The organism is Lysinibacillus sp. UGB7, assembly GCF_049058285.1.
Taxonomy (GTDB): Bacteria; Bacillota; Bacilli; order Bacillales_A; family Planococcaceae; genus Lysinibacillus; species Lysinibacillus sphaericus_B.
In genome coordinates, this window is record NZ_JBMGUV010000016.1 from 57672 (window position 1) to 115342 (window position 57671).

The 57671-nt window shown below is 37.7% G+C and carries 55 protein-coding genes and 1 pseudogene (1 of these 56 only partly in view); 38 read left to right on the top strand and 18 right to left on the bottom strand.

Going from position 1 to position 57671, the window contains the following annotated elements:
- Positions 1–267: 267 nt before the first annotated feature.
- The 3 genes from ACOMCU_RS15430 (at position 268) to zupT (ending at position 3027) form a co-directional block, all read left to right on the top strand.
- Entirely contained in the window at positions 268–1167 is a 900-nt protein-coding gene (locus ACOMCU_RS15430) for a hypothetical protein (protein ID WP_010860367.1), read from the top strand.
- 271 nt (positions 1168–1438) lie between these two features.
- Entirely contained in the window at positions 1439–2047 is a 609-nt protein-coding gene (locus ACOMCU_RS15435) for a phosphatase PAP2 family protein (protein WP_421050609.1), read from the top strand.
- 170 nt (positions 2048–2217) lie between these two features.
- The gene (zupT, locus tag ACOMCU_RS15440; protein ID WP_010860365.1) at positions 2218–3027 is read left to right on the top strand and encodes a zinc transporter ZupT; all 810 of its coding nucleotides are present in this window, start codon (positions 2218–2220) and stop codon (positions 3025–3027) included.
- Between the two features lie 60 nt (positions 3028–3087).
- Here the strand turns inward: zupT and ACOMCU_RS15445 are convergent, their stop codons facing one another.
- Genes ACOMCU_RS15445 through thrC form a run of 3 tightly spaced genes read right to left on the bottom strand, consistent with a single transcriptional unit; the run spans position 3088 to position 5750 of the window.
- On the bottom strand, positions 3088–3753 hold the full coding sequence (locus ACOMCU_RS15445) for a 2-hydroxy-3-keto-5-methylthiopentenyl-1-phosphate phosphatase (protein WP_421050610.1): 666 nt from the start codon (positions 3751–3753) through the stop codon (positions 3088–3090).
- Positions 3754–3807: 54 nt separating this feature from the next.
- Positions 3808–4701: a homoserine kinase gene (gene thrB / locus ACOMCU_RS15450; protein WP_010860363.1), complete on the bottom strand. Its 894-nt coding sequence runs from the start codon at positions 4699–4701 to the stop codon at positions 3808–3810.
- Entirely contained in the window at positions 4698–5750 is a 1053-nt protein-coding gene (thrC, locus tag ACOMCU_RS15455) for a threonine synthase (RefSeq protein WP_421050611.1), read from the bottom strand. Before thrC ends, thrB begins: the two co-directional genes overlap by 4 nt.
- A 204-nt stretch (positions 5751–5954) precedes the next feature.
- Here thrC and ACOMCU_RS15460 point away from each other — a divergent pair, with 204 nt between their 5' ends.
- Positions 5955–7184, top strand: a complete 1230-nt coding sequence (locus tag ACOMCU_RS15460; protein ID WP_010860361.1) for an MFS transporter — start codon at positions 5955–5957, stop codon at positions 7182–7184.
- A 384-nt stretch (positions 7185–7568) separates the two neighbouring features.
- Positions 7569–8438, top strand: a complete 870-nt coding sequence (locus ACOMCU_RS15465) for a MurR/RpiR family transcriptional regulator (protein WP_010860360.1) — start codon at positions 7569–7571, stop codon at positions 8436–8438.
- Positions 8439–8599: 161 nt separating this feature from the next.
- Here the strand turns inward: ACOMCU_RS15465 and ACOMCU_RS15470 are convergent, their stop codons facing one another.
- A complete protein-coding gene (locus ACOMCU_RS15470; protein WP_036131622.1) occupies positions 8600–9403 on the bottom strand; it encodes a GNAT family N-acetyltransferase in 804 nt (267 codons plus the stop codon).
- 343 nt (positions 9404–9746) lie between these two features.
- Between ACOMCU_RS15470 and ACOMCU_RS15475 the strand changes: the two genes are divergently transcribed.
- Complete coding sequence (locus ACOMCU_RS15475; RefSeq protein WP_010860358.1) at positions 9747–10673, top strand: manganese-dependent inorganic pyrophosphatase; 927 nt, start codon at positions 9747–9749, stop codon at positions 10671–10673.
- Positions 10674–10825: 152 nt separating this feature from the next.
- Here the strand turns inward: ACOMCU_RS15475 and ACOMCU_RS15480 are convergent, their stop codons facing one another.
- On the bottom strand, positions 10826–12205 hold the full coding sequence (locus ACOMCU_RS15480; protein ID WP_010860357.1) for an FAD-dependent oxidoreductase: 1380 nt from the start codon (positions 12203–12205) through the stop codon (positions 10826–10828).
- Positions 12206–12331: 126 nt separating this feature from the next.
- Here ACOMCU_RS15480 and ACOMCU_RS15485 point away from each other — a divergent pair, with 126 nt between their 5' ends.
- The 3 genes from ACOMCU_RS15485 to ACOMCU_RS15495 all read left to right on the top strand — a co-directional run bounded on the left by ACOMCU_RS15485 (position 12332) and on the right by ACOMCU_RS15495 (position 16594).
- Positions 12332–13039 carry a DsbA family oxidoreductase gene (locus ACOMCU_RS15485; protein WP_010860356.1) on the top strand — a complete coding sequence of 236 codons (708 nt, stop codon included), beginning with the start codon at positions 12332–12334 and terminating at the stop codon, positions 13037–13039.
- 259 nt (positions 13040–13298) lie between these two features.
- Positions 13299–13925, top strand: a complete 627-nt coding sequence (locus tag ACOMCU_RS15490) for an FMN-dependent NADH-azoreductase (RefSeq protein WP_010860355.1) — start codon at positions 13299–13301, stop codon at positions 13923–13925.
- Between the two features lie 305 nt (positions 13926–14230).
- Complete coding sequence (locus tag ACOMCU_RS15495; protein WP_421050612.1) at positions 14231–16594, top strand: bifunctional 2',3'-cyclic-nucleotide 2'-phosphodiesterase/3'-nucleotidase; 2364 nt, start codon at positions 14231–14233, stop codon at positions 16592–16594.
- Positions 16595–16617: 23 nt separating this feature from the next.
- Here ACOMCU_RS15495 and ACOMCU_RS15500 read toward each other — a convergent pair whose 3' ends face one another.
- From ACOMCU_RS15500 to ACOMCU_RS15515, 4 genes are all read right to left on the bottom strand, one after another.
- Positions 16618–16986 carry a DUF2500 domain-containing protein gene (locus tag ACOMCU_RS15500; protein ID WP_010860353.1) on the bottom strand — a complete coding sequence of 123 codons (369 nt, stop codon included), beginning with the start codon at positions 16984–16986 and terminating at the stop codon, positions 16618–16620.
- Between the two features lie 33 nt (positions 16987–17019).
- On the bottom strand, positions 17020–17547 hold the full coding sequence (locus ACOMCU_RS15505; protein WP_010860352.1) for a YceI family protein: 528 nt from the start codon (positions 17545–17547) through the stop codon (positions 17020–17022).
- A gap of 140 nt (positions 17548–17687) precedes the next feature.
- Positions 17688–17957, bottom strand: coding sequence for a hypothetical protein (locus ACOMCU_RS15510; protein WP_010860351.1), 270 nt, complete (start codon positions 17955–17957; stop codon positions 17688–17690).
- Positions 17958–17977: 20 nt separating this feature from the next.
- Positions 17978–18211, bottom strand: coding sequence for a hypothetical protein (locus ACOMCU_RS15515; RefSeq protein ID WP_010860350.1), 234 nt, complete (start codon positions 18209–18211; stop codon positions 17978–17980).
- Between the two features lie 200 nt (positions 18212–18411).
- Here ACOMCU_RS15515 and ACOMCU_RS15520 point away from each other — a divergent pair, with 200 nt between their 5' ends.
- The 13 genes from ACOMCU_RS15520 to ACOMCU_RS15580 all read left to right on the top strand — a co-directional run bounded on the left by ACOMCU_RS15520 (position 18412) and on the right by ACOMCU_RS15580 (position 30809).
- Positions 18412–18717 (top strand): winged helix-turn-helix transcriptional regulator, encoded by a 306-nt coding sequence (locus ACOMCU_RS15520; RefSeq protein ID WP_010860349.1) that lies wholly within the window; start codon positions 18412–18414, stop codon positions 18715–18717.
- 231 nt (positions 18718–18948) lie between these two features.
- A complete protein-coding gene (murB, locus tag ACOMCU_RS15525) occupies positions 18949–19863 on the top strand; it encodes a UDP-N-acetylmuramate dehydrogenase (RefSeq protein ID WP_010860348.1) in 915 nt (304 codons plus the stop codon).
- Positions 19864–19923: 60 nt separating this feature from the next.
- Positions 19924–20679 (top strand): exodeoxyribonuclease III, encoded by a 756-nt coding sequence (locus ACOMCU_RS15530; protein WP_010860347.1) that lies wholly within the window; start codon positions 19924–19926, stop codon positions 20677–20679.
- A 237-nt stretch (positions 20680–20916) separates the two neighbouring features.
- Positions 20917–23280, top strand: coding sequence for a penicillin acylase family protein (locus ACOMCU_RS15535; RefSeq protein WP_010860346.1), 2364 nt, complete (start codon positions 20917–20919; stop codon positions 23278–23280).
- Between the two features lie 171 nt (positions 23281–23451).
- A complete protein-coding gene (locus ACOMCU_RS15540) occupies positions 23452–23823 on the top strand; it encodes an ArsR/SmtB family transcription factor (RefSeq protein WP_421050613.1) in 372 nt (123 codons plus the stop codon).
- Complete coding sequence (locus ACOMCU_RS15545; protein ID WP_421050614.1) at positions 23804–25933, top strand: heavy metal translocating P-type ATPase; 2130 nt, start codon at positions 23804–23806, stop codon at positions 25931–25933. Before ACOMCU_RS15540 ends, ACOMCU_RS15545 begins: the two co-directional genes overlap by 20 nt.
- Before the next feature lie 162 nt (positions 25934–26095).
- Positions 26096–26377, top strand: coding sequence for a late competence development ComFB family protein (locus tag ACOMCU_RS15550; RefSeq protein ID WP_010860343.1), 282 nt, complete (start codon positions 26096–26098; stop codon positions 26375–26377).
- Between the two features lie 134 nt (positions 26378–26511).
- Positions 26512–26931, top strand: a complete 420-nt coding sequence (gene mntR / locus ACOMCU_RS15555) for a transcriptional regulator MntR (protein ID WP_010860342.1) — start codon at positions 26512–26514, stop codon at positions 26929–26931.
- Between the two features lie 138 nt (positions 26932–27069).
- The gene (locus tag ACOMCU_RS15560; RefSeq protein WP_421050615.1) at positions 27070–27927 is read left to right on the top strand and encodes a S1 RNA-binding domain-containing protein; all 858 of its coding nucleotides are present in this window, start codon (positions 27070–27072) and stop codon (positions 27925–27927) included.
- A gap of 194 nt (positions 27928–28121) precedes the next feature.
- Positions 28122–29036, top strand: coding sequence for a DUF1002 domain-containing protein (locus ACOMCU_RS15565; RefSeq protein WP_010860340.1), 915 nt, complete (start codon positions 28122–28124; stop codon positions 29034–29036).
- A gap of 255 nt (positions 29037–29291) precedes the next feature.
- On the top strand, positions 29292–29573 hold the full coding sequence (locus ACOMCU_RS15570; RefSeq protein WP_010860339.1) for a GNAT family N-acetyltransferase: 282 nt from the start codon (positions 29292–29294) through the stop codon (positions 29571–29573).
- 403 nt (positions 29574–29976) lie between these two features.
- Positions 29977–30432, top strand: a complete 456-nt coding sequence (locus tag ACOMCU_RS15575; protein ID WP_010860338.1) for a GNAT family N-acetyltransferase — start codon at positions 29977–29979, stop codon at positions 30430–30432.
- 65 nt (positions 30433–30497) lie between these two features.
- Entirely contained in the window at positions 30498–30809 is a 312-nt protein-coding gene (locus tag ACOMCU_RS15580; protein ID WP_010860337.1) for a hypothetical protein, read from the top strand.
- 230 nt (positions 30810–31039) lie between these two features.
- Here the strand turns inward: ACOMCU_RS15580 and ACOMCU_RS15585 are convergent.
- The 4 genes and pseudogenes from ACOMCU_RS15585 to ACOMCU_RS15600 all read right to left on the bottom strand — a co-directional run.
- Positions 31040–31153, bottom strand: a pseudogene (locus ACOMCU_RS15585) (transposase); the annotation flags it as partial.
- A 181-nt stretch (positions 31154–31334) separates the two neighbouring features.
- Positions 31335–32477: an MFS transporter gene (locus tag ACOMCU_RS15590; RefSeq protein WP_421050616.1), complete on the bottom strand. Its 1143-nt coding sequence runs from the start codon at positions 32475–32477 to the stop codon at positions 31335–31337.
- Between the two features lie 270 nt (positions 32478–32747).
- The gene (locus tag ACOMCU_RS15595) at positions 32748–34268 is read right to left on the bottom strand and encodes a succinate CoA transferase (RefSeq protein WP_219363163.1); all 1521 of its coding nucleotides are present in this window, start codon (positions 34266–34268) and stop codon (positions 32748–32750) included.
- A gap of 312 nt (positions 34269–34580) precedes the next feature.
- Positions 34581–35231, bottom strand: a complete 651-nt coding sequence (locus ACOMCU_RS15600; protein WP_010860334.1) for a LytTR family DNA-binding domain-containing protein — start codon at positions 35229–35231, stop codon at positions 34581–34583.
- 505 nt (positions 35232–35736) lie between these two features.
- Here ACOMCU_RS15600 and ACOMCU_RS15605 point away from each other — a divergent pair.
- From ACOMCU_RS15605 to ACOMCU_RS15620, 4 genes are all read left to right on the top strand, one after another.
- Positions 35737–36531 carry a helix-turn-helix transcriptional regulator gene (locus tag ACOMCU_RS15605; RefSeq protein ID WP_010860333.1) on the top strand — a complete coding sequence of 265 codons (795 nt, stop codon included), beginning with the start codon at positions 35737–35739 and terminating at the stop codon, positions 36529–36531.
- A 238-nt stretch (positions 36532–36769) separates the two neighbouring features.
- Positions 36770–37531 (top strand): membrane protein insertase YidC, encoded by a 762-nt coding sequence (gene yidC, locus ACOMCU_RS15610; RefSeq protein WP_010860332.1) that lies wholly within the window; start codon positions 36770–36772, stop codon positions 37529–37531.
- Positions 37532–37586: 55 nt separating this feature from the next.
- Positions 37587–37835 (top strand): hypothetical protein, encoded by a 249-nt coding sequence (locus tag ACOMCU_RS15615; RefSeq protein WP_010860331.1) that lies wholly within the window; start codon positions 37587–37589, stop codon positions 37833–37835.
- 320 nt (positions 37836–38155) lie between these two features.
- A complete protein-coding gene (locus ACOMCU_RS15620; protein WP_421050617.1) occupies positions 38156–38941 on the top strand; it encodes a M15 family metallopeptidase in 786 nt (261 codons plus the stop codon).
- Positions 38942–39023: 82 nt separating this feature from the next.
- Here the strand turns inward: ACOMCU_RS15620 and cls are convergent, their stop codons facing one another.
- From cls to ACOMCU_RS15635, 3 genes are all read right to left on the bottom strand, one after another.
- Entirely contained in the window at positions 39024–40481 is a 1458-nt protein-coding gene (cls, locus tag ACOMCU_RS15625; RefSeq protein ID WP_421050618.1) for a cardiolipin synthase, read from the bottom strand.
- A gap of 135 nt (positions 40482–40616) precedes the next feature.
- A complete protein-coding gene (locus tag ACOMCU_RS15630; protein ID WP_010860328.1) occupies positions 40617–41408 on the bottom strand; it encodes a YwqG family protein in 792 nt (263 codons plus the stop codon).
- Positions 41409–41538: 130 nt separating this feature from the next.
- Positions 41539–42699 carry an MFS transporter gene (locus tag ACOMCU_RS15635; protein ID WP_010860327.1) on the bottom strand — a complete coding sequence of 387 codons (1161 nt, stop codon included), beginning with the start codon at positions 42697–42699 and terminating at the stop codon, positions 41539–41541.
- A 543-nt stretch (positions 42700–43242) separates the two neighbouring features.
- On the opposite strand from ACOMCU_RS15635, the gene ACOMCU_RS15640 reads away from it, so the two are divergent.
- A complete protein-coding gene (locus ACOMCU_RS15640) occupies positions 43243–43380 on the top strand; it encodes an Lmo0850 family protein (RefSeq protein ID WP_010860326.1) in 138 nt (45 codons plus the stop codon).
- A 78-nt stretch (positions 43381–43458) separates the two neighbouring features.
- Here the strand turns inward: ACOMCU_RS15640 and ACOMCU_RS15645 are convergent, their stop codons facing one another.
- A complete protein-coding gene (locus tag ACOMCU_RS15645; protein ID WP_010860325.1) occupies positions 43459–44646 on the bottom strand; it encodes an FtsW/RodA/SpoVE family cell cycle protein in 1188 nt (395 codons plus the stop codon).
- Positions 44647–44819: 173 nt separating this feature from the next.
- Between ACOMCU_RS15645 and ACOMCU_RS15650 the strand changes: the two genes are divergently transcribed.
- The 8 genes from ACOMCU_RS15650 to ACOMCU_RS15685 all read left to right on the top strand — a co-directional run bounded on the left by ACOMCU_RS15650 (position 44820) and on the right by ACOMCU_RS15685 (position 53897).
- Positions 44820–45572, top strand: a complete 753-nt coding sequence (locus tag ACOMCU_RS15650; RefSeq protein WP_010860324.1) for a hypothetical protein — start codon at positions 44820–44822, stop codon at positions 45570–45572.
- Positions 45573–45716: 144 nt separating this feature from the next.
- The gene (locus tag ACOMCU_RS15655) at positions 45717–46796 is read left to right on the top strand and encodes a D-alanine--D-alanine ligase (RefSeq protein ID WP_010860323.1); all 1080 of its coding nucleotides are present in this window, start codon (positions 45717–45719) and stop codon (positions 46794–46796) included.
- An 11-nt stretch (positions 46797–46807) separates the two neighbouring features.
- Positions 46808–48175 (top strand): UDP-N-acetylmuramoyl-tripeptide--D-alanyl-D-alanine ligase, encoded by a 1368-nt coding sequence (locus tag ACOMCU_RS15660; protein ID WP_421050619.1) that lies wholly within the window; start codon positions 46808–46810, stop codon positions 48173–48175.
- 367 nt (positions 48176–48542) lie between these two features.
- Positions 48543–49235: an alpha/beta hydrolase gene (locus ACOMCU_RS15665; protein ID WP_010860321.1), complete on the top strand. Its 693-nt coding sequence runs from the start codon at positions 48543–48545 to the stop codon at positions 49233–49235.
- Positions 49236–49586: 351 nt separating this feature from the next.
- Positions 49587–51143 carry a DEAD/DEAH box helicase gene (locus ACOMCU_RS15670; RefSeq protein ID WP_010860320.1) on the top strand — a complete coding sequence of 519 codons (1557 nt, stop codon included), beginning with the start codon at positions 49587–49589 and terminating at the stop codon, positions 51141–51143.
- A gap of 114 nt (positions 51144–51257) precedes the next feature.
- Entirely contained in the window at positions 51258–51737 is a 480-nt protein-coding gene (locus tag ACOMCU_RS15675) for a PH domain-containing protein (RefSeq protein WP_421050620.1), read from the top strand.
- Positions 51730–53208, top strand: a complete 1479-nt coding sequence (locus ACOMCU_RS15680) for a PH domain-containing protein (protein WP_010860318.1) — start codon at positions 51730–51732, stop codon at positions 53206–53208. Before ACOMCU_RS15675 ends, ACOMCU_RS15680 begins: the two co-directional genes overlap by 8 nt.
- Before the next feature lie 113 nt (positions 53209–53321).
- Positions 53322–53897, top strand: a complete 576-nt coding sequence (locus ACOMCU_RS15685; protein WP_010860317.1) for a GNAT family N-acetyltransferase — start codon at positions 53322–53324, stop codon at positions 53895–53897.
- Positions 53898–54002: 105 nt separating this feature from the next.
- Here the strand turns inward: ACOMCU_RS15685 and ACOMCU_RS15690 are convergent, their stop codons facing one another.
- Entirely contained in the window at positions 54003–54623 is a 621-nt protein-coding gene (locus ACOMCU_RS15690; RefSeq protein WP_421050621.1) for a rhomboid family intramembrane serine protease, read from the bottom strand.
- Positions 54624–54687: 64 nt separating this feature from the next.
- On the opposite strand from ACOMCU_RS15690, the gene acpS reads away from it, so the two are divergent.
- From acpS to alr, 3 genes are all read left to right on the top strand, one after another.
- Positions 54688–55041, top strand: a complete 354-nt coding sequence (acpS, locus tag ACOMCU_RS15695; protein WP_010860315.1) for a holo-ACP synthase — start codon at positions 54688–54690, stop codon at positions 55039–55041.
- A 292-nt stretch (positions 55042–55333) separates the two neighbouring features.
- Positions 55334–56380, top strand: coding sequence for a LolA family protein (locus tag ACOMCU_RS15700; RefSeq protein WP_010860314.1), 1047 nt, complete (start codon positions 55334–55336; stop codon positions 56378–56380).
- Positions 56381–56594: 214 nt separating this feature from the next.
- A protein-coding gene (alr, locus tag ACOMCU_RS15705; protein WP_010860313.1) for an alanine racemase crosses the window boundary here: on the top strand, positions 56595–57671 show its 5' portion. Its footprint extends 45 nt past the window's final position; only the first 1077 of its 1122 coding nucleotides appear in the window; the start codon lies at positions 56595–56597; its stop codon lies beyond the right edge, outside the window.

A 57671-nucleotide genomic window follows, 5' to 3' on the forward strand; every position in this document is an offset into this window, starting at 1 on the left:
CAATTCACGCCAAAAATACCTCTAATGTCCGCCAAAAAATTGGCGTAAACCCGACATTGAAATATCGGTGTAAGTGCTGTTACGCTTAGTATAATCGTGGTTAAGTAAATATGCTGTAGTGGGTAATAAGACAAGATATGATTTTCGTTTAAAATAAGCTGCCTGGCTATCTATCAATAAAGTAGACGATGTTAGATTTTCTAATAAATGTCACTAGCTAGACAATATACTTCACGATAAAACTTTATATAAAGGTAGGCGTATATTTTGAAAGTAGAACTTGAAAATTTATTTTCTATAGATGAATCTAGTCAAGATCAGGTCATTAAAGTTTATAATCGCTATGGTATTTTTATAGGTGCGCCTGAAATAAGAAAAAGAAATTTAAAAGCTTCCTTTAATCCAATTTTCACATTAAATGAAGATGTGACGTATGAACAGGTAGCAGCTCTATATAAATCCTTAGAACATGAATTAGGCATTGTTTCAATTGGTGAACGATTTTACTTCGACTTTTCAGAAAGCGAATATGAGCAAGCGTCACTATTTACGTTAAATTCTACGGGAAACTCACCAGAAATGTTTTTGGATGATAGAGGCACCTTATGTTCTATCAGTACATATTGCCAGCATTGTGGTTTAATGGAGAAAGAGCAACTATCGCCTTTAGTTATTGATACATCAAAAATAAATGATCGTCATCTAGTACATGTAAGCGGTTTTTGGGTAGCTTCAGAGAAATTAGTGACATTAATGAAACAAGAGAATATTGAAGGATATGATCTTCTAGAGGTAATCCATCAAGGACCTGAAATAGGGAAGCAACCTGCATATCAAATAATACCAAGACAGATGCTTCCATCATGTAGCGCAGAAAGAGTTAAACTGTATTTTGCGACAGAGCAACCGCCTTGTCCATGTGGGTTAAGTGGAGTTATCAACGGCCCTGATATTTATAATCGACATGATATAACGAACGTAAAGGGAGATATATTCTTTTCAGCTGAGTTGAGTCATGATGGAAGTTATCTTTACAGAAAAACAATATTCAGTAGAAAGTTCAGAGAATTCATTATAAAAAATAATATTTCTCGAGAAGTTAAGGGAGAAAAGGATCGAAATTTCGGACCGAAAGATTGGCTGTTTGATCCTGTATTATTAAAGTAAACGTCTCTGAGAATGAAACTCTAGATGATAAGGAAGTGTTTAGTTTGTTTAAAAAAATACTACCTATAATTTTGATCTTATTTATTGTTGCTTTAGCTCTTTCAAATTTTTTCAATAAATCGGATGAAGAGACAATTGTCATTGCACAACATAAAGAGTACAAACTTGTATTATAACGATAGAATGTTCATGAAGAGCTAGTGTTTATTCTCCTCTAATGGCACGTATTTATGATATGATGTGAAAAATGTGCTTAGAGGTGAAAGAAATTATGAAAAAATGGGCATATCCAATGGCGGTTTTAACGCTTATTGCCTTTTTTGTTTTACGAGCAACTTATCAGAGTGAATCGATAGAAAACTTTGATGCTAAAATGGCAGATATTTTATTTGGCAATCGCTTCATAGAAGTTTTTCATTATATCGGAGAGCCGATATTTGTAGTCGCTGTGGCGATTATATTAATGGTGTATTTAGCTTGGAAGATGAAAAATTACCGTGCTTTACTATTCATATTGTTAACATTCGCAGCAGGAAATGTACTAAATCAATTATTAAAAAAGTGGGTGCAGCGACCACGACCTGAAATTGAAGATCAATTAACTTCCTTTAGTTTTCCATCAGGACATTCCATGTCAGGCCTCTTATATTTATTTGCTGCGGCTTATATTTTATCGGAGAACAATAAGAAGGTACGTAAAATTCAATTGTGGGCTGGGGCAATCGTATTAACAATACTCATCGGTTTGTCGCGTGTGGCAGGAGCTCGACATTTTGCATCCGATGTAATCGCAGGATGGAGCGTCGGTTTTACATGGTTTATCATTTGTGTCATCTGGTATGAGCGACGTAAGCGAGTAATGCAAAAAGGGGATATGTAGTAAAAATCGAGGAAGCAGTACTTTATTCGTAGGAATAGGGTGCTGCTTTTTCGTCTAGAAATTTAGAATAGGCATTGTTGGTCATTATTAGCCTAGTAAAAAAGAATTGCACATAGGAAACTTCTAAGTTAAGATGAGTACTATAACAAAAAGGGAAAAGGAAGAAGGGAATGGAAGGTAATGTATTATTGGCATTAGGGTTAACTCTTTTTGCCGGACTTGCAACAGGTGTAGGTAGTTTAATCGCGTTTTTTACGTCAAGAACAAATACAAAATTTTTATCATTAGCACTTGGTTTTTCAGCAGGTGTTATGATTTACGTATCATTGGTTGAAATTTTTGTGAAGGCCAAAGATGCTTTAACAAATGCGTTAGGCACAACCAATGGTTATTGGATGACAATTGCCGGATTTTTTGGTGGTATGCTATTTATTGCGTTGATTGATAAGTTCATTCCAAAAGCTACAAATCCTCATGAAGTGAAGCTTGTAGAGGATGTAAATGCGGTTAAGCCTCAGGTGGATCAGGATCGTTTAATGAAGATGGGGCTATTTACGGCACTTGCAATTGGCATTCATAATTTCCCAGAGGGGATTGCCACATTTATGTCTGCCATAAATGATCCGAATGTTGGAATTGCTATTGCCATAGCTGTTGCGATTCATAATATTCCTGAGGGAATTGCGGTATCCGTGCCGATTTACTTTGCAACAGGAAATCGTAGAAAAGCTTTTAAGCTATCTTTCTTATCAGGATTGGCAGAGCCTGTAGGTGCTCTAGTGGCATTCTTCCTATTAATGCCTTTTTTAACAGATGTCATGTTTGGTATTGTCTTTGCAGGGGTTGCGGGGATAATGGTATTTATATCATTAGATGAATTACTGCCAGCTGCACAAAGATATGACGAAACACATTTATCGATGTATGGCTTAGTAGCTGGAATGGCTGTTATGGCGGTTAGTTTAGTGTTACTAGCATAAACGACAATTAGCGATATAGTAAAAGGAATCTAGCAGACATTTCTAGCTAGATTCCTTTTTTTATGCTTCTACAAGCTCTTTAACAGCTTCTAAGCAGTCATAGAAGGTTTCAAAGGGTTTGTGTGGGATATGTAAATCTTCACAACGCTCAATTAGATGATCTCGAGCGAGGACTAAATCAGCTTGTTCAGCGGCTTCAAAATCAGAAATAGAATCACCTATTACGATTTTAAAATGGTCATTCTGTGCAACTTTTCGCATGACTGTTGGCTTACAGCAGCCACAGCCTTGTGTTTCGTATTTGGCACATTCCTCATCACAACTGTTTGGATAGACAAGTGTGATCTGCGTCTCTGAAAAGTCAGCGGTGTTACAATAGACACCTGAAAAAGGGCCAAATTGCTCCAACATTGGCTCAATAAAGAAGTCTACGCCACCACTAACAACATAAAATGGAATAGCATGCTTATGAGCATAGCGAACGAATTCATCAAAGCCTTCACGAATGACAGCTGTGTCTAATAAATATTGGATGACATCATCTTTTTGGGTAGTGGACAATAGCTCAAACATAGCTGTGACACCTTCTTTAAAGGTAATCGTCTGTGCCATCATCGCTTGAGCAATTTTTTCTGATTCCACTGGAACGAAATGAGTCATGAGAGAGACGATATTATCAGTTGCTGTAATAGTGCCATCAAAATCACAGAAAATAATTGGTTTCAAGATATTTCCTCCTTCAAGAAAAAACGCCTACCGCTAGGGAGTAGACGTTTTAAATCATATTACTTGTACACCATACTCATCGGCTTTTGTTAGGATAATATGGTGTTCTGGAAATTGCACTGCCATTGTTGTAACAAAGTCTTCGGCAATAGCCGTCGGAATAATGGCAATCAGGGTAGGACCTGCTCCACTTAATGCTGTACCGTATGCACCACTTGCTTTAGCCGCTGCACGGATTTCTGCATATTGAGGTATCAAATTTGAACGGAAAGGTTCATGGAATAAATCAGCTTCCATATAACGACCCGCACGTTCAAAATCGCGTACCATTAATGAAGCCGCAAGCATATTGGCATTTGCCGATGCATGTACGGCATATGCTCGCTCAAAGTGCTCTGGTAATACCGAGCGAGATTCACTTGTTTTTAGTTCAACATCAGGTACAAATACGACGAACGAAGCATCGATATTATTTACATGGAAAGTATCAACAATGCCGCTTTCATCCATAGAAGAGATAGTTAAGCCCCCCAATACAGAGGCTGTTGCATTATCTGGATGTCCTTCGATTTGAGAAGATAAATTCAATTTATCTTGCACTGTTAACCCGAGCTCGCATGTCTGGTTGGCTAACTCAATACCTGCAACGATGACTGCAGCACTACTTCCTAAGCCACGTGCTAATGGAAGCTCGCTTGTCATTTTTACACGGCAGGGAGGGAGTTGTTTACTGTATTGATCAGCGATTTTTTTCGCAATAACGTATAGTAAATGTTCTTCAAGCTCAAACTCACTAGGACCGTTTTCATCGAGGTGTATGATTTCCCAGCTATCCTGTAGAGAAACATCTAGCTTTAAATAAAGAGACAAGCCAAGTCCGATTGAGTCAAAGCCAGGGCCTAGATTGGCTGTGCTCCCAGGAACTGAGATTTGCCACTTTTTACTCATAGTACACCCTCGATGTATTTACGAATTTCCTCTTCATCATTTTTAAGAGATACAACATCCACTGTTGATACGTTCATTGCTGTATCAGGATCTTTTAAGCCATTACCAGTAAAGACTGTGACAACTTTAGCGCCTTGTGCAATCTTACCACTTTCGACTGATTTGATGACACCCGCTAATGATGCTGCTGAACCAGGCTCTACAAAGATTCCTTCAGTTCCCGCTATTAGTTTGTAAGCTGCTAAAATCTCTTCATCTGTTACAGAATCAATAATGCCGCCAGACTCATCACGTGCTGCTTCAGCATATTTCCAACTTGCAGGATTACCAATACGGATGGCTGTTGCTACTGTTTCTGGATTAGCAATAGGCTCACCTTTAACAATCGCTGCAGCCCCTTCAGCTTCAAATCCGTACATTTTTGGTAAGCCAGAGCCTTTCGCATCGTTATATTCTTTGAAGCCTTTCCAGTAAGCAGTGATATTCCCTGCGTTACCGACTGGAATGCATAGATAGTCTGGTGCAGCACCTAAAGCGTCTACAATTTCAAATGAAGCCGTTTTTTGACCTTCGATACGGTAAGGGTTCACTGAATTTACTAGTGCGACTGGTGTTGTTTCACTCACTTGGCGTACAATATTTAATGCGTCGTCAAAGTTACCGTCGATTTCAATAATTTTTGCTCCGTACATTGTTGCTTGTGCTAATTTACCAAGTGCAACTTTTCCTTTTGGGATAACAACAATTGATTGGATGCCTGCGCGAGTTGCATAAGCAGCAGCAGCAGCTGAAGTGTTACCAGTAGATGCACAAATAACGCATTTGCTGCCGTCTTCAATAGCTTTTGCAACTGCAAACACCATACCACGGTCTTTAAAAGAACCGGTTGGGTTTGCACCTTCAATTTTACCAAATAGCTCGATACCAAGTTTTTTAGATAGATTGACTAAATGTATAAGAGGCGTATTGCCTTCATTTAAAGTTAGAGCAGGTGTATTTTCTGTTACGGGTAAAAATTGTTTATATTCTTCAATAAGGCCTTTCCACATAACGATACGATCTCCTTTTGTTCTTATAGGAAGAACATTTGTTTTTGTATAAAAGACATTTTAACGCAAATGGCCCTATGTTTTCAATAGCAATTAAGAAATTGTCGAAACAATTCGGTCATTTGAATTTTACTTGTCACTTAATTGAAACAACTGTATAGTAAACTCATAATGTAAAGTCAATTGTAAAGACAGGTGGTTAAGATGACAACAAATACTGGTACAACTAATAAGTCACAACAATCCATTTCTCGAAATAAGCTTTTGGGCGTAGCAGGAGTAGGTTGGCTTTTCGATGCCATGGACGTCGGGATTTTATCATTCGTTATAGCAGCCTTAGCTGTTGATTGGGGTTTAAATTCGAGTCAAATGGGTTGGATTGGTAGCATAAACTCGATAGGGATGGCTGTTGGTGCACTCGTTTTCGGTGTTTTTGCCGATAAAGTAGGGCGCAAGCAAATATTTATGTGGACGCTTGTGTTATTTTCAATTGCAAGTGGTTTATCTGCGTTTACATCAACACTAGTCGCTTTTATGGCACTACGCTTTTTAGTAGGTATGGGGCTTGGTGGAGAATTACCAGTTGCATCAACACTTGTGTCAGAGAGTGTTGAAGCGAAAGAACGTGGCAGAGTGGTTGTCTTGCTCGAAAGTTTTTGGGCTGCGGGTTGGTTAATCGCTGCCCTCATTTCTTATTTTGTCATTCCTACATGGGGCTGGCGTATAGCATTACTGTTAACAGCAATACCCGCACTATATGCAATTTATCTTCGGTGGCATTTACCAGATTCACCACAGTTTACAGTGAAGGTTGAGTCTAAAAAACGTAGCATTCTTCAAAACATTCGTGAGGTCTGGTCAAAAAAATATGCACGCTCTACATTGATGCTTTGGCTGTTATGGTTTACGGTTGTATTTTCATATTATGGAATGTTCTTATGGCTACCTAGCGTAATGGTTGGTAAAGGCTTTGACATGATCACAAGCTTTAAATATGTTCTCATTATGACAGTAGCTCAATTGCCGGGCTATTTTACAGCAGCGTGGTTTATAGAAAAATTTGGTCGGAAGTTTGTACTTGTTTCCTATTTAATTGGCACAGCTGTAAGTGCTTTCATTTTCGGTAATGCTGAAACGATGGCAATGCTTTTGACGTCAGGCATGTTTTTATCTTTCTTTAATTTAGGAGCATGGGGTGCACTTTATGCTTACACACCAGAGCAGTACCCAGCAATTATTCGTGGTACAGGTGCAGGTATGGCTGCAGCAGTAGGACGCATTGGTGGTATTTTTGGTCCCTTATTAGTCGGCTCTATGTTAACTGCGGGTTATGATATTGGCTTTATCTTTGCTATTTTCTGTGGAGCGATTATTATCGGTGTCATCGGAGTAATCTTGTTAGGTACTGAAACAAAACAAACAGAATTACAATAATAAAAGAATAAAAGTGTCTTGAATTCACTAAGGATTCAAGGCATTTTTTTATTCATAATTAGTTTATTGATTGGTAGTTGAACCAGAATGGCGTGATTCACAGGTATTACTGAGTCAAACAGGAAAGTTGAAACAACATTCTATTCAAATCATTGACTGCTCTCCATTGATGTTTTCGATTTTATAATGTGAGTAAAGAAAATAGTACGAATCTATGTCAGTTTATTACGAACTACTATATTAGCGATTTAAAGCATTAAAGATTTTTCTGAAAAGTCATTGTATTCAAATTGTAATCGTGATACTGTATTTTTAATCGAATTTAGAGTCCATAGAAAACAATCTCCATTCGTGATAATTTCTTTGAAAGAAAGGTTGTTAGGAATGAGTATAAATGAAAATATAAAGAGGAAATTTATAAGACTGTCCAAGGGGCAACGAAAAGTTGCACAGTTTGTAACGGATAATCCGACAGTTGTTATTGCTAATGGTGCGGCTGAAGTTGGAAGACAGGCTAATGTTAGTGAATCGACAGTTATACGTTTTTGTTATGCCATGGATTTGTCAGGTTATGTTGAGCTTCAAGAGGAAATCAGAAGTTATTTAATGTCTCAAAATGATGGAGCGCATCTTCAAGCTACATATACATCCACTAAGCAGAAGAACACTAGCTTTAGTAAGGTCATGCAGCGTGATATACAAAATATTCAAGATACTATTCATCTTATTAACGATAACATGCTTCAGAAAAGCTCAAAATGGATGCATGAAGCTGATACCATTTATATACTGGGTGCTCGTCAATCGGCTTCGATTGCAAACTGGTTATCATATACGTTGAAAACCTTACGACCAAACGTTAAGCAATTGCGCACAGATTCCGAAGATATTGTGCAACAAATTAATAGTATTGGTGAACGCACGACGTTAATCGTCTTTGCGTGTGATAAGCATACAAACGATGTAAAAACAATCGTAGAAATTGCGAAGATGAAAAAGGTAAGAGTTATTGCGATTACAGGATCAGCCTTGTCACCAATAAGAGAATATGCAAATGCATTATTTGCACTTGGCATGAAGAACCAATCTTCACTCGATATTGTGCCAGTGCTGTTTTCGTTTATGCATGCATTGATAGAAGAAATGGTCAGTCACGATAAAGCACAATACGATCAATACCAGCATTCATATGAGCAAGTGGAGAATAATTTATTATTCTTAGATGCAGCAAGAGAAAAGCAAGTGTTGTTTTGATAGCATACATCGCATAGATTAAGAAGCGATACCTTTTTCTATGGATAATCTATGAGCAGCGTAAAACTATTTTCGAGCATTCGTTCTTTAAACGACAGGTAAGATAATTGGGCAAGCCTCCTCTAGTAGATAAGCACCTTTGGAGGCTTGTGAAAAATAGGTTATATAATTTTACTCATAATATACTCATTGAAAAAAGAGTTATTTAGTTTAATGGCGTTTTGGCGAGTGCCTTCATGTTGAAAATCTAACTTCTTAAACAGATTGATAGCAACGTCATTATGTTCCATAACAGATAATTCTAAGCGTGAAATATCTCGCTGTATGGACCAGTTTTCGACTGCTTTCATCAGTGAAGAGCCAATGCCTTTTTGCTGATGCTCTTCCTTGACTGCGAGACGAACAGAAGCCACATGTTTGGCTTTAGAATGCTTACTACCATGAATAACGGCATAACCAGCAAATAGACCATTTAAAACGCACAACAAAATTGTGCGGTTTTTTAATTGTTTCCAATAGGCTAAATTTTTACGAAGCTGCTGTACAGTTAAATCTAACTCATTTTGCTCATTATACATAAAGTCGGTTTGCTGAAAGATTTCTTCTTGTAAAAGAATAAATGCTCTAGCATCCGGTGCTTCAATCGCTCGGATTATGTAAGCGGAAGGATTTTCATTATTTTCAGAAATATCGCTTGATGAGGCCTTCACTTGATTGCGAGAGAAAGTGACACTTGTTCCAAGTTTGACATCAATGACATAGTATCCTGCATTTGTCCATGATAAATAATGAGAGAGGGGAGGCTTTGTTTTTTTCCACCAGCTCTTATTCAAATAAGCCGCATTGGGTAAGGATTGCCCCATAATGTTTTCTAGTGCGTTAAACGATAAAGTTATGTCTTGTTGCGAAGCTACTTCAAAATAGCTTGCTAAAGGAATATACTTTTTTTCCATCTTCTTCGTCATCGTAATCCCCATTTCCTGTATTTCCTAACATATAGACTACATGATAATAGCATAAAATTATGGTTTCTTGAATAACAAAACGCAACTATATATCTATTTGTTTGAATAAATTTTAAGTAAAAACCTGTTTTCTATATTAAATGTAAAATGATGGATGGTAAAAAATAGATAAAATATTTGAAAGGGAGAAATACTAGAGTTTATGTCTCTCAATAAGGCACCAAGATGAGCTAGTATACATATTGAAAAACCCTATTAAAGTTTTACTTTATATAATTTTATGTCAAAAGGTATGATAGAATAAAAATAAAATTGTAATAGCCATTTAGGAGGAATCATTTCAATGAGTAAAGTTTTAGTTTTTGGACATAAAAATCCAGATACAGATACCATTACATCTGCTATTGTATATGCCTATTTAAAACAACAAATTGGTGAGAATGCTGAAGCAGTACGTCTAGGTGAGTTGAACAACGAAACAAAGTTTGCATTAGATAAATTCGATTTTGCAGCACCTCGATTAATCACATCAGTAGTAGGAGAAACTGAAAAGGTAATTCTTGTAGACCACAACGAATTCCAACAATCAGCTGATGGTATTGAAGAAGTACAAATTACCGAAGTAATTGATCACCATCGTATTGCAAACTTCCAAACAGCAGATCCATTATATTACCGTGCAGAGCCCGTTGGTTGTACAGCAACTATCTTAAATAAAATCTTTAAAGAAAACGGTGTAGGGGTACCAGCGAATATTGCAGGTTTAATGCTTTCTGCCATCGTTTCAGATACATTATTATTCAAATCACCTACGTGCACTGAGCAGGACGTGAAAGCGGGTGAAGAGCTAGCTAAAATTGCAGGTGTTAATGTAGCAGAATATGGTTTAGCAATGCTTAAAGCTGGCGCAGACCTTTCAGATAAATCATTAGAAGATCTTTTATCTCTAGACGCAAAAGAGTTCCAATTTGGGGAATATAAATCAGTAGTTGCGCAAGTAAATGCTGTCGATATTGATGATGTACTGGGACGTCAAGAAGAGTTAGAGATTTTATTAAATAAGAATGTTGCTGAAAATGGTTTAGATTTATTCTTCTTTGTTGTAACGGATATTTTAAACAATGATTCCACAGCGGTAGCTATTGGGCAAGTGGCACAAGCTGCTGCCCAAGGTTTTGGCGCAGAACTTGTGAACAATCGCGTGGTATTACCAGGTGTTGTATCACGTAAAAAACAAATTGTACCAGTATTAACGGACGCATTGAAATAATAAAAAAAGGTTGTCCAATAAGTCAAAAATAAGAAATTTAGATAGTAATATTCTCTGAAAAACAAGCGGTTTTAGCCCAACTATGTATCTGCCGCTACGCTATCGATACAGAAAAGGGGTGTCTCAAAAGTCATTTGAGACACCCCTTTTTGCTATTCTAGCTTAAGTGGAAAGACAGCAGGGCCTTCAAGGACTTCCCCTTGAGCATTAAAGCGTGAGCCATGACAAGGACAATCCCATGTTTCATCTGCATTATTCCATTTTGTTTTACAGCCTAAATGTGTACAGGTCGGTGCGTTAGCGTGCTTGACATAGCCTGTTACAAATTCCTTTGCAACGAAGCCTCCAACCTTTAGCATTTGCATAAACTGAGCACCAAATTTCGTACGCGAAGGTGCATAAAGTGCAGTTGCTCCATCCTCAGCCTGTGTTCCTGTAATAAGCGCAGATAGTAAATCTCCCGCCACAAAAGAATTGGAGATTCCCCATTTTCTATAACCAGTAGCGATGAAGACATTTGGTAAGGACTGTGTAATGTTGCCTACATAAGGTATCATATCTGGTGTTTCGATATCTTGTGCTGACCACCTATAAAGAGGCTCTCGTTCGAAGTGCTCTTGCATTTCATTTTGTATAGCGTCATAAAAAGGCTCGGTATTTGTTGTTTGCCCAGCGGTATGATTAGCGCCTCCAAGTAGTATATAGTGTTCATCATTAATGGTTGCAGTTCGAATAGAACGCGAAGGAAAATCGACCGATAAATATTGCCCATGGAATGTATCTGAAATTTTGCTAGCGACCATATAAGAGCGACTATTTGAGAGTTTAAATAGTTGTAGACCTTTGAAGGCCTCAATCGGATAGTGCGTCCCCAAAATAAGCTTATTATATTGAACCGACATATTATTTTCGGTATGTAAGTCATTTTGTGGCAGACGTAATTGCTGGACGCGTGTGTTGGCATACAATCTTGCACCCATTGATAATGCCTTTTTCACTAAAAAGTTACAAACGGCCACAGGGTTTATTTGCGCTTGTTGCGAAATGCTAAGTGCTTTTGTAATAGAGAAGGGTAGTTCCGTATCTGAGGTGATTTTCGCCTTAATATTCAAAACCTTATAGGCATTCCATTCATTTAATAATTGTTTATAGCCTTCCTTCGTTTGACAATAAAGCAACGAATCTACTTGTTGAATGGATTCCTTGGGCAGTATCTGTAAGGCTTTCTCAACAGCGAGCTGATTTAGTTGATAATAGAGCCGCGCATCTTCTACTGAAAGTTTTTCCATAATATTTGCGTATACTAAGCCATGCTGTGCTGTTAATTTTCCTGTTGAATGACCAGTTGTACCATGACTGATATGGGAATTTGCTTCGAGCAGTACCACATCCACACCTGCTTTTGCTAAAACATAGGCAGTATATAGTCCAGTCAAACCTCCACCAATAATACAAACATCACATGTAGTAGAATCAGTTAGAGATGGCAAGGAGACAGACTCGCTCGTTGCAAGCCAAAGAGATTGTGTCATACATAACCCTCACATTGTTTTTAAGCTCAGTATGGAGATTGATTTGAAAATTTATGCAATGAAGCAGAAAAATTGCTTAGGAATGTATAGTGTCGATACAATGTAGCAAAAGGAGAGTGAACATTTATGAAAATTGAAATATGGTCAGATTATGTTTGCCCATTTTGTTATATTGGCAAAAAGCAATTAGAAAAGGCGCTTCAGGATACGGGTTTTGATGGTCAGGTGGAGCTTGTTTATAAAAGTTACCAACTTGACCCAACAACACCTATGGATACGAATGTTTCTACGTATGAATCCTTAGCAAAAAAATACAGTATGACAGTAGATAAGGCGAAGGAAATGACGCAAGGTGTAGCAGCTCGTGCTAAAGAAGTAGGACTGGACTATAATTTTGACAACCTAATGGAAGAAAACACGTTAAAGGCACATCGACTTGTAAAGTGGGCACAACAACAAGGAAAAGCGCCAGCACTTGTTGAGGCCTTACTACATGGCTACTTCATTGAGGCGAAACGTATTAGTCATGATGACGTATTGATTGACATTGCTGAGCAATTAGGTCTTGAACGTAAGGCAGTAGAGAACGTTCTTACTAGTGATGTATTTGCTTCTGATGTTGAGGAAGATATTCAAGAAGGACTACAACTTGGTGTACGAGGAGTACCATTTTTCGTTATAAATCGTAAATATGGCATTTCAGGTGCGCAACCGCAGGAAGTTTTTGAAGACACTTTACGTAAAGTAGCGGAAGAAGAAGGCTTACAACCAGGATTGCAGATGACAGGCTTTTCAAATGCTGGTGTATGTACTGATGAAAGCTGCGAGTTTTAATTTTACTCAATAAACGTAGGATGTAAACTTCTGCTGATGCAAAGGTACTCAGGCTCGAGTAACGTGAGCCTGAGTATTTTTGCGTGTGGTGCACAGCATTAAACGACATCACTAATTTAGAAGGTGAATAAAAGGAAGTAGGCATTTCAGTCAAAAGTATGAGACTATTAGCGTTGACTTTTTAAAAGATGTTTTTTAATATATTCATATATCTTGAATTCGAGATAATAATGTTGGAAAACTAAGGAGAAATTATATAATGAACGTATTAGTAGTAAAAGCAAATAACCGCCCAGACGGTATCTCAACAAAAATGTATGACACTTTCATGGAAAACCTACAAGGCGTAGATGTAACGACTTTCGACGTATTCGTTGAAGATATGCCGTACTTCGGTCAAGATCTATTCAACGCTTACGGTAAATTACAAAACGGCGAAGAATTAACTGACATTGAGTCACGCATTTTAGCTGCAAAACAAAAAGCAATGGACGCGTTAACTGCAGCTGATGTTGTAGTTTTTGCTTTCCCACTTTGGAACTTAACAATCCCAGCTACTTTACAAACTTTCATTGATTATGTATATCAAGCTGGTTTCACTTTCAAATATGGCGAAAAAGGTCAACTAGTTAGCTTAATGAATGATAAAAAAGCTATCATTTTAAATGCTCGTGGTGGCTACTATTCAGCACCAGAAGCACAACCGATGGAAATGTCTGTTAACTACATCAAAAATGTAGTAGGTGGCGTATTTGGTATGGAAATTATCGAAGAAGTAATTATTGAAGGACATAATGCATCACAAGACAAAGCACAGGAAATTATTGCAACTGGTTTAGAAGCAGTGAAAAAAGTTGCGCAATCTCTTCAAACTGTAAACGCATAATCATTTATTTTTATTAAAAGTTCTCTCGGTTTTGAGGGGGCTTTTTTTATTGGCTAAGTAGAGGTCTGGTAGAGGAATGAAGGGCTGACATATTGATACTGTGCACTTATTAGAATTTTACAAAAAAAAACATCCTGTGATAGTGAATAGTTAATAGATAATAAATATATATTATATATTAGTAAAGTGTTGTGCTATTAGTTTAAAAGTACATACAATTAGGTCTAAATATTCAGTTAAATCACTTGTTAGTATAATATAATAGAAACCGTAGGAAAATATTAGATTAATAAGGGGGTCGTTACATGAATAAGAAATTAATTACTAATTTTTTAGCAATGTTATTAATTCTCTTCACAGTCTTCCCAGGGGGACTATCTGCAAACGCTACATCGAATGATGTGACACGTGGAGACTACGTGAAAGAATTAGTAGAAAGCTTGAATGTCGAGTTAGGAGATGGTTCTACACTTGCTTTTACTGATGTACCAAAGGAGTTAGCTCCTTATGTTGAAAAAGCACTAGAACTAAAGCTTATCAAAGGCAAAACAGCAACATCATTTGATCCGAATGATAAATTAACACGTCAACAAGCATTTGTTATATCTGCACGTGGATTAGTAACTGAAAAGGCATCGTTGGCAGAGTTAGATAAATTCAAGGATGCAGATAAAATTGCTGAGACACATAAGCAAGACCTAGCAAATGCAGTCGCGGCAAATATCTTACAAGGTTTCGAAGACGATACAATTCGTCCACGTGACTATGTGACAACTGAACAAATGCAAAGTATTGTAGAACGCTTTGTAGCAGAATACAAAGTGCCTGTAAAAGCGACTACAGTTGATCTTCAAATTTTAGGCACAACTGATATTCATACGAATTTAGCAAACTATAATTATTTTTTAGATGCTGAATCCGCTGATGTCGGTTTAGCAAACACTGCAGCCTTAATAGAGCAAGCAAGAGCAGAAAACCCAAATACATTATTATTTGATAATGGTGATTTAATTCAAGGGACACCTCTTGGTTCATATAAAGCGTTAGAAAACGTCTTAAAACCAGGCGAGGTTCATCCAGCTATTGCGTCACTAAATGCGCTGAAATATGATGGTGGAACTTTAGGGAATCACGAATTCAACTATGGATTAGATTTCTTAAGTGAAGTATTAAATGATGCAAAATATCCGGTCGTTAATGCAAATGCATATGACGCAAAAACAAAAAAGCATATGTACACGCCTTATGTAATTATGGATAAAGAAGTGCTGGATAACACAGGGAAAAAACATACTATTAAAGTGGGTGTAACAGGAATCGTACCTACGAAAATTGTTGAATGGGATGCCATTCATCTTGCAGGTAAGGTAGAGATGCAAGAACCTGTGGAAGCAATCAAAGAAGTGGTACCAGAAATACAAAAAGCAGGAGCAGATGTGATTGTTGTGCTTTCTCACTCAGGTATTGGTGGAGATACGTATGAAGCAGGTGCTGAGAATGTCGGTTACCAAATTGCTGCTATTGAAGGTATTGATGCCTTAATAACAGGTCACTCACATCTAACATTCCCAGGTGATTATAAAGATCTTAAAAATGTTGATCAAGAAAAAGGAACGATTAACGGTGTTCCTACAGTAATGGCAGGAAGTTATGGTAGCCACCTTGGCGTTATTGACTTGAAATTAGAGCAACAAGGCTCTAAATGGGTGGTGGTAAATGGACAAGGGGCTCTTCGTTCTATTAAACAAGAAGGCTTACAACCATCTCAAACAGTGTTAAATGCTATAAAAGAAGCGCACGAAGGTACATTAACGTACATCCGCCAAGCTGTTGGTGAGACAACTGCACCAATACACAGCTATTTCTCTATGGTTCAAGATGATTCATCGATTCAAATCGTGACACAAGCACAACAATGGTATATTGAAAAAGAATTAAAGGGTACGGCTGATGAGAATACACCAATCCTTTCTGCTGGTGCACCTTTTAAGGCAGGTTCAAGAAATAATCCAGACGACTACACAAACATTCCTGTAGGGCCACTTGCCATAAAAAATATGGCAGATATCTATCATTACGACAACACTGTTGCAACTATCAAAGTAACGGGTGCACAAGCGATCGAATGGTTAGAAATGGCTGCAGGTATCTTCACAACAATTGATCCAAATAAAGCAGAAGAGCAAAATATTATTGACGCAGAAGCACGTTCTTATAATTTTGACGTTTTAGACGGTTTAACATATCAAATTGATGTGACATCGCCTGCAAAATACGATCGTCGTGGTCAGTTAGTGGACGAAAAAGCGAATCGTATTAAAAATGTACAATACAACGGTAAACCGATTGATGTGAACCAAGAGTTTATCATCATTACGAACAACTATCGTGTAGGTGGCTCTTACGGGGCGACATTCAAAAATACAGACGGCTCGAATGTAACAAACTATGCATATGAAAATCGTCAAGCAGTGATTGACTACATCATGGCAAATAAAACAATTAATCCTGCTGCGGACAACAATTGGTCATTTGCACCATTCCCGGCGAATACAAAAGTTATTTACCTTTCTGCAAAGGATGCACAGAAAGTCATTCCAGCTGGCAGTAACATAGAGTATCTTGGTGATGCTGAAGAAGCTGGATTTGGAAAATATTTAATCAAATAAATAGCAAAAAGGAGAGTGCGATATCAATCGCTGCTCTCCTTTTTGTGTCGCTCAAATGTTTGAAAACGAGTTCCTTGAAATGTTAATAAACCAAAGTCGCCATCTGCCAACAGTCCATATTCACTACCATTTAGCTTTAACTCTATACGATCACCACTCTGTACTTCAAAAGTTACATAGTAAGAAGTGTGCGCACCAGAGTTGCCGCTACCGCCCCTTGTATTTGTACGCTTTGTTACGATTCTAGCTGGCACGGTTAAAACCGGTGCTGCATTATTTTTAGACCATTGTCTGACGCCGTTAATGATAACAAATGCAAATGTTCCAAAGACCATGATAAAGATTATCGAAATAAAAATCGATGCAAAATTAAAGCCATCAAACCATAGCATTAATCAACCTCCTATTCATAAAGACTCAAGCTGTTAAAGTAGATTTATTTCAAGATCTACTACTATATCAATTTCATCACTGATTAATACACCGCCTGTTTCGAGGAGTGCATTATATACTAAATTAAAATCTCTACGGTCAATTTTTGATCTTGATTGAAATCCATGTACTTCTTGTGCCCATGGATTCATGCTACTTCCAATGTAAACGGTTGTGAAGACGACGGCCTTCGTAATGTTTTTAATCGTTAAATCTCCGTGAATAGCAAATTTGTTATTTTCCAGTTTTTCAATATATGTAGACTCAAAGTGAATTTTCGGATAGACATCAGCATCAAAGAAATCAGGTGATACAAGGTGAACATCACGATCAAAATTTTTGGTCGAAACACTGGCAACAATGAGCGAGAATGATATCTTGGCATCTTGTATTTGTACAATATCGGACACGGCAAGTTCGGCATGATAAGATTCAAAAGTTCCATGAATTTGCGATATCATCATATGTCGAACGGAAAAACCGATCGTTGAGTGACTATAATCAATAGCATATTTTTTCATTGGAAGGTCCCCCCTAAAAACAGCATCTTACACGAATAATAAATTAAAAAATTTGTTAGTTCAATGAGTTTTTAGTAAAAGAGATAAAATATGACACTAAATATAGTGTGCTTTGTGAATATTTATAATTATTAAAAATACTATCGAACGTAAAAATTCATGGCATCATTATTAAAATCCAAAACAATTAAGCGGCTATTATCTAATGTATATTTCACTTGATGCTTGTTCAAATTGGCTATAAGCTTTTGAAATTCTGCCTGAGAAGAAAGTGAAAACGTGTAACTTAGTAAACCTGTTGTTTGTTCTGGTGGTACTTGTGTTCCGACTCCTTGCCATGTATTTACTGCGATATGGTGATGATAGCCTCCAGCGGAAATGAATAGCGCACTATCATGGAAGCTAGTCATAATATCGAAACCAAGTGCATCTATATAGAAGTAAGTTGTTGTATATTTAACACGCTCACATTTAGGTGTATATGACCTAGTACAGTGCCTTTAGGGAAACCTACCCATGGACGATGGCGGTCATAATGAGCCATTATATCTTCTATATCGACTCCCTCTGTTCCTGTAACAAGGCCACCGTTACCATCACTTATCCATTCAGAACGATGGCGGTCACGGTAAATTTCTATGCCGTTACCCTCCGGATCATTCAAATAAAAAGCCTAGGTGTAAATGCTCAAGCTCTAATTTTGTATCAATTTTAAAAGACATATAAGAAATATCCTCCAAACTTAAAGTTACTTTTTGTAATTAAATATAAAATAGTAAACAAATTACGTCAAGTAAATAAGTTACTTAAAATTTACTTTTACTTAAGAAATCGTTACAATAGAATACATAAGAGGTGAAAAATATGAATGAGACAACTTTATGTCCTCGTTTAGCTAAAGCTATGGATTTAATCGGTAAACGCTGGACAGGACTAATCTTATATCAATTATTAGACGGCCCCCAACGCTTCAATGAAATTGAGTCTGCATTACCTGTAAGTGGTCGTTTATTATCAGAACGTTTAAAGGAGCTTGAAAAAGAAGGGCTTGTTGAACGAAAAGTATATTCAGAGGTACCAGTGCGTGTAGAATATTCTTTAACGGATAAAGGTCAAGCGTTGGAAGGTGCTATTCGCAATATTGAAACTTGGGCAAGTGGCTGGTTATAAACACTGCCATCAGTGATATCAATTTTATCATTGATGGTTTAGTTGAACGAATCGGGCATTTACGGGCAGTTAGAATGACTATGTATTTTTAAATCGTTATGAAGTAGCTATGTAAAAGGTATCTTACTGCCCGTTAATGCGGGAAAATTACCCTTCATTTTACTTGTCAAATCGAGGTTCTAAATCCATACTAGTGTAAGTAAGAAGGACGTTAGAAAGGAATTAGCTCTCATGACAAAAGAACAATGGGCGACGGATTTAGCGCAAACCATTAATCCAGCCAATATTAAGTTAGACGAATCATTACAACAATATACAATGACAAAATTAGGTGGCAAGGCGGATGTGTTTGTTCTACCTGAAACGGAGAATGAAGCGGCAGCTGTTATTCGCTATGCTCATACAAATAATATTCCATTATTAATGCTAGGTAATGGCTCCAATATGGTCGTCCGTGATGGCGGCTTACGTGGAATAGTTGTCACATTTGCACATCTAGATGAAATTCACATTAACGGTGATTATGTACATGCACAAAGTGGTGCCCTCATTAAGGACGTGTCCAAGCTGGCAGCAACCGCATCCCTAACAGGCTTTGAATTTGCATGTGGGATTCCTGGCTCCATTGGTGGAGCTATGGCGATGAACGCAGGTGCATATGGTGGTGAAATTAAGGATATTATTATTTCTTCTAAAGTTTTAACAAAAGAAGGCGACATTGTAATATTATCAAAAGAAGAACTAGAACTCGGCTACCGCAAAAGTATCATTGCTAAGAAGGGTTATTATGTACTGTCATCGGAATTTCAGTTAACGCAAGGCGTTCAGGAAGAAATTGACGCGAAAATTGCTGATTTAACGTACCAGCGTGAATCTAAACAGCCATTAGAATACCCATCTGCTGGTAGTGTCTTTAAACGTCCTCCAGGTCATTTCGCAGGCAAGCTTATACAGGATAGTGGTCTGCAGGGAAAAGGCGTGGGGGGTGCAGAAGTATCGACCAAGCATGCGGGCTTTATCGTGAATAAAGGAAATGCAACGGCCACTGATTACATTGCAACTATTCAAATGGTGCAACGGGCGGTCAAAGAAAAGTATGGCATCGACTTAGAAACTGAAGTGAAAATAGTCGGCGACGATATATAAGAAAATTATACATGGCGCTCTTCGCTAAAGGCGAGGGGCGTTTTCTAGGGGTGCAAAACTATGAAATTTATATCATGGAATGTCAATGGAATCCGCGCTTGCATGAGCAAAGGCTTTTTAGATTTCTTCAATGAAGTAGATGCAGACTTTTTCTGTATTCAGGAGTCGAAGTGTCAAGAGGGACAAGTTGAGCTTTCACTAGAAGGTTATGAACAATATTGGAATTATGCTGTGAAAAAGGGCTACTCAGGTACAGCTATTTTTACAAAACATAAACCTCTTTCAGTACATTATGGTGTCGGTGAAGATAAGTCACAGGAAGAGGGACGAATAATTACGTTAGAATATGAAAACTTTTATTTAGTTAACGTCTATACACCGAATTCGCAGCGTGATTTAGCGAGATTACCCATTCGCCTGGATTGGGAGAACCGTTTAGCCCTGTATTTAAAAGAACTTGATGCTAAAAAGACTATCGTGTACTGTGGAGATTTGAACGTCGCACATACGGACATAGATTTAAAAAATGCAAAATCAAATATTGGCAATTCAGGGTTTACATATGAAGAACGTGCTAAAATGACCGAGCTTTTAGCAAGTGGATTTATAGATTCTTTCCGCTTCAAGCATCCAAATGAGACGGATCATTATACATGGTGGTCCTATATGAATAAAGTGCGTGAGCGAAATATTGGTTGGCGCATTGATTATTTTATTGTATCTGAACGATTGAAAGAACAAATTGACGTTGCGACAATCCATTCGCATATTTTGGGTAGTGATCATTGTCCAATTGAATTACAACTCGATTATTAATATCTAAGAAGAAATCGTACTTCCAGTGGGAAATGCGATTTTTTTTATATTTCTGTAGTACAGGAAATAATTTACTATCTACTATTTTATGTACAGTGGGATTTTGGGTTTCTATATATCAAGGGGATTTTCTATTAAAAAACAACGAAATTCGCTAGAAAAATCAGCTTTTATCTTGTTGAAAAGGATTTACAAAGCTTGCTAAAGAATATATTGCTTAAGAGGGGGTTTGTCGTTGTGAAAAAAAAGATATGGAAAAAATGGCTCGTTGGTGTTGTTGGCTTTTTAGCAATTGCACTAATCGTAGTCTTTATTGGCTTTACATGGTTTATGAATAAATCAAAGCCCGTTATTGAAGGGGATCTTGCAGTAAGTGTGCTTAATCAGGATGTAACTGTTACCAGGGATGATAAGGGAGTTCCCCATATATTAGCAGAGACAGATGCGGATTTATATCGTGCACAAGGTTACGTTCAGGCACAGGATCGACTGTTTCAAATGGATTTAGCGCGTAGACAGGCAAGTGGTCGATTATCAGAAGTGATTGGTGAGGCGACAATTAATACGGACAAACATTTCCGTACGTTTAGCTTACGTGATGCAGCAGAAAAATCGTTAGCTGCTTATGATGAAGAAAGCAAGCAGGTACTCGAATGGTTTGCAGAAGGAGTAAACGCTTTTATTAAGCAGGCAAAGGAAAATAATACATTAAGCTATGAATTCGCATTACTAGGTTATGAGCCGGAAGAATGGTCCGTTGTAGATTCGCTAACGATTGGTAAATATATGGCATATGATTTAGGGGGTAATTGGAATACACTTGCTTTCCGTCACTGGGCTTTACAACATTTCGACGAAGACAAGGCAAAGGAATTATTTATAAAGTATCCTGACAACGCGTCATCAATTATTGAGGCAAACATAGCAAACCCTGTAGCGGTAGCAGGTCAATTTGACGCTGACCTATTGCCGAATGAATTTAATGGCAGTAATAACTGGGTTGTATCAGGCGATAAAACAAAGTCAGGTTTTCCGATTTTAGCAGATGATCCACACTTAGGTTTAAGCACGCCATCTATTTGGTATCAAATGCATCTTCAGTCACCTGAACAAAATGTTAGTGGAGTCATATTTGCAGGCATCCCTGGCATTATTTTAGGACATAACGATGATATTGCTTGGGGGGTAACAAATGTAGGTCCAGATGTACAAGATTTGTATATTGAAATACCGAATCCAGATAATCCAACACAGTTCAAATATGATGGCGAGTGGGAGCAGGCCGAGGTACGTAATGAATCAATCAAGGTGAAGGATGGAAAGACAGTAGATTTTGATGTTATTGTCACACGACATGGGCCAATTATGACCGATTTAGCATTTAAAGATACGGAACCATCAGCACAGTTTTCTATGCAATGGACCGCTTTGCAATCTACGGCAGAACTGCGAGCGATACTTGGCTTTAATAAGGCAAATTCATGGGATGACTTTGAAAAGGCATTAGAAGACTTTAAGGCACCCGCGCAAAACTTTATCTTTGCCTCTAAGGATGGCACAATTGCCTATAAAGCAAATGGTGAAATTCCGATTCGCAGGCAGGGAGAAGGCCAGTTACCCGTACCGGGTGATTCAAGTGACTATGGATGGGAAGGCTTTATCCCATGGGATGAACTACCAACAGTCGTAAATCCAAAGGAAGGATTTATTGCGACTGCAAATAATGAAGTTATCGGCGAGGAGTACCCTTATCATATAACGGATTTCTGGGCACAGCCGTATCGTTATGAGCGTATTAAAGAAGTGTTAGAAGCCAATGATTCGCTAACAGTAGAAGACATGATGAATTTACAAATGGATCAACATAATTTATATGCACGTGAGTTTTTACCAGATTTATTAACGTCGTTAAAAGCAAAAGATCAGGATGAAAAATATGCAGAAGTCATTGCCTTACTGGAAGAATGGGATATGGTGGATACAAAAGATTCGAGCGCACCACTTGTCTTCCATACGCTAATGGAACAATTGCAGGAAGTACTCTTTAAAGATGAAATGCCTCTAGATATGTATAATCTGATGGCTGGTAAATACAATATAACGGATCAGCTATTGCGAAAAGCATATGCAGGCGAGAAGAGTATTTGGATTGAACAACAGGGTGGTGTGGATGCAGCTGTATATGAAGCATTAGAACGATCGATAGCACTAATTGAAGAGCGTTTCGGCAAGAAACCTTCCAAGTGGCAATGGGGAGATTTCCATCAACTTACATTTGATCACACGTTAGGAAGCGCGTCACCAATACTAGCAAAATACTTTAATGCTAAAAAGGTACCGATTGGCGGTTCGAAAGTCACTGTACAGGCGGCCGATGATGACCTAGATGGCAATGTAGATCACGGAGCTTCCTGGCGATTTATAGCGGATGTAAGTGATTTGAACTCAGCCTATCATATCGTTGGTCCAGGGCAGAGTGGTCATGTTAAATCGAAGTGGTATCAAGACCAAGTGGAGGATTGGGCAATTGGGAATTATCATGAAACTTTTGTAAAGAACAAAGAGATTAAGGGGAAGACATTGTTATTAAAGGCACAATAATATTGAAGAACAGCGCACTATTTAGTGTGCTGTTTTTTTGTAAGAGTCAGAGTAGAACTTTAAGTATAATTCCGTGATAGTAATCATATACATTCAAATGTCTGTTTGAATATGATGGAGTACTATGATATATTGAAAACAATCAAACGAACATTTGAATGAGGTGAAAAAATGCCGAAAGAAATATGTGAAATAACACATGTAAATGAGGAAGCGGTCACGAAAGTACAGCAACAAATGCCAGATTTATCGGGTGTAGCCAAATTTTTAAAGGCTTTATCTGATGAAACAAGATTGAAAATTGCCTATGCGCTAACGGTAGAAGATGCATTATGTGTCTGTGATGTTGCCACAATTATCGGATCATCTGTAGCAACAGCATCGCATCATTTACGCTATTTAAAAGATAACAGTCTAGCGAAATCGTATCGCAAGGGAAAGCAAATGTACTATTCTTTAGCCGATGAACATGTATACCAAATTGTCACGATTGCTTATGAACATGCGAAAGAGGGGATTGACGATGGCAGCGACACCAACTAAGCAAGAATACCGTTTGCAAAACTTATCCTGTGCCAGCTGTGCGGCAAAATTTGAGAAAAATGTGAAAGCTATTCCCGAGGTAGAAGATGCACAAGTTAATTTTGGAGCTTCCAAAATAACGGTGTTTGGTGAGATAAACGTCGATCAAATTGAAGAAGCAGGTGCATTTGATGGCATTAAAGTATCGCAATCGCCAAAAAGTTCAATTGAAAAATCAACGTCGTTTTATAAAAAAACGGAAAATATTTTAGCTGGTATTGCATTGTTATTTGTAATACTTGGGTATGTCTTGGTAACAATGCGTGGAGAAACAGATCCTTTTGCAATTGGCATGTTTATCGTAGCAATCTTAGTAGGTGGCGTTGGCATTTTTAAAACAGGATTCCGTAATTTAGCACGCTTCGAATTTGATATGAAAACGCTGATGACGATTGCTGTAATTGGAGCTGCAATTATTGGTGAGTGGGAAGAAGCGGCGGTTGTAGTTTTCCTATTCGCTGTCAGTGAAGCACTTGAGGCATACTCTATGGATAAAGCGCGCCAATCGATTCGACAACTTATGGATATTGCCCCTGCAACAGCGACTATCAAACGTGCTCACGGTGAGCATTTCCATGAGATGGAAGTACCAACTGAAGAAATTGAAATCGGTGATATTTTAATAGTCAAGCCGGGTCAAAAAATCGCCATGGATGGGATTGTAATAAGAGGACTATCAGCAGTCAATCAAGCAGCTATAACAGGCGAGTCGATACCTGTTAATAAATCAAAAGATGACGAAGTATTTGCTGGAACATTGAATGAGGAAGGTGCACTAGAAGTCCGTGTTACCAAGCGTGTGGAAGATACAACTATTGCTAAAATCATCCATTTAGTAGAAGAAGCACAGGCAGAAAAAGCACCATCACAGCAATTTGTTGATCGCTTTGCTAAATATTACACACCTGCGATTATGATGGTTGCCTTCCTTGTTGCTGTTATTCCACCATTGTTTATAGGCGATTGGCAGCATTGGATCTATCAAGGTTTAGCGGTGCTGGTTGTTGGCTGCCCTTGTGCGCTAGTTGTCTCGACACCAGTTGCCATCGTGACAGCTATCGGAAATGCAGCAAGGCAGGGTGTGCTCATTAAGGGGGGCGTCCATTTAGAACAATTAGGTCATATTGAAGCTGTGGCATTCGATAAAACAGGTACCTTAACGAAGGGGAAACCAGCGGTAACAGACATATTCACGCACCGTAATATGACAGAGGACAGTGTGCTACAACTTGTTGCAGCCGTTGAAAAGCAATCGCAGCATCCACTAGCGAAAGCAATTTTAACTGCGTTACATGAAAAAGGTTTAACTGAGTTAGAACCGACTGATTTCCAATCGGTGACAGGAAAAGGGGCTTTTGCGACAATTGAGGGCAAAAAGGTTTCTGTCGGGAGTTTGAAATGGATTTCCACTTTAACAGCTGTAGATGAAGCTACAAAAGAACAAGCCAATCAATTGCAAGCGCAAGGTAAAACAGTTGTTGCCGTTGTTAGTGACCATCATTTCATCGGCATTATCGGAATCGCTGACCAATTACGTGGTGAAAGTAAAAGTGTACTGCAAAACCTAACAACATTAAAAGTGAAGCATACTGTCATGTTAACAGGGGATGCTAAACCTACAGCAGAAGCCATTGCTACTGCTCTTGGTATGAGTGATGTAAGAGCGGGGTTACTGCCAGCAGAAAAATTAACAGCAATTAAAGAATTACGCACTAAGTATGGAGCTGTAGCTATGGTCGGAGATGGAGTAAATGATGCGCCGGCCTTAGCATCGGCCAATGTAGGTATCGCAATGGGCGGTGCGGGCACGGATACAGCTTTGGAAACCGCAGATATTGCTTTAATGGGTGATGATTTAACGAAATTGCCGTATACAATTGATTTAAGTAGAAAAACATTACGCATTATTAAAGAAAATATCATTTTTGCACTGGCATTAAAATTAATCGCCTTATTACTCGTTATCCCAGGATGGTTAACGTTATGGATTGCCATTTTTGCAGATATGGGTGCTACATTACTTGTGGTTTTTAACTCGTTAAGACTAATTAAAACAAAAAAATACAAATAATAAGTTTGAAGTTCGTTGATTTTTAGGATAATAATACCATTTGTAATTAGTAAATATTGTTGATGTAGATGCTACTAGCTATTCTTGAAAAAGCCCTTGTTTAGTGCTAATATATGTTGGGAACAATGTAACAATTAATTATAAATGAGGCGAAAGTTTTATATGTCACAACCTATTTTAGTAAATGTTACAGAGGAAATTGTACGTGGCTTAGTAAGTTTTCTTTTACGAGGGCCAGAATATCAAACATTTTGTAAATGTGAAATCTGTGAGTTCGACACAGTTGCAATCGCTCTAAATGCTTTGCCTAGTAAGTATGTTACATTTATGAACGCGCGTGATGAAGCATTTAAAAAAATGAATACTCCAGAAAATATTGAGCTGATCAACAGGGAGATTATTCGTGCATTACATGTAGTGAATAAGTATCCACGGCATGAGTAGAGCCCACTTCATATGAGGTCGGCTCTTTTTATGTGTAATGACAAGGATTGCTGTGGTTATGTATTTTCAGTTAACTTTTAAGGTAAGCTTGTAGTAAACTAGAGAGTAAGAAAAAGAAAGAGAGGGAATTGGATATGCCAACACCAAGTATGGAGGATCATATCGAACAAATATATTTATTAATCGCTAATAAAGGATATGCTCGTGTGTCTGACATAGCGGAAGCATTATCTGTTCTTCCTTCTTCTGTTACGAAAATGGTTCAAAAATTAGATAAAGATGGCTATTTAGTTTATGAAAAATATCGTGGCCTTACATTGACGCCAAAAGGGGAAAAACTTGGAAAACGTCTTGTGCAACGCCATGAACTACTAGAGCAATTTTTACGAATCATTGGTGTAGATGAAGAACGTATTTACAATGATGTAGAAGGAATTGAGCACCATCTTAGTTGGAATTCAATCGATCGAATTGCTGATCTTGTGCAGGTAATGGAAGAAAATCCAGACATCGCAAAAAAATTAGAGGCATCTAGATCACAGCACAACCTATAAAGTAAAACTTTAATCGGTTACTTAGGGGTACTGGATTTCCCACTATCCTGTTGTTTTGGAGTGGGCCTCTTAGTACCCATTAGTCGTACGAAGTAAAATAGTTTGCGAAAATGATGGTGTGAAGGAAAGGAAGACATTATGAACGAATTAAAATCAGGTGAAGTTGTAACGCTTACTGTATTAGAGCAACAAGCATCGAAATGGATCTTAACCAATGGGGTAGCTGAACTACCTTTAAATGCTTCAGAGGTCACAGAACCACTTGCAATAGGAGATCGCCTTCAAGTATTTTTATTCACAGACCGTCGTGGAGATTTAGCGGCTACAACAGCTATTCCAACATTTGCGCAAGGCGAATATGGCTGGGCGCGCGTACTAAGAGTGGTCGAACATGAAGGAGCTTTCGTTGATATTGGGACATCACGTGAAGTGCTAGTAAAAGCAGAGGATCTACCTGCCATTAAAGAGGTTTGGCCAGCAGTGGGCGACCATTTATTTATGACATTGCGCACAGATCGCAATGGAGATTTATTTGGACGTTTAGCAACTGAAGAAAAAATATTGGAGCTATATGAGGGTGCATTTGAAGATCTGCACAATAAAAATATTAAAGCCCGACCATATCGTTTATTGCCAGTAGGGTCATTTTTACTAGGTGTGGAAGCACCATACCGCATTTTTGTTCATGAATCAGAGCGTTATGCAGAACCTCGTCTTGGACAAGATATAGAGGTACGTATTATTGACGTCAAAGAGGACGGCTCCATGAACGGTTCACTTTTACCACGTAAACACGAACGTATTACTGGTGATGCACAGAAAATTCTAAGCTATTTACAAGATGTGGGTGGCAAAATGCCATTTGGTGATAAGTCTTCACCGGAAGAAGTTCAAGAAATGTTCAAGATGAGTAAAGCGGCATTTAAACGTGCACTGGGTACATTAATGAAGGCCGGTAAAATAAAACAACAAGATGGCTGGACGGAAGAAATTTAATTTCTAACAGTGATTTGTTTTAACTGTAAAAGTATTAAGTAGACGTGCAATGGATTTTATAATCCTTCAATTAATATCACACGAATGACGAGAGACTGTTTGAAACCTTCTCGTCATTTTTTCGTACTAATAGTTGTATAGTGATCTACATTATACAGGCTAGATGATTTTTCAAGCGAAAGGGGTCACACAATTTGAAAAAAACATGGCTGAAAGTGCTAACTGCTACTATGTTAGTATTTGGTGTGATGGCACCAGTAACAGGATTTGCCGCGGATAATTCGACAACAAAAGCAATTGATGAAAAACTTGGCGTACCAATTGTGGTCTATGGTGCAAACTTATCAGAGACGGAAAAAGAATCTGTTAAAGAATCATTAAAAGTAAACGAAGAACCTGAAATCGAAGAAATTACAGTATCTGGAGAAGACTTAACTAAATACATTAAAGACAGTAATGCAAGTTCACGCATGTATTCCTCTGCAAAAATTACTCGCAAGGATGCTGGGAAAGGCTTGGTTATTGAGATTGTCACACCCTCAAATATTACACAAGTAACGTCTGAAATGTATGCGAATGCTATGCTGACAGCTGGTATCGAGGATGCGACAGTACAAGTAGCCGCGCCAAAGGCTGTAACAGGTCATTCAGCGCTTGTAGGGATTTATAAAGCTTATGAAGTGAAAACGGGTGAAACTTTAGATATTGAGCGCACAGACGTTGCCAATGAGGAGTTATCAGTTGCAACATCTCTTGCACAATCATCGGGAATAGAGGATGCGAAGGTTGCAGAACTGCTAACAGAAATAAAAAAACAAATAGCAGAATCAAAACCGGCAACACGTGAAGATGTTGAAAAAATCGTGCAAGAGCAGTTAAACAAACTCGAGATAAAATTAAGCGAGACGGATAGACAGCTGCTAATCGATTTGATGGACAAAATTAGTAAACTAGACATTGACTTTAGTAAATGGTCAGATCAATTAAATGATATTAGTAATACGTTACAAGAAAAATTCGGTGCACTGATGGAAGATGAAGGCTTCTGGGCGGGTGTGAAAAATTTCTTTGCCAATTTAAAAGAATCCATTTCATCTTGGTTTAACTAAAGAAAGTAAAGCTCACTGTCACAATGGCAGTGAGCTTTTTATGTTTAGTTGGTATAAGAATATGAACAGGATAAGTTACGCACATTGTGTTTCCAGGTTTCTGGGGAAGTGCATCGTTTTAAACTCTCATAGAGGGACTTGCATTGCCGCCATTGTTAGTAAGTAAACGTGTGCAAATCCAATCAAAGCAACGTTGCACTATCTTTGAAGAATAACAACAGGCTATGTTACTATGAAAAAAAGGAGTGGTGAGAAATGGAATTCCGATTACAGAGTGAAGCATCGAACAAGCTTGCTTTTGTGTTTGAGCAAGAAGGCGAAAGATTAGCAGAGATTACTTGGCAACAAAAGGGGCAAGTGATGGTAATGGATCACACATATGTTTCAGACAAGCTCCGTGGTCAAGGGGTGGCGAAGAAATTGTTAGATCGTGCAGCTGATTATGCACGTGAAAACGATTATAAAATGGAAGCAGTATGTTCGTATGTAGTTGCGGCATTTGATAAATCCGATGCCTATAATGATGTAAAACAATAAGGTAGAGCTCTGTAAGACATCTATTTGACAATATGTCGAGCAAAACTAATAGGGTGTCTATAGAGGGGACTATGAAAAAAATAAGGCAATCTGCTAGTAGCCTTGTGCTAGTAAGCGGATTGCCTTTTTAGTTTTTACAGAAATCATTTCATACGCTCCTTATAGTAGAATTACACTGTAAATTAGAAAAGTTAAGAAGCCTGCTCCTCCCAATAATGAAGCCATATCTACCCAATCGTATAGCAAGTCTAAATCTTTCACACAAATCATCCTCCTATTAATTGTAATAATTAATTAATTCCCTTAGTTTGTCATTTATAATCATAATAAATTACAAAATAGAGTTGGTTAACGAAAAAAAGTTAGAATTGTGCGATAATATCGAGTGGGAGAGTGATAGATAATGTCTTGGAAAATACAGACGTATAATGAATTAACGACGGAAGAATTGTATAAAATTATTCAGCTACGAGTAAATGTATTTATTGTTGAACAACAATCATGCTATGAGGATTTAGATAATCATGATCAAAACTCTATACATATATCATATGTTAAAAATGGGGAAATATTCGCGTATGCACGTTTATTACCGCCCGGTGAAAAATTTACTATGGCATCGATCGGTCGTGTTATCACAAAGCAAGAAGTTCGTGGCACGGGGCTTGGTAAGGAAATGATAGAGTTAGCTTTAAAGACAATCGAAAAAGAATGGCCAGGTTCAGAGATTTTCATTCAGGCGCAACAATATTTAAAAGCATTTTATGGCTCATTTGGTTTCAAGCAAGTTTCAGAACCGTATATCTATGATAGCTTGCCGCATCTTGATATGTTATATAAAGCGAAAAATAATGTTTAGACCTCTAAAAATAGGGAAAAGCTATATTATAAGGCCAGTTTCTATATTTCTAGGAGGGATTTTTAATGGCAAAACGTAAAGGGTCAGGTGTTGTACTTGCAGGATTAGCAGGATTAGCGGCATCTTATTTAAGTAAAAAAGAAAATCGAGATAAGGCATTGAATATGTTAAGTAGTGCTAAATCCAAATTTGAATCTTATTTGAATACATCAAATGTTAATATGGATGGCAGAATCGCTGAACGTGTAACTACTGAGGTAGCGACAGAAGCAGGGACATCGCCAACAAAGTTAGCATCAAATGAAATGGTTGCTGAAGGTGGCGGACATACAGGCGTCCATTTTTATAACGAAGAAATCCAGGAAAAAGAAAAGTAACAAAAAACCTTCTCATTTAACCATGAGAAGGTTCAGATTGACGACAAAAGGTATTCGGAATAATCACGTTCCGAATACCTTTTGAAATTTTTATCAGAAATATTAGTTACAATAGCCCCTAACGAGAGTAGTACAAGGTTGTCCAACGCATACTATGCTTTTTCTTACACATCCGCAAATACACGTTCCATCGATTCTTTTAGTCGCGCATAGACTTGTTTCATGTCACTATACACCATGTTCTTTTGGATTTCTTTAATGGAATGATGTATAGAACGAATACCAAATATATATTGAATAAATGTCATGTAAAATAGAACGATAAGATCAATACTTGGTCGTCCAACTTAACGTACACGAGTTAATTGGAGCGCAAGCGGCGACTTCTGCGGGAAAAGCATGAGCGAAAAGGCCCCGCAGAAGCGTAGCGACGAGGAAACTGAAGCCATGCCCGCAAAAAGCGTCCGCCGTAGCGGAAATCAACGGGTTCATATAGATACTTCTATTTAAAGAAAACCTTCTCATTTAACTATGAGAAGGTTTTCTTTTGGGGATTAGAGTGAAAATAGCAAAGCCTATCAATACTATTCCTGTGAAAATAAACCCACTGGTAATACCGAGTGAAAGCCAACCTAGCAACGAGGAGCCCAGTACAACGCCTAATGAGAAGAAGGCATAAAAATAACCATATGCTTTTCCTCGAATTTCAACTGTCGTCGAGTCAATCAATAGTGAATTTATTGAAGGAAATAAGAAACCAAAACCAATACCATAGCAAGCCATCGCAATATAGAGTAATGTATTGGAATCGGCTTGACTGATAAGTATTTGGCTTATACCCATTAAGCTAATACCAAGCGACAACGTTTTAACCGGTGTGACTTTGTCAAAAATACGATTGCTAGGCAAGATAAATACTAGTACAGCAATAATGCCGAATGCACTCATTAGTGTGCCGCTTAATCGCGAATCAAAGCCTAGAGATTGTACCTTTAAAGGGAGTAGATAGGCAATAACGCCCTGTGAAAACATTAAAAAGAATGCCCCTGAAAAAGCTTTTAACGTCCCGTTATTAGTGAAAAATACACTAATGGGTATATGTATACTTGGTGCAGTTTTTTCCTTTTTAACTTGGCTTGATCTAAGTAGAAATGTAGCTAGAATACCTAAAAGTAGCATACAACTTGCTGTAATATTAAAAACGAAAGGTACACTCGTCCGACTTGCTAAAATACCACTAAAGGCTGGTCCAATGATAGCTGCTATTCCCACGAATGCACCTGAAATAGCACTACCTTTACCACGTTTTTCTTGTTCGGTTGCATTTGCTAAGAATGTAAACGCAGCTGGGACAATAAAACCTGCTACCAATCCATGTACAAAGCGTACTGCCAGTAAAGCAAATGGTTCTGCTACTAAATTATAAAGTGTTAACGAGAGCCCTGTAGTTAAAAGACCGATTACTAAAATCACAAAAGGTCCCTTACGATCGGTTAAAAACCCAGAAATAATATTCCCAAACGTATTAGAAAGGGAATACATGCCAACAGCAAGCCCAGTTAAAAAAGCAGATGCGCCTAAAGATTCTGCATATGTACTCATCACAGGAAGCTGAGTAAATAAGTCAAAAAATGAAAAGAATATAATCACATAGATAAATTTCTTCATAACTCCTCCTGTTACAAATTACGACATAGTGGGTTTATCCATACAAAGGGATGCTAACATTTTCACTTCACAACACAGTTGGAGGAAATCGTGCACCCTAGTCGATAAAACAACACATATAAAGCTTATCAGGTCTTGCAGAAATCATTAATAATCGGTGGGGAATCCTATATCCCCACCGATCAAAGTTTTCACTTTATTATACCATTTTTGGCAATAAAAAAACGCCTATTAAGTCGAAATGAACTTAGTAGGCGTTATAATGGAAAATTAAGCTTTTACAACTTCTTTTTTCATTGTTTTGTTTTTAGCAAGATTAACATGCCAAGAAAGAGCCTCTTCTAAAATATGAGGTGTTTGATGGCTACCAGTTGCTTCTACAGCACGGTTGTAGTAATCCCATAATTGCTCTTTGTAATCTGGATGAGCGCAGTTTTCGATGATAAGTTGTACACGTTCTTTTGGCGCAAGCCCGCGTAAATCAGCGATACCTTGTTCAGTAACGATAACGTCTACATCATGCTCAGTGTGATCCACGTGAGAAACCATTGGTACGATTGAAGAGATTGCTCCGCCTTTTGCGTATGATTTTGTTACAAAGATACCTAGACGAGCATTACGCGCAAAGTCACCAGAACCACCAATACCGTTCATCATACGAGTACCTGATACGTGAGTAGAGTTTACGTTACCGTATATGTCTAATTCAAGAGCCGTGTTGATTGAGATTAAACCCAAACGACGGATAAGCTCTGGGTGGTTAGAAATTTCTTGTGGACGTAAGCAAATTTTATCAGCATACTTTTCTAAATTACCATAAACTTTTTTCTGTAATTCTTCAGTAAGTGTAATTGAAGTAGCAGCTGCAAATTTAACTTTACCAGCATCGATTAAGTTGAATACAGCATCTTGAAGTACTTCAGAAGCAACAACTAAATCTTCAAATTCTGAATCAGCGAAGCCATCAAGTACAGCATTTGCTACAGAACCTACACCAGATTGTAATGGCATTAATTTGTTAGTTAGACGACCTGCTTTAATTTCATCGCGGAAGAAGTCCAATAAAATGTTCGCCATTCTTTGTGTTTCTTCATCTGGAGGAACAATTAATGAAGGAGCATCTGGTTCTTCTGAAATAACGATTGCTTTAATTTTAGCCGGGTCTACTTTAATACCGATTTCGCCAATACGTTGAGTAGCATCTGTCATCGGAATTGCTTCACGTTCACCTTGCTCAGCAGGTACGTAAATATCATGAATACCGATTAAAGCTTCTGGGTGAGAGATATTTAACTCGATAATAATATTTTCAGCATACTCAGCGAAGATAGGTGAGTTACCTACAGAGTTTGTAGGAATAATTAAGCCATCCTCGGTAATAGCCACAGCTTCAAGAATTAAATATTTAATTGGGCCCATAATTCCTTGACGAACTAATTCAGCGTTATGTGAAAGGTGTGCATCTACATACTGGATATCACCAGAGTTAATCAGGTTGCGGATACCTGCATCGCCTTGGAAAGGTCCGCGTTTGCGGATAACGCCAGCCTCAGCTAAATATTTATCTACTTCTGGGCCTAAAGAAGCACCTGTATATACATCAATTTTGAATTTTTCATTTTTTGCGCGTTCTACTAATGCCATTGGAACCACTTTAGCATCCCCAGCACGAGTGAAACCACTCATACCAACTACATCACCATCAGAAATAAGTGCTGCAGCTACATCAGCTGTAACGATTTTACTTTCAAGCTCTTTTAAACCTAAACGTTTTTGAATAATTGCATCCATTAAAAAAATCCTCCCCTAAAAGTTTTGATGGAAACCGATAACAAAACAAGAAAAAACTTATAAGAATTTTCTGTTTATTCAGTTGTAGTATAGCACCAACCATTTGAATAATACTATCACCAAACTGTCACAATTACTTCATAAATAGCATTAAACTGTTTAAAAAAAGGAAATTCGAGCATAAGAATGATTTTTCGACAGAGAAAACGTTTTATTATAGCGTCGTTTGTTTTGAACTGACATTAAATTCTTAATAAATAGAAAAAAACAGCAAGCACTTTAAAGTAAAATGCTTACTGTATTTATAAAAAATTAGAAACCTAAAGAGCGACGGAAGTAGCTTGCATAGCGTTGGCTAACAGGAATGCGTGTACCATCTTTCATGATTAATAAGAAAGTGGAATGTGAGTCTGGTTGAATTTCATCAATGAAGTCAATATTTACGATATATGAACGGTGGCATCGAATAAATGAATCAGGTGCTAAGAATAGCTCAAGATCACTTAAATTTAGTCGGTGATACCCTTCGCGCCCCATTGTTTTAACGAACGTTTTTCGAAGCTGTGTTTCAAGATAAATGACTTGATCATGCTTAATTGGATACCAACAATCATCAATTTTGATTGTGATGTAATTTGTTAAAAATGCTGATGGCTTTTGTGGGAAAATTGCAGTAATAGCACCCTTTGTCTCGCCTTCTTCCATTAAAGGGATACTCATGCCGAAATAGGCAACGCCAAATACATCTGGTTCGATGTAGGTGCTGATTTTTTGTCCGTAGCTTAAAGCTTTATGTGCAGCTGAACCTTCTTTAATAGGATCACCTGGCTTGATTTTTAAATCAACTTTTTTGCTAGGCTGGTAATACAAGTATTCGTTTGTGTCGGAAATTGCGATTGAAGTATTCTCTGGGAAAAACTCCTTAATAATCTCCATAATTTCTTCTATTTGTTTTGGATCCACTATTAACACCTCGTTTTGAACTTTTAAAAATAGTATTATCATCTATTTTACTACATATTCGTATAAATTATATAGAGAAGATTTAGGAATAAAATAGAGAAATGTCGAATGTGAAATCAAAAGATGTAATTTTTTTTACATAATATGTAACAAAAATTAATTAATTACTAATTTTTTTTATTATATATATGGTAATATTTAATTGGTTATAAGTATGTTTACTAGGTTTCTACTATGGCTGTGTGATAAATAAGAACTAGTGAAGGGGATAAAATGTGGTTGAAAGGAAATCGCAGAATATGGTAAAATCCTCTGTATAGTCTATTTTTATTACAAATGGTGTTTTAGTTGGATTATTTTTAAGGTTATAGTCAATATATACTTGTGAAATAGGACTCAATTCATACCAAAATAAGTAAATGCTATTTTCTTATTTGCAATTACGTAGATTTTTGTAAAATATTGTAAAGTAATTCGTGCACTCTGAGGAAAGATGGGGAAGATTATGCAACTACATCAACATTCAATGTCAGAAACGATATCAAAAAGATACTTCCAAGAAATCGATAATATTAATCAATATATCGGTGTAGAAGAATTTTTTAATATTGAGTCGAAATTAATATTTGAAATTTATCACTTAGAATGTGCAAAGGCTAAGAAATCATTGCATGAGTTAATTGATATTCTTTCAATACGTTTTGGCAAGCAAGTCATTAAAATTGTTCGAAGTTATTTTTCCGTTTTGTCGTCGATTGTTGCTCGTAAATTACTTGACAATCAAGTACCTTCGAAAAAAGCTTTTGCCTTTAATATAGCCTGTAATGATATGATAGAAAATCAAATGAAAGATGCAGAATTTTTACAATTCGCAGACGATTTAATTGATTTCTTCGTTTATTTTATCGCTGATCGCAAGCAGCCAACTTTCCGTCACCAGACTGTCAATAAGGTGATAATGTATATAAACGATGAATTAGAGAATGACTTAACAGTCGAGAGTATCGCAAATAACTTCCATATTAGTACAAGCCACTTATCGCGTATATTTAGAGAACATGTGGGTATTACTCTTGTTGAATATTTAAATGTTCGCCGTGTAGAGGAATCTCAATACTATTTGCGCCATACAAATAAAAGTATAACTTCTATTTCAGATCAGTTCCATTTTTGTAACCAAAGTTACTTTACGCGTATTTTTAAAAAATACACAGGCGTAACACCTAAACATTTCCGTGACGAGTTACATCACGAATTTTATCGTTTTGAAATGGCTGAGTCTGAGCTTCAAAATATATAGTAGTTATTAATTGTCTCAAACAGTAGTATGACCTTGTAAGCAATATTTGAACAAATAGGAAGATGCGGACATGTTAGCGATGCTAAACTCGCATCTTTTTTTATGGAATTTTTACTTCATATCAAAAAGCTTACGATGAAGCCTAGAAGTAATTGAATTAGTAGCACTTGCTATTTGATAAAGGTAGTCTTTATAAGGTATACTTCACATTAGTTGAAAAATAATAGTAGGTGGAAAAATGAAAAATTTAAAGCTATTTTCAATGCTTGGTCTTGTGGTATTTGTCCTTAGTGGTTGTCAAGCAGTTCAGAACAAAGAAGGCTTTTTCTATAGTATTTTTGTGAAGCCTATGGAATTTTTACTTGAGTTTTTCGGGAATGATATATTTTCAGGTAGCTATGGTTTAGCGATTATCGCTATTACAGTGCTTATTCGTTTAGTTTTAATGCCGATTATGTTGAAAAACTATCGTCAACAGCAAATAATGAAATCTAAAATGGATGCCTTCAAGCCTGAAATGGAAGAAGTTCAGAAAAAGATGAAGGAAGCTAAGACAAAAGAAGAACAAATGCAGCATCAACAGGAAATGATGGCATTATATAAAAAGCATGGTGTTAATCCATTGAATATGGGTTGCTTACCGATGTTGATTCAAATGCCAATTATTATGGGTCTTTACTTTTCGATTTTATATTCAGCCGATGTAAAATCACATATGTTTTTATGGTTTAGCCTAGGTTCACCTGATATCATTATGACGATTATCGCGGGTATTGTTTATCTAGTGCAAGCGCGTGTGTCACTATGGACGGTACCAGAGCAGCAAAAAGCACAGATGAAAATGTTTATTTATATTTCACCAATTATGATTGTCTTTATCTCAATGTCTTCTATGGCAGCTCTACCGCTTTACTGGTCTGTAAGTGGTGCGTTACTGATTATTCAAACTTATATTGGACGAAAATATTATTCGGAGCATCCCGAAAAAGCAACATCATAAAAAAATGTATGTCGAGGCGCTTGTGTAGCCTCGATTTTTTTAGGGGGACAAAAGGATGAACACAAAGTGGTTATCATCAATGCTCGTCGCTTTTTTCAGTATTGCGGCTATTGTATGTATAATTATGGGTAATTTTAATTTTGCGGTACTTGCAATGACTATAATGTTTGCTCTATCAAATGCTTTCCGCGCTAAGAGTTTTAAGGAGCAAGGGTATGTGAAAGAAGCAAAATGGATGAAGTATATGGCCATTTTTTTCACTATTGCCTCAGTCGTGGTACTTTATATTATTATTACAGATTAACAAAAGAATAATTTCGAAAATATTACACTAAAAAATGTGAAAGGTGTTAAAATAATACTATATGGATAAAGTGAGGCTTTCATCAGCGAAAATACTCGACGTAGGAGTTAATAAATCCTCGTGTGCATTCCTCGCTACCGATAAATGATGAAAAGCTTACAAGATGTGGTTTACACATACGGTACCATAGGAAATGGGGGACTTGTATGTGTTCATTAATCGGGTGTGCGATACTGGAGCTCCCACTTACATATCCATTTTAAAAGTAGGGAGCCCTAACAACCCATTAACAAGGGATAAATGTAAAAGGGGCAAATACAGTGAAAAACAATCGTCTACCACTCATCATTGGTGCTTTTATTTCAGTGGCGTTAATAATATCTATTATCGTAGTCGTTTACTATAAAAATAATCAAGTAAATGTGGCGTCAGATGAGCAACAACCAGTAACAGAGGCAAATAAAAAAGATACACCAGCAACGGAGAAACCAGAAACAGCAGATCGTCCAACAAAACCAGTAGAACAACCAGAACAACAACCTGACGAAAATGGCTATATACCGAACCAAACCTTACCAACAGAGCCAACGTACATTAATGGTATTTTATTGGCAAATAAAATCTATCCGCTTCCATCGACTTTTGCGCCTGATGTAAATCCAGAGGCAAGCCAAGCACTAGATAAAATGCTGGCTGCTGCGAAGAAACTAAAGGGTTTCGATTTAGTAGCATTTAGTGGTTATCGCTCTTTCGAATATCAAACAACGCTCTACAACAACTACGTCAATCGTGATGGGCAGGCTGCTGCCGATCGTTATAGTGCGCGTCCGGGCTATTCAGAGCATCAAACGGGCTTAGCTTTTGATATTGGAGAACGGGATAATAAAGATGTATGGCTTACTGAAGAATTCGGAGAAACACCAGCAGGGAAATGGTTAGTGGAGAATGCTCAGGAATATGGCTTTATTTTGCGATTCCCTCAAAATAAAGAAGACATTACGGGCTACATGTATGAATCGTGGCATTTCCGCTATGTTGGCATCGATGTTGCCAAAGAAATTAAAAAGCAAAATATAACGTTAGAAGAATATTTAGGTGTTAAATAAAAGAAAGAGGTTGTCTCGTTAGAAATCGAGATAACCTCTTTTTTATGGATTTATGAACTTTCATAACAGTTAACGTTTCGTTTTATAGGATCGGCGTTAGTAAACGTGAAATGGATTCTTTAAATTTGATCAAACTCGAACGATTTTGGTACATTTCCCATGTTAATTCAGTGCAGTCAAAAATATCTTTTTCAAATATTTCGGCTAACTGGTGGGAAATTGTAGAATCATAAATAAAGGCATTCACTTCGAAGTTTAAGCTGAAACTTCGAACATCAAGGTTTGCTGTTCCGACTGTCGACGCTTCATCATCAATAATAATGGCTTTAGCATGAATAAACCCTTTTTCATAAATATAAACCTTTGCCCCTGCACCAAGTAATTGTCCAACATACGAGTATGTAGCCCAATATACAAACATGTGGTCAGGTTTGTTCGGAATCATAATCCGAACATCGATTCCTGAAAGTGTGGCAATTTTTATGGCATCTAAAAAACTAACATCGGGAATAAAATAGGGTGTTTGAATATAAATGTATTTTTTTGCCATATTAATTAGTTTTAAATAACCAATTTTGATTTGTTCCCACTCGGAATCTGGACCGCTTGATACGATTTGTAAGCCTACATCACCTTTTTTAGGAATTGCTGGAAAGTAGCGGTCTGAATAGCCCATTTTTTGTTGTGCACATGCCTGGTTCCAGTCCAGCAAGAAGCGCGTTTGTAATGGATGCACGGCGCTTCCCTCAATCCGTAAATGCGTATCCCGCCAGTAGCCAAATTTCTTATGTAGGCCAAGATATTCATCTCCGACGTTAAAACCACCTATATAACCAATTCGGCCATCAATAACCACGATTTTACGGTGATTTCGGAAGTTTAGCCTCGGATTCAGCAGTGGTAAAATAGATGGGAAAAACACTTCTACTTCTCCGCCTGCACTAAGTAGCGTTTTAAAATGGCGCTTTTTCACATTACGTGAGCCCATTTCATCATATAAGAGTCGTACTTTCACACCTTGTTTAGCCTTTTTGATAAGTGTATCGATAATACGAGTTCCTAAGTTATCTAGACGAAAGATATAATATTGAATGTGGATATGATCTTTTGCTGCCTCAATATCACGAAGGAGCTGCTCAAATTTATCGGCGCCATCATCTAAAATAGTGATGTGGTTGTCCTGTGTTAGTACGGCATTATTTGTTTTTAAATGCATATAAATCATTTCTTTATAATTTTCTGCATTGTCGATACGGAACTCAAACGTATCGTCGCGAATAGTTTCTTTTTGATAATTAATAAGGGTATCTATGCCAATATCCTTGCGACCTTCCCAACGGAACAAATGCTTTTTTCGCAATTGCCGTCCAAGCAATAAATATAAAATAAACCCAGCTAATGGCAGGAAAAATAGTACTAGAATCCATGCCCAAGTAGAAGTAGCATCTTTACGTTCTAAAAATATAATAGTCATTGCTGATAATATATTTATTGTTAAAATTAAAGGTACTAGATATTCTACATTTGTAAAAATGCTCATTCCTGCACCTGCCTTTACTATATTTCCAATATATTTAGTATAGCTTACTTCACAGGTAGAATGAAAGAAGATACATGAATAGTTTGCATCAAGAAAGAAAATTACCTTGAAAGCTAGTTCAAGGTAATCCAGTATTTAATAATGTTCCCATTGGAATAATATATCTGAAAAATCTTCTTGAAGTAGTCTGTCGCGGTTGATAAAGAATTTTCCTACACCACTATCAGCCCACATAATGCCGAATTCGTCATTTGAATCAATTTGTAGTAGCAGAATATCATAGCGCTGAAGTAACTGTGATTCATGACGTATATCTTCCTCTAAAAAATATGCGTAACCACCTATTTTTGCCCCAGCACCTAAAAAATGCTGTAAATATATTTCATGTAAATTAACGTCATCCTGATTTGGTTTTAGGTTCGGTAAATAGTGTGGTGCACGGTAATCTAAAGCGGAAACAGGTTCATGTTCGTGCCTGAATTGTAAGGCCAGCTCCTGGTTAATAGGGAACCAATCATTTGATGCATTCACAGTTGTCTCACATATAGGAGCAGCTATGTCGGTATTTATTGATGGGTAAAATCGTATTTTATAAAACTGCTGGAAAATATCCTCATGGTAATGCGCAGCGTTAGCAAATATATTGGATGAAATAAAAAATTGAAGAATGCCTTGCGTAGGAAAATCCTGTAGCAGTGGCATTTCTGCAAAATTTATTTGCGCTAATAGACGCATCGGCTCACCTGTAATATCTTTTGGGTATGCTTGATAATAAGGTAAGTAAGGTTCACCAGCAAATTTACTTTCCGTTAACGAAGTTGAACGTTTGTAGGGCGAGATAATCACTGTTGAACGAAGTGTCTCTTCAATTTCACTACGAAACGTTTCTAGCTCTTTAGGAAGTAAAAGATTCGTTATTTTGTTCATGTAAAGCCCTCCGATTTTACACATAAAAGCATTCAATATTCTTTACATACGCTCCATATACTTTTTTTAGGTATTTGATTGACTATATAAAGTTGTGAATTATTATAGGTTACGCCTTTTAACAGCTAAATTATTCAAGTCGTAAAGATTTATTTGATGATTTATAGATAAAAATTAGTGTGATAGATACAAATGCAATGCCTGCTGCAATGTAATAACCCAGATTAGATTCCACTGTGAACAACCATGTGAAGAATAGCGGGCCAAGAATACGACCCAAACTATCCATTGAATAAGAAAGACCTGCCGCAGTGCCATATTGACCGCCAGACTCTTTGGAAGAAAGAGAGACGATACATGTTCTTGCAAGTGCGTTCCCAACAGTAAAGACACAAAGTGCTAGCCCAGCTATGGCTAAATTAGCAGTTAACGTAAATAAAAGCATACCAACTGCTGTAACAATTTGAGCACCAATTAACCAAGAGGTCTCAGTGCCATTTTTAATGCGTCTGACGACACCACCTTGAATAGCCGCATCCACAAAGCCGCTAAACATAAACAAATAACCAATCTGTAATGGTGTAATGTTAATACGGTCAATTTGGAATAGTTGGAAGGTAGCCTCTACACCAGCTAGCATAAATGTCACTAAAAAAGAGAACATAAATAAATAACGTACTCGGTATTGAAGCATCTTGCCAGCACCCTTTGGCACAATTGCTCGTTTTTTTGAATCTTTTCGTTTTTCCGGTTCTTTTAAGACGATACTTGCATAAATAAATAATAGTGCGATTAAAACTGCAGAAGCAATAAAAGGTAATTGCAAGCTATAATGCCCAAGCATACCGCCAATAGCGGGACCAAAAATAAATCCAAGGCCGATGGACATGCCCATTAGACCCATGTACTTATTACGATCTTCCTCGCTAGACATATCACTAATAAAGCCTGTTACGGCTGTGTATAGTGCGCCTGAAAATAAGCCACCTACAACGCGTGATATGTATAGAATAGCTAAGTTATCAATAAACAAAGAGAAAATAACGAAACTTAGGCTAAAGCCTATTAAACCCAATAAAATGAGTTGTTTGCGCCCTACCTTATCTGATAGCATTCCCCAAAGTGGTGCAGTAAAAAAACTTGCGAGTGAATACACAGTCAGTAAACCACCCACGTGTATATCATCCCAGCCCTGCTGGACAATAACCTCTGGTAAAACAGGAATTATAATTCCGAAACCTAGATAGACCAGAAATTGAACGGACATTAACAATAGAATAGCCTTTTTCATAATACAGTTCCCTGCTTTCTTACGATATTTCAGTATGTATATTCTACCTCTCTTGTTCTTGCTATTACAAGGGAACGATGGACAGCTCATCAGCATGTTGTTAAAGATTATTTCTGTGATTGGCAACATTACTTTACAAGGAGCACTCTTTATTTTAAATATACTTGATTTATGAAGGGGGGAATTTTTTTGTGCGCATAAATATGGCGCGGTATGTAAATAATTTAGTTATAGAAAAAATCAAGGGGAGAGTAAATGACCTTTTCGAGCCATTCGATTGATTTGTATCATTTGTCATATAGCACCATCGTTTGGTTCTACAGTATAATATTTATAGGTTACATACCGATGTGGGGTATGTAACAGGAAGTAAGAGTTAACAGGTAAATAAAATTTACATTGTAACAAAATTGAAAAACTATAAAGTCAAGTTAAATGGTATGATAGAGAAAGATATACTTGTCAGACCTCTTACACATATACATTGAAACTTTTTTGTAAATGAAACGTTATAAAATTCGAGGAAAGATTGAGGTGGAACGTATGACGAAGGAAGTAGATTTGAAAAAGATTGTTTCGAATTTATCGAAGTTGGGTGTGCAAGCTACTGTAACAAAGTCTCGACTTGAGCTTTTAAAAGTACTCACACCGCCAACGCAAACACCGCAAGTTCAAGCTTAACTCGTTTAAAATGAAAATGGGTAGTCTCCTAAAATTGAGACTACCCATTTCCTATATCTTGGTATCTGTCTGTGGACTTTAATCATCTTCATCGTGAGTAGTGAACATGTAAGTGCGATAATGGAAACGCATGCTAAAGACAAGTCCTATAGCAAGTGCATTCCCCATCAATGAGCTCCCTCCATAACTAATGAACGGCAGCGGGATACCTGTAATCGGAAGTAACTGAATGGTCATACCGATGTTTTCAAAGACGTGGAACGTAATCATGGCGATTATTCCAGCACATACATACGTTGAGAACGGATCTTTTAATAAAAGTGTTGTTTTCGTTAAATGATAGATTAACAAGAAGAATATACAAATAACGATACTAGCACCAATAAAGCCCCATTCCTCACCGATAACTGTGAAGATGAAATCGGTATGGTTTTCGGCAACATAAACTTCACGACCACGGAATCCCTTACCGAAAATTTCACCTGAACCAATGGCGTTCAATGAAGTAATTAAATGGTAGCCATCACTTGATGAATAGGAATAGGGATCAAGCCACGAATAAATACGGGCAAACTGATAAGCCTTAAAGCCGAATGTTTTCTCTAAGAAATCCTGCATATAGAGTGCCATCCATAGGAGAGTACCACCAAGTGCAGCTCCACCGACGAAAGTCGGTAAAATTATTTTCCAAGAGATGCCTGCAACAATAACAAGTGCAGCGGTGATAGCAAAGAATACAAGCGCTGAACCAAGGTCTGGCTGCTTCATAATAATAGCAAGTGGTATAATCAAGGTTACACTGATTTTAGCTAATAAAATGACGTCAGTTTTTAAAGATTTTAATGAATAGACCTCATGGTGCTTACTAATTAGCCGTGCAAGTGCTAAAATGTAAAATGTTTTCATAAATTCAGAGGGTTGAATATTCCCTACAGGTGTATGAAACCAACTTTTAGCACCGTTAACAGGTGCGCCAATTTGCCCTTCTCCTTCAGGCATGAAAATAAGTAGTACTAAGAGAGCGATACCGGCTCCATACATATACCACGCCATTTTTTTATATTGATCTGGTTCGAAAAACATGACAATACCAATAATAAATGCACCAATCACATACCATTGAAGTTGCTTAGGTACATAGTTAATGCCGTATTGTCCTGAAGTTTGCGCCGATGCAATAGCTAACAAGCTAATGACAAGGAAAGTGATAAGTATAAAAGCGAGTGTCCAGTCGAAACGATTCGCGAAATTTCGTTTATTTTCCATAAAAGCCACCTAAAATAAAATAGTATAAAAATATGTGCGCTAACGCATATACAACATTATCATTATAACGCAAAAAACGTATTTCCGGCTACGTATATTGTTGTGACGACAATAAGCATAAAATGTTTCAAAAAATTACAGTTTAGTTTTATAATGATATGAAGAATGGGGTGATGGTTGTGGCTAAGAAATTGAAGTCAGCTGAAGATTTTATGTACCATATATACGTTCATATGAATGATGTCGATAAATTCGTCATTTTTAGTGGCCTTAAGCTCTCGCAATTCGTAGCTTCTTTAGATCCACTGCATCACTTACTGTTATTGAAACATTCTTATGAAGATGGGTCGTTTAATATGCATACACAGTTTGACTATGTATCAGATGAAGAAGTTTCTCATTTTGTAAAGAAAGCGACTGAGTCAAAAGAATTGTGTTGGATAGACTTTATGGATGAGAAAAAATTAAATCAGCTGACACCTATGGAGCAAGGGGAGTTACTTTACCTAAGTCATAAAAAAGAACCAATTACTTCTCCATTTTTTAATAAATTACAAAACCGCTTTGTCTATTATTCTTCGGATGTGGAAAAAATGACGAAAGTTTATTTTCGTCATTTAAGTGATTCAGATTTGCTAGTTGCCAATGTTTTTAATAGTTTAATACGTGAAAAAGAACGTAGCACGGGCTTTTGGCGTCGAAAAGTGAAATCCAGTACGCCTTCAATCACACCAGAGTTTTTGAGAGCTTATCGCTCCTTCGCTAAAGACGGGGCACTATTGTCACTCTATCGTATTGAAAAACCTAAAGCAGCGTATGGCATTGAAATTCGCAACCTATCAGATTACTCTTTCCCAGATGAAGTGTGGGATGATTTAAATGCGATTTTGAAAAACGAACACGATGAATTGATTCATATTATTTAACCTAACGCTCATTCACCTTTTAAACGTGAATCGAATAGGATACTTAAATCTCACCGTCAAAATCACGGTGAGATTTTTATGTCATTAGTCAAGCCGTTTCGTGATAAACTAATAGTACTCAAGAAGTATGTGGAGGGCACAAAAATGAAAAAAAGAATCGGTTTATTATACGGAGGAAAATCTGCGGAACATGAGGTGTCATTGTCGACGGCATGTGCAGTCACTGGGGCTTTAAATTTCGAGGAGTATGAAGTATATCCGATTTTCATTACACTTGATGGGGAATGGCGACGAGGTCAGCGCCTAGTAAAACCTGCAAGTACAATTGAAGAATTACAATTTGGTGATGATGCCATTATTTTAGAAAACAATATTTCAGATTTTTTAATCGACGACAATAGTAAAGCAGTAAAGTTCGATGTGATTTTTCCACTATTACATGGAACAAATGGTGAGGATGGTACAGTACAGGGCTTACTTGAAGTTTTAAATCTTCCGTATGTAGGGAATGGTGTGCTAGCATCATCAGCAGGTATGGATAAGGTAATCATGAAGCAATTATTTGAAATTGCAGGTTTACCACAAGTGCCGTATACGTATTTCATTCGCAGTGAGTGGGCAAATGAACGGGGAGCCATTTTAGCACGCTGTGAAGAACAATTATCTTGGCCAATGTTCGTAAAACCGGCCAACTTAGGCTCAAGCGTTGGGATTAGTAAGGCGTCAAATCGTGAAGAACTTATAAAGGCAATTGAAGTAGCCTTACAATTTGACCGCAAAATCGTAGTGGAGCAAGGAATCGTGGCAAGTGAAATAGAGCTTGGTGTATTGGGGAATGATTTTCCGGAAGTTTCTGTACCAGGTGAGATTAAGCCGGTGACAGAGTTTTATGATTATGACTCCAAATATAAAGATGGGTCGACAGCGCTTATCATCCCTGCAGAATTGTCTAAAGAAGTTGTAGCAAACTTAATGGATTATGCGAAACGTGCCTTTAAAATTCTAGATGGAAGCGGTTTAGTACGTGCAGATTTCTTTGTTACAGCGAATAACGAGGTTTATATCAATGAAGTGAATACAATGCCTGGGTTTACCCCTGTAAGTATGTATCCACTTCTTTGGCAACATACAAATGTAAGTTACCCAGAGCTTATTAATCGTTTAATTGAGCTAGCGATTGAGCGATATGAGGAAAAACAACAGCTTCACTATAAAAAAGACTGAGTGGGATTATTGTGAAAAAGACATTAAAGCAATTAGCAGCATGGTTAGATGATGAAGTGCCAGCTTTCGGTGACACGATTGTATCAGGGATTTCTATTGATACAAGAACGATTCAGCAAGGTGACTTATTTGTGCCATTTCGTGGAGAGCAAGCAAATGGCCATAAATTTGTTTTGCAAGCATTTGAAAAAGGTGCAGGAGCTTCACTGTGGCAAAGAGATGAACCGAATCCGCCAGCAGGAATTCCGCTACTGTTTGTCGATGATCCTGAACAGGCATTACAACAGATGGCACGTGCCTATCGCAGTGAGCATAAGGCAAAGTTTATAGGGATTACGGGGTCGAATGGTAAAACGTCGACGAAGGACATTTTAGCAGGCACACTGGCGCCTTTTTTTAAGGTGCAAAAAACCATTGGGAACTTTAATAATCAGCTAGGTTTGCCAATAACAATATTACAGCTTGATGAAGATACCGATGTCGCTGTGCTTGAGATGGGTATGAGTGGTTTTGGTGAGATTGAATTTTTAACGAAGTTAGCACGCCCGCATTTAACAGTTATTACGAATATTGGCGAGGCACATATGCAAGATTTAGGTTCGCGTGCAGGTATTGCCAAGGCGAAATTTGAAATTATTCAAGGTATGCAAGACGGCGGTGTACTTTTCTATGACGGCGATGAGCCGTTATTGCACGAATTAGTTGTACAAGAGGGGAATTTAAAGTCACAGGCATTTGGTTTAGAGCCTGGAGATTTATTGTATGCAGAGAATATAGAAGCGACAGCTAACGGAAGTAGTTTCACGACACATGGTGTAATTGAAGGGGACTTCTTTATTTCCGTATTAGGCAAGCATCAGGTGAAAAATACACTGATTGCTATGCTAATTGCACAAAACTTAGGTTTAAACGATGACCAAATACGGAAATCGCTAAAGCAAGTGGCCTTAACTGATATGCGCATGCAACAAGTACAGGGTACAAATGGTGCATTGTTCATTAATGATGCTTACAACGCGGCACCAACATCGGTGAGGGCTGCTATTCAGTTTGTATCAACGACAACGATTCGCTCAGAAAAGTGGCTTGTGCTAGGTGATATGCTAGAGCTGGGTTCAAATGAACAGAGCTTCCATGAAGACTTATCACTAGATATTCATGTAGAAGAGATCTCTTACGTTTGCTTATATGGACCACGCATGGCTTATTTGAATGAGGTGTTAAAAGAGCGTTTTGATGCGGCACATTTAATTTACTCGCAAGAAGATTATGCACCGATTATTGAAAAGTTACACAAAGCTAATGAACAATCCATCGTTTTATTAAAAGGTTCAAGAGGCATGAAGTTAGAAAACATTTTAAAAGCATTTACGCAATAAAATTTATCGATGGGGTCGGACCTCATCGATAAATTTTTTTAAGCAGACTATAGATTTTTTTGCTGTGGATACGGAGCGTTTAGTTTTTATCTTGAAGCGCTACGTGTTACTTAGCATTTCTCAGCGCTTGCTGGATGTCTAGAATTTCTTATTGTAGTCGTTGAGGTCAGCAGGATATAGTTACGCTAAGGGCTTCATAGGGCGGTGTGAACTTTAGTATATAAAAAATAGTAGGGTACATAATAATGATTGAACGACACGTTTTAATCATCTCGAATTCCCTGCATTAGGTGTCCTGACATTCATTAGTATGCGATTAATTTAACAGTTGCTAGTTGTCAGACTAGTGTTTTTTAGGGGTGAGGTAATGACAGTAGGGGTGCTGTGTATACATGGATTTTCAGGTGGACCTTACGAAGTAGAACCATTTACAGCTTATTTACGGGCGCAGACAGATTGGTTGATTGAGACGCCCACCTTATCTGGACATGGTGAAGAATTGCATATGCGAGGTTTTACAGCAAAACATTGGCTAATGGATACTGAACTAGCTTTTCGTGCACTTGCGAAAAAGGTGGATGAAGTAATAATAGTTGGCTTTTCGATGGGTGGCATTATCGCTTTATACTTGGCGAAACGTTATAAAGTGAAAAAGCTTGTGTTACTTAGTGCGGCCGCGAGGTACGTGAGTCCAAAGCAGCTTGTTAAGGATTTTAAAATGTTGGCGACAGAGGCTTACCATCGCAATCTTTCTAATAATGAACTGTTTTTACGTTATCGCAGTAAATTTAACAACGTGCCCTTATCAGCAACAATTGAATTTATGAAACTCGTTCAAGCGGTAGCGCCGTATTATAAAAATATAAAAAATCCAGTATTTATAATACAGGGAAAATTAGACGGTATTGTACCATATCATACGGCACAATTTTTGTATGATCAACTTGCCTCGAAAGACAAACATTTGTATTTTTCTGATAATGGCAAGCATCATATTTGTTATGGCGAGGATTGCTCTGCTTGGTTTTTAAGGGTTCTTGAATTTTTAAAGGGTCAATAAGTAGTCAGATTATTACGACTCATGCGTTATCGTTGCATACGACTGATTCACGTGATAGACTAGTGTAAGCAATGGATACATTTTGTGCGAAGACTCTTCATGATTTGGTTGAAGAGTGCTTTTTTTTGAACATAACGGTTTTATTCTAAGTGAATAATTACGACAGAATTGAACCGCTCGGTAAAGACCGGGCTTTCCTTTTCATATAAGAGAGCTCTACACGATACATCCACGTAGAGAGAATTTTTAAGTAACGGAAACGTTCCACACCACAGGCTCGAATTTGCCGACAACTTCATCTGAAAATGTAACCATTTGTCAACTTATAAAGGAAAAAGGAGATTGAGAAGTTTGACAAATTTTTCAGAATTAAATATTAGCGAATCTTCATTACGTTCACTAAAGCGTATGGGATTTGAAGAAGCAACACCAATACAAGAAGGTACTATCAAGTTTGCAATGGAAGGCCGCGACGTTTTAGGTCAAGCGCAAACTGGTACTGGTAAAACAGCAGCATTCGGTATTCCACTTATTGAGAAAATCGATCCTAAAAACCCTGCAATCCAAGCTTTAATCATCGCTCCGACTCGTGAGTTAGCGATTCAAGTTTCAGAAGAACTATATAAATTAGGTTACGACAAACGTGTTAAATTATTATCAGTTTACGGTGGTCAAGAAATTGGTCGTCAAATCCGTGCACTGAAAAATAAGCCACAAATTATTGTTGGTACACCAGGGCGTATTTTAGACCATATTAATCGTCGTACGCTTAAATTAGACGAAGTTCAAACACTTGTACTAGACGAAGCGGATGAAATGCTGAACATGGGCTTCATCGATGACATTAACACAATTTTAGAAAGCGTGCCATCTAGCCGTCAAACGTTATTGTTCTCAGCTACTATGCCACCAGCTATTCGTAAAATTGCTGAAACTTTCATGAACAACCCAGAAGTAGTTAAAATTAAAGCAAAAGAAATGACAGTTGAAAATATCGAGCAGTTCTTCGTGAAAGCGACTGAACGTGAGAAATTTGATGCGTTATCTCGTTTATTAGATGTTCAAAAACCGGAACTTGCGATTATCTTTGGTCGTACAAAACGCCGTGTTGATGAATTATCACAAGCGCTAAGCGTACGTGGTTACCTTGCAGAAGGTATTCATGGTGATTTAAGCCAAGCGAAACGTATTTCAGTTTTACGCCAATTCAAAGAGGGTAAAATTGACATTTTAATTGCAACGGACGTAGCTGCTCGTGGTCTTGATATTTCAGGCGTAACGCATGTTTACAACTTCGATATTCCACAAGATCCAGAATCTTACGTTCACCGTATTGGACGTACTGGTCGTGCTGGTAAATCGGGTACAGCAATCACTTTCGTAACACCACGTGAAATGGGTTACCTACGTATCGTTGAAGATACTACGAAAAAACGCATGACGCCACTTCGTCCACCAACAACTGACGAAGCATTGGTTGGTCAACAACGTTTAGCTGTTGAGACGCTTGAGGGTCTTGTTACTAACAATGACTTAGGTGAATACCGCACTCTTGCTGCAGAAATACTTGAAAACCATGATGCAACAGATGTAGTTGCTGCTGCATTACGCTCATTAACAAAAGAGCCTGATGATACACCTGTAACAATTACAGAAGAGCGTCCATTACCAATGCGTCGTGAACGTTCTGGCGGTGGCGGAGGCCGCAGTGGAGATCGCGGAGGCCGTGGAGGTCGTAACTTCAGCGGAGGCCGTCGAGAAGGCGGACGAAGCGGAGAACGCCGCGGTGGAGATCGTGGAGGTCGCCGAGATGGCGGACGTCGAGACGGAGGTCGCCGTGAAGGTGGACAAGGTCAAAGTCAAGGTCAAGGTGGTCGTTCGAGAGCACCTCGACGTCATGAAGACTAATCATAATCATGAACCTTACAGTCTAATTTGACTGTAAGGTTTTTTTCATTTTTAATTGAAACAAAATGGCATTTGGGTACGTATACATAGTTGGATAAAAGAGGAGGAACGACTTTGAGAGCTGAACCAATTCATCAAATTTCTCGTAAAGGGTTAACAGTATGGCGACTATATGGCGTATTTCAAACGGTGTTTCTTATAATTGTGGCAGCATTCGTTTGTTATGGCACGTATTATTTTGAGTGGCCAACATTTATTTATTACATTGCTGGAGCGGTTGTTTTACTGAGTGCTATTCTATCTGTCTATTTATTTCCAAAAATCAGATGGGAACGTTGGCGTTATGAGGTGCGTGAACATGAAATCGAAGTACAACACGGTTTGTTTGTTGTAAAACGTACACTTATTCCGATGGTGCGTGTACAACATGTTGATACAACACAAGGACCGATTTTAAAAAAATATAATCTCGGCAATATTTCGATTTCCACGGCGGCTACTGTACATACAATCCCTGCACTTATCATGGATGAGGCAGATGGACTTCGTGCACGTATTTCTGAATTAGCAAGGGTGGCGGAAGATGATGTCTAATGAAATCTATCGTTTACACCCTGTGTCGGCCATTATAACGAGTGTAAAAGCATTAAAAAGTATGATTTTACCAGTCGCAATTATTATCATTAGTAATGGCTTTAATTTTTCATTCAACTTCCACAGTGAGCATTTTTTTGAAACGATTTTACTATTTGGTGTGTGGGGTGTAGCGGCAGTACTTGCCCTTATAGGTGGTGTTGTAAAATGGCGCACCTTTGTCTATTGGTTTGAGGATGGCGAATTACGTGTGAAATATGGACTGTTTGTAAAGAAGAAGCGCTATATTCCATTTGAGCGGATTCAAAGTTTAAATTATAATGAGGGCATTTTCCACCGTTTATTTGGTTTAGTAAAGGTGCAAGTTGAAACTGCTGGAAGTAAGGGAGGTAAGCCGGAGGTAGAATTGACAGCAATACGTAAGGACGCGGCAGATGTGATTGAACTTGAAATGCGTAGAACAAAGAGTCAGGCACATCAATTGATTGAAGTAGAACAGACGCTTGACTCTACTCCTGTGGAAGAAGCGACGATTCCAACAATCTATCGTATGTCAATCCGCGATTTATTGGTATTAGCAACGACCTCTGGTGGAATTGGAGTGGTGCTTTCGGGGCTTGTGGCAGCAGTCTCACAGTTTTCAGATATAATTCCATATGATGCAGTATTTCATGAGCTTTCAGACTTTGTGAAAGTTGGTGCATTTTTAATAGCATTAGCCGTCATGCTAATTCTGATAGTGGCATGGTTTGTATCCGTTATTATTACACTTATAAATTATTATGATTATACGGTTCGAATTGAAGACGAAAAGCTTATTATTACAAAGGGTTTGCTAGAAAAGAAACGTATCACACTGCCTTTAAATCGAATTCAAGCAATTCGTCTTGTTGAAAATCCTGTACGTCAGTTAACGGGCTTTGCAACTGTTGTTGTAGAAAGTGCTGGCGGAAACGGTGAAAAAGGTGGGGATAAGAAAATTGCACTGTTCCCACTTATTAAAAAGCATGACAGTCTACAAATATTAGCTGAACTTTTTCCGGATATGAACTGGCTTCCTGAATTTACACGGTCGCCAAAACGAGCCCGTCCGTTTTTTTACCGAATTGATTTTATATGGCTTATACCGATAATTGGTGCAAGTAGTTATTTCTTATATCCTTATGGCTTACTGTCATTACTACTGATTCCATTCGCGATATTACTTGGTATATGGCAACATAAAACTGCGGGCTATATGATTGATGGTAAACAATTTACCATGCAATATCGTATTTTTAGTCGTATAACGTTTTATATGGAGAAAAAACGTATACAATCAGTTGAGTGTACACAAACATATTTCCAAAAGAGAAAAAATGTTATGTCTGTTAAAGCAACGGTAATGTCAGGAATGACGGGAATGACAGGTAATGTCCCAAGTTTGGAACAACGGGATGCCGAAACAATATTATCCTGGTATGAGCATTGATGAAACAAACGAAAGCTAATCTTACAGTAAAATGTGAAGATTAGCTTTTTTATCTATAATTTTACAGAAATGACGTATATAATAGAATAAATCAAACAAAAGGGGTGGTAATCGTGTTTAAATATGATATTAATGAGAAAACATATTTGAAATTGTTGGATTTAAGTGATGTGGATGAATTATTTGCACTGACGGATCGTTCAAGGGACACGTTGCGTGAGTGGTTACCATTTGTGGATGATGTGAAATCGGTAAAAGATACTGAACAATTTATACGGAATGCAATGCAACAATATGCAAGTAATAATGGGATACAAGCTGGGATTTACTTTGAAGGTAAACTTGCAGGAGTGATTGGTTATCATCAGATAAATTGGCAGCATAAGTGGACGAGCATAGGTTATTGGTTAGGTAATGATTTTGTCGGCAAAGGATTGGTTACCAATTCGATGAAAGCTGTTATGGATTATGCTTTCAGTTATCTGAAGTTGAATCGTATTGAAGTGCGTGTGGCGGTGGGGAATATTCGAAGTCGTACAATACCAAAAGTGTTAGGCTTTAATGAAGAAGGTCGTTTAAGAGATGCGGAATGGTTATATGATCATCATGTAGACCAGGTTGTATACGGATTAACCGCAGCAGAATGGAAAAAAAGTAAATCAGCTAAAGAAAAGACAGTTGCATTATAAACTTATCCACAAATAGCTGAAGGGGAACCTCCCATACAATTATACGTGGATGTGGATAAATAAAAAGAGTGAAGGTTAAATGGATGACCTCACTCTCTTTTTAAGTTATTTACCTGCCATTTTTTGCTTTCGCCAGCTTAAGATTCTTTTTGGATGTAGGTAGATAAGACCGAGAATAAATCCTGTTACTAAACCACCTAAATGGGCATAGACATTCACATTGGACTGTAAAAACGTCATAATAACACTAATGACGATTATCGGTAATATAACCTTGCGTAGCATAGGCATTGTGCGGCGAGTATAGTACACAAGTGCACCGAAAGCACCAAAAATGCCAAAGATAGCACCGCTTGCGCCAAGACTCGCATAGCTACTATCATATAACATATAGGTCGCCATGTTACCGACAACACCGGAGACTAAGTAAATTGTAATGAAACGTGCCTTACCAGCAATCTTTTCAAGCTCTGGCCCAAATAAATACAGTGAAAACATATTGAAAAGTACATGCATAAAACCAGCGTGTAAAAACATTGCTGAGAGAACACGCCACCATTCACCGTTTTGAACGAGGAAATTTGCCTGGACACCGTAGTTCCACAAGAGCGTACCTATACCAGGTAAAAGAGTTAATACATAAAGGATAAGATTGACTGCTATTAATGCTGAAACAACAGGATAATACTTTGTATATTGCTTGAAATTTTCTGTTCTACTAAACATTGCTCCACCTCAATTTACAATTATTATACATGGCTTTTTGAAAATAAGAAAAGGAGAAGTTCAAATGATTAAAGGAATTGGTCTCGACATTGTAGAAATCGAGCGCATTACTAAGGTGATGACACGAACAAATAAATTTAAAGATCGCGTTTTATCGGAGAGGGAACAGACATTATTTTCAACACATTCAGAAACTCGCAAAATAGAATTTTTGGCAGGACGATTTGCAGCAAAAGAAGCTTTTTCAAAAGCGCTAGGTACAGGTATTGGGAAAGATTGTGAGCTGCGGGATGTTGAGATATTGAGAGGGGAAGCTGGTAATCCCGTTCTCTATTTCAAAGGAGAACTTGTGAACGGATTTGTCAGTATTACACATACTAAGCAATATGCCGCCGCACAAGTAATATTACTGTTGTAGCCAATTATGCCTCGGTGTAAATGGCTTGTGATTTGTGCTGGCACCATTAACTCCATTCAAAATTCCTAACATCCATCTGACACTTTATCTTCATTTAGTCGCGGCCCTAACGCGAAAAAGCTATTATTGTCTTTATCTCACCAATTGTAGAGGCGGCTGTTTATTCGTTTATTGCCAAAAAAAAATAGGATGAGGGAACATAAAAATATATTGCCTATTCTTCATAAGACATAACTGACAAATACAGTTCATATATTGTCGTAGTGGATTTGAAAGAAGAAAGGGTGAAAGCGTGGGCAACCGTTTAGTTACTTGGCTCGTTTTAATTTGTGCGATATTACTTCTGTCGGCATGTGGTACAGCCTCACAGGAAAAAGTGTTGAAGAAAGTTAATGGCAAGTGGTCAGAGACAAATGGTTATGAATTAGACGCTACGATGGAGATTAAATCGGGTGGTGAACCGAGAAAGTATGATGTAACGGTTTGGCATACAAAGCCTGATTTTTACCGAGTAGAAGTAGTGGAAAGTGGAAAAGACGTTTCGCAAATGATTGTGCGCAATGCAGATGGCGTCTTTGTGGTCACACCAACGTTGAACAAAATGTATAAGTTCCAAAGTGATTGGCCAAAGAAGAATAGTCAAGCCTATTTGATTGGGGCTCTTGCAGAAGATTTAGCTGAAGATAAAAATTTAGTCATGAAAGAGGAAGACAAAGCATATATATTTGAAGCGGCTACTAGAAATAGCTATAAAAATAGTATGCCTCATCAGGTCATAACCGTTGATAAAAAATCAATGCTTCCAACATCTGTAGTAATTATGAACGATGTGAAGGAAGAGCAAATTCGTATTACTTTTAAAGATATTAAGCTAGGTGTACAGCATGCGGCGAAAGAATATGCCGTAGAGCAGTTTACTGAAACAGATGAAACGAAAGGCGAGCAAGCCGCACCAGCAGAAAAAGATGATAAAGAAGCAGTGGGCGCGGAAGTAGAATATCAAGAATTCCAAACACATTACCCTGTTGTGAATTTTGAAAACACAACAATGGTTGATGAGCAAGCTATTAGTGAGGATGGTATGGAGCGCGTTATCTTAACATTTGAAGGTGATAAGGCCTATACTGTGATGCAACAACCAGTCATGAAAGAGACTGCAATGTTGCCAGTAACTTCACCTGGAGATCCAGTTGACTTAGGCTTTACAATTGGTGCTATCACGGATACATCTATTAGTTGGGAAAAGGACGGCGTTGCCTTCTTTGTAGCATCGAGTAAATTATCGCGTGAAGAAATGATTGAAGTTGCTAGTTCTATGACGATAAGTAGTATGAAGTAGTTTTTTACTAGCTACAGCTTTCCAGGTAAAAAAAGCTGTAGCTAGTTAAGCAAAATAGTACAGTTATAATGAAAAAGGTTGTATATTAACACTATTCAGGTGTTTTAACACCTAGGTGAATTAAAAACCTCAATAGAAATTATTGCAATGTAGGATAATAAAATGTATTTTGGCATTACATAATGGTTTAATAAAAAATAAAGAGGGTATTCTAATGAAGACACAGCAGCATTTTAGACCAACCAAAGCAATTGTAGATTTACAAGCCATTCAACAAAATGTGAGAAACTTAAAAGAGCTACTTCAACCGAATGTGCAAGTTATCGCAGTTGTGAAAGCAAATGCGTATGGACATGGGGATGTAGCAGTTGCAAAAGCAGCGCTGGAAGCAGGCGCAACTATGCTGGCCGTGGCTACACCAGACGAAGCATTACATATTCGAGCACATTTTGAAGAACCAGACATACTAGTATTAGGTGCCTCGCCAGTTTCGTTTGCACCACATGCAGCTAAGCAACGCATTATACTTACTACATTTGCGAGTGAATGGGTACAGCAAGTTTCGACACTTATTGCTAATGAAGTAAATCCTTTACGCCTACATATAAAAGTAGATAGTGGGATGGGAAGAATCGGCATACGTACTGAGGAAGCATTATTGGATTTATATCATACGATTCAATTAACCCATAATGTGGACCTTGACGGAATTTTTACGCATTTCGCAACGGCTGATGATGAGGAGACGAAATATTTCGATAGCCAGGTACAGTTTTTTGAGAAATTTATGTCCTTACTGCCTGAGAAACCTAGACTTGTACATGCTTCAAATACAGCAACGTCATTAGTGAAGGACGTACATTTACAATTTGATGCGGTACGCTATGGCATTTCAATGTATGGACTGTCGCCATCGTCTTATGTTGAAGGAATTTTACCATTTCCATTGAGTCCAGCTTTTTCACTTGAGAGTGAGCTTGTACATGTAAAGCAAGTAAGTGCAGGTGAGTCAATTGGTTATGGGGCAACGTTTCTTGCCCCTACAGATATGTGGGTAGGTACAATTCCTGTAGGCTATGCGGATGGGGTAATTCGTAAACTAGCTGGACAAGAAGTGATAATAGGTGGCCAAAGAACACCGATAGTTGGACGAATTTGCATGGATCAATGTATGGTTGCCCTACCAAAAGCATATGCTATAGGGGAGAAAGTAACGCTCATTGGTCGTCAAGGGCAAGAAGTTATTTCAATGAATGAATGGGCAGTAAAGCTTGAAACCATAAATTATGAA

What these genes read in the sequence shown, in the direction of transcription:
- ACOMCU_RS15435 (WP_421050609.1), top strand. Translation starts at nt 1,439, where the DNA reads ATGAAAAAATGGGCATATCCAATGGCGGTTTTAACGCTTATTGCCTTT.
- zupT (WP_010860365.1), top strand. Translation starts at nt 2,218, where the DNA reads ATGGAAGGTAATGTATTATTGGCATTAGGGTTAACTCTTTTTGCCGGA.
- thrB (WP_010860363.1), bottom strand. Translation starts at nt 4,701, where the DNA reads ATGAGTAAAAAGTGGCAAATCTCAGTTCCTGGGAGCACAGCCAATCTA.
- thrC (WP_421050611.1), bottom strand. Translation starts at nt 5,750, where the DNA reads ATGTGGAAAGGCCTTATTGAAGAATATAAACAATTTTTACCCGTAACA.
- ACOMCU_RS15460 (WP_010860361.1), top strand. Translation starts at nt 5,955, where the DNA reads ATGACAACAAATACTGGTACAACTAATAAGTCACAACAATCCATTTCT.
- ACOMCU_RS15465 (WP_010860360.1), top strand. Translation starts at nt 7,569, where the DNA reads ATGAGTATAAATGAAAATATAAAGAGGAAATTTATAAGACTGTCCAAG.
- ACOMCU_RS15470 (WP_036131622.1), bottom strand. Translation starts at nt 9,403, where the DNA reads ATGACGAAGAAGATGGAAAAAAAGTATATTCCTTTAGCAAGCTATTTT.
- ACOMCU_RS15475 (WP_010860358.1), top strand. Translation starts at nt 9,747, where the DNA reads ATGAGTAAAGTTTTAGTTTTTGGACATAAAAATCCAGATACAGATACC.
- ACOMCU_RS15480 (WP_010860357.1), bottom strand. Translation starts at nt 12,205, where the DNA reads ATGACACAATCTCTTTGGCTTGCAACGAGCGAGTCTGTCTCCTTGCCA.
- ACOMCU_RS15485 (WP_010860356.1), top strand. Translation starts at nt 12,332, where the DNA reads ATGAAAATTGAAATATGGTCAGATTATGTTTGCCCATTTTGTTATATT.
- ACOMCU_RS15490 (WP_010860355.1), top strand. Translation starts at nt 13,299, where the DNA reads ATGAACGTATTAGTAGTAAAAGCAAATAACCGCCCAGACGGTATCTCA.
- ACOMCU_RS15495 (WP_421050612.1), top strand. Translation starts at nt 14,231, where the DNA reads ATGAATAAGAAATTAATTACTAATTTTTTAGCAATGTTATTAATTCTC.
- ACOMCU_RS15500 (WP_010860353.1), bottom strand. Translation starts at nt 16,986, where the DNA reads ATGCTATGGTTTGATGGCTTTAATTTTGCATCGATTTTTATTTCGATA.
- ACOMCU_RS15505 (WP_010860352.1), bottom strand. Translation starts at nt 17,547, where the DNA reads ATGAAAAAATATGCTATTGATTATAGTCACTCAACGATCGGTTTTTCC.
- ACOMCU_RS15510 (WP_010860351.1), bottom strand. Translation starts at nt 17,957, where the DNA reads ATGACTAGCTTCCATGATAGTGCGCTATTCATTTCCGCTGGAGGCTAT.
- ACOMCU_RS15520 (WP_010860349.1), top strand. Translation starts at nt 18,412, where the DNA reads ATGAATGAGACAACTTTATGTCCTCGTTTAGCTAAAGCTATGGATTTA.
- murB (WP_010860348.1), top strand. Translation starts at nt 18,949, where the DNA reads ATGACAAAAGAACAATGGGCGACGGATTTAGCGCAAACCATTAATCCA.
- ACOMCU_RS15530 (WP_010860347.1), top strand. Translation starts at nt 19,924, where the DNA reads ATGAAATTTATATCATGGAATGTCAATGGAATCCGCGCTTGCATGAGC.
- ACOMCU_RS15540 (WP_421050613.1), top strand. Translation starts at nt 23,452, where the DNA reads ATGCCGAAAGAAATATGTGAAATAACACATGTAAATGAGGAAGCGGTC.
- ACOMCU_RS15545 (WP_421050614.1), top strand. Translation starts at nt 23,804, where the DNA reads ATGGCAGCGACACCAACTAAGCAAGAATACCGTTTGCAAAACTTATCC.
- ACOMCU_RS15550 (WP_010860343.1), top strand. Translation starts at nt 26,096, where the DNA reads ATGTCACAACCTATTTTAGTAAATGTTACAGAGGAAATTGTACGTGGC.
- mntR (WP_010860342.1), top strand. Translation starts at nt 26,512, where the DNA reads ATGCCAACACCAAGTATGGAGGATCATATCGAACAAATATATTTATTA.
- ACOMCU_RS15560 (WP_421050615.1), top strand. Translation starts at nt 27,070, where the DNA reads ATGAACGAATTAAAATCAGGTGAAGTTGTAACGCTTACTGTATTAGAG.
- ACOMCU_RS15570 (WP_010860339.1), top strand. Translation starts at nt 29,292, where the DNA reads ATGGAATTCCGATTACAGAGTGAAGCATCGAACAAGCTTGCTTTTGTG.
- ACOMCU_RS15575 (WP_010860338.1), top strand. Translation starts at nt 29,977, where the DNA reads ATGTCTTGGAAAATACAGACGTATAATGAATTAACGACGGAAGAATTG.
- ACOMCU_RS15580 (WP_010860337.1), top strand. Translation starts at nt 30,498, where the DNA reads ATGGCAAAACGTAAAGGGTCAGGTGTTGTACTTGCAGGATTAGCAGGA.
- ACOMCU_RS15590 (WP_421050616.1), bottom strand. Translation starts at nt 32,477, where the DNA reads ATGAAGAAATTTATCTATGTGATTATATTCTTTTCATTTTTTGACTTA.
- ACOMCU_RS15595 (WP_219363163.1), bottom strand. Translation starts at nt 34,268, where the DNA reads ATGGATGCAATTATTCAAAAACGTTTAGGTTTAAAAGAGCTTGAAAGT.
- ACOMCU_RS15605 (WP_010860333.1), top strand. Translation starts at nt 35,737, where the DNA reads ATGCAACTACATCAACATTCAATGTCAGAAACGATATCAAAAAGATAC.
- yidC (WP_010860332.1), top strand. Translation starts at nt 36,770, where the DNA reads ATGAAAAATTTAAAGCTATTTTCAATGCTTGGTCTTGTGGTATTTGTC.
- ACOMCU_RS15615 (WP_010860331.1), top strand. Translation starts at nt 37,587, where the DNA reads ATGAACACAAAGTGGTTATCATCAATGCTCGTCGCTTTTTTCAGTATT.
- cls (WP_421050618.1), bottom strand. Translation starts at nt 40,481, where the DNA reads ATGAGCATTTTTACAAATGTAGAATATCTAGTACCTTTAATTTTAACA.
- ACOMCU_RS15630 (WP_010860328.1), bottom strand. Translation starts at nt 41,408, where the DNA reads ATGAACAAAATAACGAATCTTTTACTTCCTAAAGAGCTAGAAACGTTT.
- ACOMCU_RS15635 (WP_010860327.1), bottom strand. Translation starts at nt 42,699, where the DNA reads ATGAAAAAGGCTATTCTATTGTTAATGTCCGTTCAATTTCTGGTCTAT.
- ACOMCU_RS15640 (WP_010860326.1), top strand. Translation starts at nt 43,243, where the DNA reads ATGACGAAGGAAGTAGATTTGAAAAAGATTGTTTCGAATTTATCGAAG.
- ACOMCU_RS15645 (WP_010860325.1), bottom strand. Translation starts at nt 44,646, where the DNA reads ATGGAAAATAAACGAAATTTCGCGAATCGTTTCGACTGGACACTCGCT.
- ACOMCU_RS15650 (WP_010860324.1), top strand. Translation starts at nt 44,820, where the DNA reads ATGGTTGTGGCTAAGAAATTGAAGTCAGCTGAAGATTTTATGTACCAT.
- ACOMCU_RS15655 (WP_010860323.1), top strand. Translation starts at nt 45,717, where the DNA reads ATGAAAAAAAGAATCGGTTTATTATACGGAGGAAAATCTGCGGAACAT.
- ACOMCU_RS15665 (WP_010860321.1), top strand. Translation starts at nt 48,543, where the DNA reads ATGACAGTAGGGGTGCTGTGTATACATGGATTTTCAGGTGGACCTTAC.
- ACOMCU_RS15680 (WP_010860318.1), top strand. Translation starts at nt 51,730, where the DNA reads ATGTCTAATGAAATCTATCGTTTACACCCTGTGTCGGCCATTATAACG.
- ACOMCU_RS15690 (WP_421050621.1), bottom strand. Translation starts at nt 54,623, where the DNA reads ATGTTTAGTAGAACAGAAAATTTCAAGCAATATACAAAGTATTATCCT.
- acpS (WP_010860315.1), top strand. Translation starts at nt 54,688, where the DNA reads ATGATTAAAGGAATTGGTCTCGACATTGTAGAAATCGAGCGCATTACT.